The following is a 55,472-nucleotide window of genomic DNA, read 5'->3' as shown; positions in this document are numbered from 1 at the left end:
GGGTCTGAAGCCGCTGTTGCTGCGCATGGGGGCCTCGCCGCTCCTCGCCGATATCGGCGCCAAGGCCGGCCCGGTGGCGGCGGTCGTCGTCACCACGCTTGTCGTATGGCTGCTGGATCTGGGCGCGGCGGGCGTCGCGATCGTCGGTGAGGTGCCGCAATCGCTGCCGCCGCTCACGATGCCGGGCCTCTCGCCCGAGCACCTCCGGCAACTCGCCCTGCCCGCGGTGCTGATCTCGATCATCGGTTTCGTCGAATCCATCTCGGTTGCGCAAACCCTTGCCGCCAAGAAGCGCCAGCGCATCGATCCCGATCAGGAGCTGATCGGCCTCGGCGCCGCCAATCTCGGCGCGGCCTTCACCGGGGGCTACCCGGTGACGGGAGGATTCTCGCGCTCGGTGGTGAACTTCGATGCCGGCGCCGAGACCCCGGCCGCGGGCGCCTTCACCGCCGCCGGGCTTGCCATCGCCGCGGTCGCGCTCACCCCGCTCGTCTACTACCTGCCCAACGCGACGCTGGCCGCGACCATCGTCGTCGCGGTCCTGAGCCTCGTCGATTTCGGCATACTCAAGCGCACCTGGACCTATTCGCGGGGCGATTTCGCCGCCGTGGCCGCGACAATCCTGCTGACGCTGGCGCTGGGCGTCGAGATCGGCGTCGCCTCCGGCGTGGTGCTGTCGATCGCGCTGCACCTCTTCAAGACGTCGCGGCCGCATGTGGCCGAGGTCGGCCTCGTCCCCGGCACGCATCACTTCCGCAACATCAACCGCCACGACGTGACGACCGACCCCTCGGTGGTGACCCTGCGCATCGACGAGAGCCTCTATTTCGTGAACGCGCGCTTTCTCGAGGACCTGATCCTCGCCCGCGCCGCCGAGACCGAGGAGCTGCGCCACGTGGTGCTGATGTGCTCGGCGGTGAACGAGATCGACTTCTCGGCGCTCGAGAGCCTCGAGGAGACCAATAGGCGTCTCGGCGACATGGGGATCGAGCTGCACCTGTCGGAGGTGAAGGGGCCGGTCATGGACCGTCTCAAGACATGCCATTTCCTGCAGGACCTCACCGGCCGGGTGTTCCTGTCGCAATACGATGCGTGGAGGGCCCTGGCCCGGGCCGAAGCGGAGCGCGGCGCTGCAGCGGAGTGAGAGATGGTGGGTCGTGACGGATTCGAACCGCCGACATTCTCGGTGTAAACGAGACGCTCTACCAGCTGAGCTAACGACCCTCCGGGCAGGCCTCGTGTAATGCGGCACCCGGCGTGCTTCAAGAGGGATCGCGCCCGCCGGCTGCGGCGGGCGCGGGTGACGTCAGGGCCCGTAGACGAGGCCCGGGAGCCAGATGATGATCTCGGGGAAGACCATGCAGAGGACGAGGCCCAGGATCTGAAGGGCGAGGAAGGGCAGCGCCGCCTTGAAGATGTCGCCCATCGGGATCTCGGGCGGTGCGACGCCGCGGAGGTAGAAGAGCGCGTAGCCGAAGGGCGGCGACAGGAAGCTCATCTGCATGTTCACGAGATAGAGCACGCCGAACCACAGCACGAGGTCGTTGGGATCGCTGAGGCCGAAAGCGGCGGCGCCGAGCCCCTTCACGATCGGCACGAAGATCGGAACGCACAGGAGCAGAATGCCGACCCAGTCGAGGAACATCCCGAGCACCACGAGCAGGATCTGCATGAGGATGAGGATGCCCCAGGGCCCGAGGCCCGTCGCGGCGAGCGCGTCATTGACGAATTGCTGCCCGCCCTCGAGCACGTAGAGGCCGACGAAGATCGTCGCGCCGAACATGATCCAGATCACCATGGCCGACGCCTTGAGCGTCGTCAGACACGCCTCGCGGATCGTCTGCCAGTCGAGCTTGCGGTGGATCGCCGCGACGATGAAGGCGCCGAAGGTCCCGATGCCCGCCGCTTCGACCGGCGTCGCGACGCCCGAGAAGATCACGCCGAGCACGACGATGATGAGCACGATGGGCGCCGCCATCTTCGAGAGCAGCTGGATCTTCTCGGCGGTCGAGATGCGCTCGGCATGCGGGATCGGGGGTCCGAGCTTGGGGTTGATGTAGCTCAGGCCCACCACGTAGAGGATGTACATCCCCGACAGGAGCAGTCCCGGGAACACCGCGCCGATGAAGAGCTCGCCCACCGATTGCTCGGCCACCACCGCGTAGATGATGGCGAGGATCGACGGCGGGATCAGGATGCCGAGCGTGCCGCCCGCCATGATCGAGCCCATGGCGATCTTGGGATCGTAATCGCGCGCCAGCATCGCCGGCAGCGCGATGATCCCCATCGTCACGACCGCCGCGCCGATCACGCCGACCATCGCGGCGAGCACCGTCGAGGCGAGGATCGTCGCCGCCGCGAGGCCGCCCTTAAGGCCCCCCAGCACCTTGTAGATCACGTCGAACATGTCGTTGATGATGCCCGCCCTCTCGAGCATCGCCGCCATGAAGATGAAGAGCGGGATCGCCGACAGCTGGTAGTTGGTCATCAGCGGGAAGATGCGGCTCGGCACGATGTTGAGCGCCTGCGCGTCACCCAGGATGAAGAGGAACACGCAGGCGAGGCCGCCGGTGACGAAGGCCAGCGGCAGGCCCATCATCAGGAGCGCCAGCAGCGAGCCGAACATGATCAGGGTGAGCCACCCGATTTCGATCTCGAGACCCATGACTTACGCCTCCCGGATCGCGGTGATGTCCTTGAGGAGCTTCGAGATCCCCTGCAGGACGAGGAGCAGTCCGCCGATCACCATGACCCATTTCATGGGCCAGAGCGGCACCTCCCATTCGTTGAAGCTGAGCTCGCCCCAGCGCACGTTCGGATCGGTCCATTGCGACCAGTCCCATCTCGCCAGCATCTCGGTCGTGGGGATCGCGCCCCGCGCCCATTGGCTGAGGAGCCCGTTGCCCGTCGGCACCGCAAGCGCGTCCATGGCGAAGATCCACGACGTCACCAGCAGCGTGCCCGCGAAGATGAAGAAGAACACCGAGGTCAGAAGATCGACCCAGGCCTGCCGCTCGCGGCTCCAGGTGGCGTAGAAGATGTCGACGCGGACATGCTGCTCGGTCAGCATCGCGTAGGCGCCGGCGATGAGGTACTGCATCCCGAACATCAGGTACATCGCCTCGTGCGCCCAGTTGGAGGGCGCGTTGAAGACGTAGCGCGAGATCACCTCGAAATAGTAGACGAAGACCGCGATCACCGCCCAGTAGGCGACGAATTCGCCGCAGAGGAGCGACAGCCGGTCGATCCGGTTGGTGGCCCAGGCCGCGTCGGGCTTGGTCTCGGTCACGCCGGCCTCCGCGAGGGCGCGCTCCGCGGCGCTCTCTTCCTCCGGAGTGATGGTGCGGTTGGCGCGCTTCACGAGCCGCTTCATCAGCACCGCGTCGAGCGCCATCATGACGAGCAGCACGTAGAAGGCCCATTTGCCGGTATTGCTCCAACGCAGCCGGTCCGCACGCGCGGCCTCGAGCGGGACCTGCATCTCGTCCAGCGTTGCGCGGGCCTCGTCCACGCGCTGCTCGCCGCGCTGGATCGTGGTCTCGGCGCGGTCGAGCCGGCGCTGCGCCGATTTCTGGGCGAAGCTGCCCTCCTCGGCCTCCGCCAGGTCCTGCCGGTAGCGCGCGATCTCGGCCTGCGCCTCCGCGACCCGCGGCTCCTCGCGCGCGAGGCTGCTCTCGGCGACGCGCACCCGGTTGGCGAGGTCCGACACTTCGGTGCGCGCCTCCTGCCCCTGCCCGTTGGCGAAGAGGATCACGAGGAAGACGGGGATGAAGACGAAGCCCCAGAGATTGCGCAGGTAGAAGCGGTGCAGCCCGAGCATGCCCCCGGTCACGAGGATCATGTAGCCGAGCGCCATGGAATACCGCTTGTCCTCCACCTTGGGGCGGCGGGCGAGCGTCATGGCGATGAGCGGAAAGACGATCAGCCCCACCCAGTAAAGCCAGTGCGGCAGCGTGTAACTTATGTCGGGCATGGTGTCCCCGTCCCTTGGCCCCGTCTGCGGGGCGATCTTTCTTGACGCGTCGCGCGCGGCGGCGTGCCCCCGCCGGACACGCCGAGTGACATGCGGGCCGGGCGACGATCGCGCCCGGCGCCAGGGGGATCAGATCTTGAGCTCGAGCCCTTCGGTCAGGGCCGGATCGACATAGCCGAGCGAGCCCGACTGCATGTAGTCGAGCTGGATCTTGAAGACGCGCGCCGCGTTCGGATCGCGGTTGGCGTAATCGAACCAGATCGGCACGGCGACCTCGGTCATGAGGTCCACGTCGTCCTGCGTGAGGCGCGTGACCTCGGTGCCGTCCGCCTCGAACTTGGCCCAGGCTTCCTGGTCGGCGGCCTGGATCGCGGCGTAGTGCATGTCGGAATAGACATGCGTCTCCATCTCGACGAACTGCTTCATCTTGGGGCTGAGATTGTCCCAGGCGGCTTGGCCCACGGTGATGTCCATGATGTCGACCGGCTGGTAGAGCGACATGAAGCCCGGAGGGCCCATGACGATGTAATCGGTCACCTGGCTGAAGCCGAGCGCGTAGTTCACCGCCGGGCCCACGTAGTCGGCCACGTCGATCGTGCCCTTCTCGAGCGCCGGGAAGATCTCGGAGCCCGGCAGGACGGTGGTCTCGGCGCCGATCTCGGAGAAGACGTCCGCGACCATGCCGCCCGGCAGGCGCATCTTGCGGCCCGCAAAGTCATCGATCGAGCGGATCGGCACCTTGGAGTGGATGATGTTGGCGTCGTGGTGCACCGGGCCGACGAAATACATGCCCTGCGCGGCGTAGAGCTCGCGCGCGATGTCGAGACCGCCGAGGCCGTAATAGAAGGTGTCGAATTCGGAAGGCTGGCGCAGGCCGAGCGGGATCGAGGTGAGGAACGTCGCGGCCGGAATGATGCCCTGCGCGTAGATGGTGAACGGGTTCACCGCGTCGAGCACGCCGTTCTTGACCGCGTCGAAGAGCTGGAAGTCTCCCACGACGTCATTGGCGCCGAAGGCCTGGAAGCTGAGCTCTCCGTCCGTCTTCTCCTGGATCGAGGCGCACCAGTCCTTGAAGATCTGCAGGCCCGCGCCGCCGGGCCACGAGGTCTGGATCTTCCAGGTTGTTCCGTTCGCCTGCGCGCCGGCGATATGGGGTGCCGCGAGCGTGGCCGCACCGGCTCCGGCCAGGGTGCGCAGCGCGCCCCGGCGATTGGTCGTCCGTGTCATGATCGTCCTCCCTTGGGTCCATTTTTTGTTTGTTGACCGGGGGCATGGCGGTCTCCCCTCCGCCAGGCGCCCCCGCCTTATCGAACGCAAAGGGCGACGTTGCGTCAACCCCGTTGCGGTAGCATGCGGCGCCGACCCTTCCGGGATCACCCTACCGCGCGCGCGGCATGAAGCAAGTGCGGGGTTGCGCCAGCGCAAACCTCGCCGGTGAACTGCCGAGCCGACACCGCCGGGGCGCACGGCTTCGATGTAAAAAACTTTCACATGAGATCTTGAAGGGCGACTTTACGATCCCGATCTAAGGCATGTGAAAGACATTCACATCAGTCAAACGCCAACACCGGAGATCGACATGACCACCGCCACCCCGTCCACGCTGCCTGCGACCGCCGGCTGGTTCGCCCGCGCGGAAGCCTGGCTCGACGACAAGGGCAAGGTTGCCTGGCTCGCCGCCATGGTTCTGGGCTTCGTGTTCTTCTGGCCCGTGGGCCTCGCCCTTCTGTTCTACATGATCTGGAGCAAACGCATGATGTCCTGCCGCAAGTCCCGCACCGCCCGGATGCCCCAGGGCTTCCGCACCATGAGATCCTCAGGCAACGCCGCCTTCGACGCCTACAAGGCCGAGACGCTGCGCCGGCTCGAGGAAGAGCAGGACGGGTTCGAGGCGTTCCTCAAGCGTCTGCGCGATGCCCGCGACAAGGCGGAATTCGACCAGTTCATGGAAGAGCGCTCGCGCCGCGCCGGCCCCCCGGCCACGGATGCCGAGACATCCTCCTGACGCAAGCGACACAACGGGCCGCGCCAGCCGCGGCCCCTGCCCGTTTTTTCCCTGCCGCCCGCTGACACGGAGCCTTGAGACATGTATGCGACCCGGATGATCGACCACGGCCATCTGCCCGACCCCGTCACCCAGCCCGAATTCTACGACGGCGTCGTCGCGAAGCGCGCGATGGCCTGGGTGATCGACGTGATCCTCGTTGCGCTCTTCGTCGTGCCGGTGGTGATCCTGACCGCTTTCCTCGCGCTCTTCGTGCTGCCGGTGGTGATGCTGGTCGTGGGATTCCTCTACCGCTGGATCACCATCGCGAACGGCTCCGCCACCTGGGGCATGCGCATGATGGCGATAGAGCTGCGCGACGCCTATGGCCGTCCGCTCGATCCCGCGCAGGCCTTCTTCCACACGCTCGGCTACGCGCTCTCGATGACGACGGCGATCGTGCAACTCGGCTCGGCCGGCCTCATGTGCGTGACCGAACGCGGCCAGGGTCTGACAGACCTCGCGCTCGGCACCGTGATGATCAACCGCCGCGCCTGATCCCCCCGCGCCGCCGCAGACGTCAGGAATGCGGCGGCTTCACGGCTCTTTGGGGACTTGGCGACGCGCGCCGGCGTTGTTACGTTTTCTTTAACCGCAAACCTGAGTCCTGATGCGCCATTCTCTTCCGCTCGCGCCGCAATTCTACGTGACGGCTCCGCAGCCCTGCCCGTACCTTCCGGGCCGGATGGAGCGGAAGCTGTTCACCGCATTGCAGGGCGACCAGGCACAGCGGCTGAACGATTCTCTCTCGCAGCAGGGCTTCCGGCGCTCGCAGAACGTGCTCTACCGGCCGTCCTGCTCGGATTGCGCGGCGTGCCTCTCGGCGCGGATCTCGGTCGCCGATTTCGAGCCGTCGAAGAGCCAGCGCCGCACAATCAGGCGCAACGCCCATCTCGAGCGCCGGGCGACGAGCCCCTGGGCGACCGAGGACCAGTATGCGCTCTTCCGCCGCTATCTCGACCACCGCCACGCCGATGGCGGCATGGCCGACATGGATGTCTTCGAATTCGCCGCGATGATCGAGGAGACCCCGATCCGCTCCCGCGTCGTCGAATATCTCGACCGCGCGCAGGGCGATCTGACCGCGGTCTGCCTCACCGATGTGCTCGATGACGGGCTCTCCATGGTCTATTCCTTCTACGAGCCGGACCTGCCGCGGCAATCGCTCGGCACCTGGATGATCCTCGACCATGTCGACATCGCCCGCGAGGCGGGGCTGCCGTATGTCTATCTCGGCTACTGGGTGCCGGGCTCGCCCAAGATGGGCTACAAGGCGAACTTCACAGGGCTCGAGATCTTCCGCGGCGGGCAATGGGTTCGCAAGACCCCGCGCGACGATTACTCGGCCGAGATGCACCCGCTCTCGACCGACCCGATCGCCGAGCAGGTCGCGAACATCTCGCTCCCCGACACCCGCGGCTGAGACCACGTCCCGACGCGCCCCCTCCTTCTTCTTGACATAAATATCCCCGCCGGAGGCTCCGCCCTTTCCGGTCGCGTCCGGACCTCAGGGCATGAGGTCCGGCACGATGGTCACGATGCCCGGAAAGAACCACAGGATCACGAGGCCCAGCACCTGGATCAGGACAAAGGGGAACACGCCGCGATAGATGTGCCCCGTCGTGACCTCGGCCGGTGCGACGCCGCGCAGGTAGAAGAGCGCGAAGCCGAAGGGCGGGGTCAGGAACGAGGTCTGCAGGTTCACCGCGATCATGATCGTCACCCATTTGGGATCGAACGATCCGCCATAGATCACCGGGCCGACGATGGGCACCACGATGTAGATGATCTCGAGGAAGTCGAGCACGAAGCCGAGCACGAAGAGCACGATCATGACGATCAGGAAGACCTTGAACTCGTTGTCGAAGCTCTGGAGGAACTGCTGGATGTAATGCTCGCCGCCGAAGGAGATGACCACGAGGTTCAGAAGCTGCGAGGCGACGAGGATGGTGAAGACCATCGAGGTGACCTTCGCCGTCTCGCGCACCGCGGGCGTCAGTACCCGTGCCCGTAGCAGCACCCAGCACGCGTAGAGCAGTCCGAAGAGTGCGAAGAGGAACGCGGCATAGGCGGCGAGGAACGCGATCCAGGTCACCGGCCCGACGCCCGAGATGTTGATCCTTACGTCGAAATTGATCCCGATCAGCAGCATCGCGACGAGCGCATAGGTGGACCAGGCGATGATCCAGGGATCGCGGCCCTCCTCGCGGAGCTTGCGATAGGCCGCGAGCATGATCGCGCCCGCCGCGCCGAGCGCCGCGGCGGGCGTGGGGTTGGTGATGCCGCCGAGGATCGAGCCGAGCACCGCGACGATCAGCACGAGCGGCGGAAAGATCACCCGGACGAGATCGTTGCGCGCCATCCGGGCGGCCGCGTGCCGGCAGCCCCAGATCGCGATGGCGGCCGGGACGGCCATCCACAGCACGGTCGCCGCGGGTGAGGTCGCCGGACCGATGAAGATCACGTCGACGAGCAGCAGCAGAAGCACCCCCGCCGCGCCGCCGATGAGCGGCATCGGGTCGGCGGTCGGCGCCATGCCGCGCCCGAAGGCGAGGACCAGCGCGAAGATCACCGCGAAGGTGGCGATGCCGGTGCCGATGGGCGCGGCGTTCTCGGACTTGGCGATGCGCGCCTCGGCGACCTCCTCGTCGGTCAGGCGCTCCTGTGCGGTCACGCCGCCCGCCTCGTCGATCGCGGCCTGTTCGGCGACGGCCCGGTCCCAGGCCCGCTGGCCGTGCAGCTCGATCATCGAAGCGCGGCATTCATCCGAGACGGTCGTGCGCAGGGACGCGGTCTCGCCGGCGGCCGAGAACCTGTCGACCGCCAGCGATTGCGAGCCGACGATATTGACCTGCCCCGCCAGCATGACGCCCGCGACGATCGCCGCCGGGACGAGCAGGAACCACGTCAGCCCTTCGCCGCGGGTGATCACCTCGCCGCTCGGCGCGCCGACCTCGACGGGAGGCGCCTTCGACGGATTGAGCAGCGCGAAGACGAAGGCGTAGACCGCGTAGAGCACGGCGAGCAGGATCCCCGGCAGGAGCGCCGCCTGGAAGAGCGTGCCGACCGAGACGACCGCGGGCTCTCCGAGGAAGGTCAGCGCGTCGGAACAGCCGGCGAGCTGCGCCCGCGTCTCCTGGCTCGCCGAATAGAGATCGCCCGCAAGCGTGCCGAGGAGGACGATCACGATGGAGGGCGGGATGATCTGGCCGAGCGTGCCCGACGCGGCGATGACGCCGGTCGAGAGTTCGGGAGAATAACCGTTCCGCAGCATCGTCGGCAGCGCCAGCAGGCCCATCGTCACCACCGTCGCGCCGACGATGCCGGTCGAGGCGGCGAGGAACGCGCCGACCACCACGATGGAGACCGCGAGCCCCCCCGGCAGCGGTCCGAAGACCCGCGCCATGGTCGTCAGGAGGTCGTTGGCGATCTTGGAGCGCTCGAGCACGATGCCCATGAGAACGAACATCAGCACCGCCAGCAGCGTCTCGATGGACGGGCCCGCGAGGACCCTCTCGTTGATGCGGTTGGTGATGAAGGACACGTTGCGGTCGAGCGCCGTGTGCCAGCCCTGCTCGAAAAGCGCCTGCCCGACCCGCGGCAGGTCGGGGTAGCGGAAGATCGAGATCGTCTCGGAGCGGACGCCGTCCGCCACCAGCGCCCGGTAGCCCTCGGAGGAGGTGTCGATGGCCTGGTGGATCAAGAGGCCCGCGCTGTCGAGCGCGGCGATGATGGCGAAGGAGATGATCCCCGCCCCCGCGATGGCGAAGGCCACCGGGAACCCCGACAGGATCGCCGCGAACAGGGTCACGAAAACGATGATGAGCCCGATCTCGACCCCATCCAGTCCGAAAAGCATGGTCCCCGTCCCCGCCGGTCAGATTTCGGCGTGCTGGTGACCGCCGGTATCCGGCGCATCGAGCACGTCCTTGTCGAGATACTTGTCCTCGCTCTCGGGCCCTTCCTTCCATTCGAGATACGAGCGGAAGAGGAAGGCCCAGGCGTGGATGAAGATCAGCCCGGTCATGACGACAAGGAGGATCTTGAAGAGGAAATAGGCCGAGAAGCCGTTGGGCGAGAAGCCGATCGTCTCGACGTTCCAGCGCAGCGCCCGGGCCTTCATCATCAGCCGGTCGAGCGGCTCGGACGCCGAGGGGTTCGGCACGATGAGATGGCGCCACATGAAGAACCACGCATACATCCAGATCAGCACCGCCATCGGCATCATGAAGATGACCGAGCCGACCATGTCGATGACCCGCTTGGTGCGGAAGCTCACGGCGGAATAGATCAGATCGACGCGCACATGGCCCTGCTGCACGAAAGTGTAGGTCAGGCAGAGCGCGACGATGGCGGCGTTATAGAGCTTCAGCTCCTCGGACCACCACGAGATGTCGAACTCGACCGGAATGCCGAAGCCGAGCGAGATCGAGGGTCGCGCGAAGACGCGCTGCATGAAGACGATCACGACCTGCTGGATCACCATCAGAAGGCCCGCCCAGGCGACGAGGCGCCCGAGCGTGTTGGCGAAACCCTCGAGCGCGCGCACGACACCCCAGAGGAACCGGTTCGACCAGAGGCCCGCGGCGCCGATCACGAGGAAGGTCGTGAACACGACGAAGAAGAACTCGACCGAGCCGCCGTAATAGACGACCCGCATGATCGCCTCGGTGTTCGACCAGTCCAGCCAGAGCCCGGGATGGGTGATCGCGTACCCGAGGTGCCAGAAGGCCAGCACGATGTTCTTCAGAACCCACCAGATGCCGTCCAGGAGCCAGAAGCCGCCCGCGGCGCTCTCCTCGTCCATGTCTCACTCTCCGCGCGTCGCCGCATGATCCGATTGGCCGGCCGCGCCGGCATGCCGTGCGGGCGATCCCCTCCCGCGGACCGCCCGGGACGCGCGGGGCATTTCCGCCCCGCCCGCCCTTTTCGATCAGGCGTTGCCGAGCACGCGGTCGCGCTGCGCGGTATAGGCGCCGGACGAGGTCTTGATCCACGCCGCGGAGGACTTCATCGATTCCATCGCGCTGTCGTGGATGCGCTTGTAGATGTCGTCGCCCATGTTCTCGTCGTGGACCTGCTGACTTGCGTCGCCGAAGGCGTCCCAGACGCTGTCGGGGAATTCGCGCAAGGTCACGCCCGAGCTCTGCAGGCGCTGCAGCGCCGCGCCGTTCTCGGTCAGGAACTGCGCGAGGTTCCACTGATGCGCCTCGGCCGAGGCGATCTCGATGATCTTCTGCTGTGCGGGCGTGAGGCTCTCGAAGACCTCGCGGTTGGTGGCGAGGCTGAGGCCCGCGCCCGGCTCGTGGAAGCCGGCGGTGTAGTAGATCTTGGTGATCTCCTGGAAGCCGGCCTTCTCGTCGGCCCAGGGGCCGATCCATTCGGTGCCATCGATCGCGCCGGAGGACAGCGCCTGGTAGACCTCGCCGCCGGGAATGTTCTGCACGCTCGCGCCGAGCTTCCCGAGAGCCTGTCCGCCGAGGCCCGGCATGCGGAACTTGAGGCCGTTGAAATCCTCGGGGCTGGCGATCTCCTTGGCGAACCAGCCGCCCGCCTGCGCGCCGGTGTTCCCCGCGAGGAACGATTTCAGGCCGAAGATCTGGCCGAGCTCGTCGTGGAACTCCTGCCCTCCGCCGTGATAATACCAGTTGGCCAGCTCCTGCGCCGTCATTCCGAACGGCACCGCGGTGAAGAAGGCGTAGGCCGGGTGCTGGTTCACGAAGTAGTAGTCGGCCCCGTGATACATGTCCGCCTGGCCCGAGGTGACCGCGTCGAACACCTCGAAGGCGCCGACGAGCTCGCCCGCCGCCTTGAGGTCGATGCTGATCTGTCCGTCGGTCATCGCGGTGATGGTATCGGCGGCGCGCTGGGCGGCGTCGTGCACACCGGCGAGGCCCCTGCCCCAGGTGGTGACGAGCGTCAGCGTGCGGTTGCCCTGCGCATAGACGGGCGCGGCGAGCGTGGTCGCGGCGGCGGCCGAGCCGCCGAGCGCGGATGTTCTCAGAAACGAACGACGATCCATGGGTAACCCTCCCTGTGGCATCTTGCGCCCTCCCGCCTTTCGGCGATGTCTCCCGGCGCGGATCGTTGAAGTGTCCGCGACGTTAGCCGCGCTCGTTCCCGGCACAAAGAAAAATTGCTTTCGGAGCGAAAAGTAATTTTGCGGCATCATGGCCTCAATGTGGTGCGGTGACACCTGAGGCGATATATATGCCGATCTTGCCCCCTAGGTACCAAATCTGGGAGGCCCCGCACGGCATAGGTTAGGGACAGCCGCCACTATATCTCGTCGGACCGAGCCGGCGCGTGACGGCTCGCACCAGAGCCTCTGCCGATCCGGCGCTAAGCTTTCTTGCGCTGCGACAATCGCTTCGCGTCCCAGCGCATTATCCATGATGTGGCGGTCGTTCGCGCGAGGTCCGGGTTCCGTCCACAAGATATTGACACAAAACATGAACGGACATAGAACACGGTAAAAGAACGATCATGAGGCTTGGGCGCGATGCTGACCCGGAAACAACTCGATCTGCTGGAATTCATCAACCGCCGCGTGGCGCGCGACGGGATACCGCCCTCCTTCGACGAGATGAAGGAGGCGCTGGACCTGCGGTCGAAGTCGGGCATCCACCGGCTGATCACCGCGCTCGAGGAGCGGGGGTTCATCCGTCGTCTCGCCCACCGCGCCCGGGCGATCGAGATCGTGAAGCTGCCCGAGAGCCTCGGCGGCGAGGCGACGGGCTTTAGCCCGCGGGTGGTCGATGGCGGCCGCCCCGACAGCCGTCCCGCCACCGCCCAGCCGCTCGAAGCGCTGCACGCGACCGAGCTTCCGGTGATGGGCCGCATCGCCGCCGGCCGGCCGATCGAGGCCATCGACGACAATCCCCCGGGCATCGCGGTGCCGGGGCAGATGCTCGCCGGTCAGGGCCATCATTACGCGCTCGAAGTGCGCGGGGATTCGATGATCGATGCCGGGATCAACGACGGCGACGTCGTCGTCATCCGCGAGACCGGGGACGCGTCCGACGGCGATATCGTCGTCGCGCAGGTCGAGGGATACGAGGCGACGCTCAAGCGGTTCCGCCGCAAGGGCAACACGATCGTCCTCGAGGCCGCGAACCCGGCCTACGAGCCCCGCGTCCTGCCGCTCGGCTCGGTCAAGGTCCAGGGCCGGCTCGTGGGCCTCATCCGCACCTACTGACGCGCGATCACGTCCGGGGCGGGCGCCGGCTTCGGCCGCGGGCCTTGTCCCGCGCGGTTCCAGAGGCGGTCTCCGCTCGCCTCCCGGGCCGAGATCATCCGTAGCCCATCCGGCCCGTCGCGATAGGCGAGCGCGCCCGATTGGCGCAACAGGTCCGGCCCGATGACCTCGCAGGTCAAGTCCGGCGCCGGCGGAACGTCGGTCACCACGATATCGCCCGGCGTGCAGCCCGGAAAGGCCGCGACCGCGCGCTTGCCGCGGACATGCAGGATGCGCCGGCCCGCGACCTCGATGACGGGCCAGGGCGCGGAGGTGCTGGGCCAGCGCGACGCCGCCGCCTCCTGCCCCGCGCCGTCGCCGTCGTTCTCGAGCCAGATCCCCGCGACGAAGCCCTCGCCCCGGTCGCGGCTGAGCGCGCGCCCCGCCTCGGTCATGACGCCGACGAGCGCCCCGGTCTCCGAGATCAGCACCGCGGGCCGGTCGGCCGAGACCCAGAGCAGCATCGCAAGCGCCGCCGGAGCGAGGCCCGCAAACCGCCCCCGCCCCTGCCAGAGCGTGAGCATCAGCCCTCCGGCGGCGATCAGCGGCAGAACGGCCGCCGGGGGCGCCACCACATGCCCGACGGCGCCCGGCCACGCCGCGATCCCGTGCGCGATGGCGAGGATGAGGTCGAGCCCGATCCCCATGACCCAGAAGGCCGGCGCGTCGAGTCCGAGCGGCATGAGCGCGATGCCCGCGACACCTGCGGGCATCACCACGCTGCCCATGAGCGGCACGGCGAGGAGGTTCGCCAGAAGACCATAGCGGGCGGAGGCGTTGAAATGCGCAAGTGCGACCGGCGCGGTGGCCGCCCCGGCGACCGCCGAGGAGAGGACGAGGGCAAGCACGGCCTTCTGCCAGCGCGGCGCGCGCGCCTCGATCCGTGCGCCCCGCAGGGCGCCGAAGACGGCGACAAGCGCCGTGGTGGCGGCGAAGGACATCTGGAAGCCCGGCCCGGTCAGCGCCTCCGGGCTCATGACCAGGACGATGAGCGCGGCGATCGCGACCGAGCGCAGCGACAAGGCCCGCCGGTCGAGCAGGATCGCGGTCAGCGCCACCGCGACCATCACGAAGGCGCGCTCGGTGGCCACGTTGGCGCCGGAGAGCGCGAGATATCCCGCCGCCGCGACCAGCGCCCCGGCAGCGGCGATCTTCTTGACCGGCCAGGAGAGCGCGATCCGGGGCGGCAGCAGGAGCGCGAGCCGCAGCGCGCCGAAGACGACCCCCGCGAGCAGGCCCATATGCAGCCCCGAGATCGCCAGGAGATGCGCGAGGTTGGTGTCGCGCAGCGCCGACGTCGTGCTCTCGCCGATGCCGCTGCGGTCGCCGGTGAGGATCGCCGCGCCGAACCCGCCGGTCTCGCCCGGCAGCGCCGCCTGCACGCGCGCCGAGAGCGCCTGCCGGACGGAGGCGACGGGCACGCCGCCTGCCCCCGGATCGACCACCAGCACCGGGTTGCGGGTGTAGCCCACCGCGCCGAGCGACAGGAACCAGGCGTGGCGGCGGAAGTCGAAGCCGCCGGGCTCGGCCGGCCCGCCGGGTCCGGCCAGATGCCCCGTGAGCATCACCACCATGCCGGGCGCCGGATCGGTCCGGGGCGGATCGCCGTGGAGCGAGACCCGGACGCGGTGCGGCGTCCGGTCCGGTGCGACCCGGTCGAGCCGCACGCGGTCGAGCGTCAGGCGCGTTGCATCCGATGCGGAGCGGTCGATCGCCACGATCCGCCCCTCCACCGGTCCGTAATAGCGGAAATCGAGCACCGGGCCCGCGACGGCATGCGCCCGCGCCCCGGCGACCGCGACACCGGCGGCCAGCAGCGATAGCGCGACCAGTCCCGCACGCGCCCCTGGACCGAAGCGCAGCGCAAGAACGAACCCCGCCAGAGCGGCCACCGCGAGAGCGGCCAGCACCGACGGCTCAGGTTCGGTGCGCAGCGCGAAGTAGAGGCCGATGCCGGTCCCGAGGCACACCGGCGCCCACGGGAAAAGATGCCCGTCCTGCCGCTTCAGGCCGAGGATGCGCGCAAGGCCGCCCATGCTTGTCTCCTGCCGCCCCCCTCGCTAAGGGTGCGGGCAATCTGCCGCCACATGATTAGAAGAAGGTTAACATCTCCCGCATGACCCAGGACGTCGTCACCCGTTTCGCACCCTCGCCGACGGGCTTCCTGCATATCGGGGGGGCGCGGACGGCCCTCTTCAACTGGCTCTACGCGCGCGGCCGCGGGGGAAAGTTCCTGCTGCGGATCGAGGACACCGACCGCGCGCGCTCGACCCAGGAAGCGACCGACGCGATCCTCAAGGGGCTTGCGTGGCTCGGCCTCGACCATGACGGCGACGTGGTGAGCCAGGCCGCGGGCGCCGAGCGCCACGCCGAGGTCGCGCGGGCGATGCTCGAGGCGGGACATGCCTACAAGTGCTTCTCGACGCAGGAGGAGATCGAGGCCTTCCGCGAGGAGGCGAAAGCGGCCGGCCGGTCCACGAACTTCCGCTCGCCCTGGCGCGACGCCGCCCCCGAGACGCACCCCGATGCCCCCCACGTGATCCGCCTGAAGGCGCCGCTCGAGGGCGAGACGGTGATCGAGGACGCGGTGCAGGGCGACGTCACGATCCGCAACGACCAGCTCGACGACATGGTGCTGCTGCGCTCGGACGGAACGCCGGTCTACATGCTCGCGGTGGTGGTCGACGATCACGACATGGGAGTCACCCACGTGATCCGCGGCGACGACCACCTCAACAACGCCGCGCGGCAGATGCAGATCTACCGCGCGATGGGCTGGCCGGTGCCGGTGCACGCCCATATCCCGCTGATCCACGGCCCCGACGGCAAGAAGCTGTCGAAGCGTCACGGCGCGGTCGGGCTCGAGGAATACCAGGTCATGGGCTATCCGGCGACGGGCATGCGCAACTACCTCGCGCGGCTCGGCTGGTCGCACGGGGACGACGAGTTCTTCACCGACGCGCAGGCGCTCGAATGGTTCGACATCACCGGGATCGGCAAGTCCCCGGCCCGGCTCGACTTCAAGAAGCTCGACAACATCTCGGGCCAGCACATCGCCGCGGCCAAGGATGCTGCGCTGCTGCAAGAGATCGAGGCCTTCCTTGCGGCTGCCGGACGCAATCCGCTCTCGGCGGATCAAAGCGACGGTCTGCTCCGGGCCATGTACTGCCTGAAGGATCGCGCGAAGACTCTCCCTGAACTCCTTGAAAAGGCACATTTCGTTTTGGCCGATAACCCGATCGAGCCTGACGAGAAGGCGCAAAAGGCTCTGGATCCGGTATCCCGTGGTATACTGTCAGAATTGACGCCGCAGCTGCAAAATGCTAGCTGGACGCGTGACGAATTGGAGGCTGCCGCGACCCGGCTCGCCGAGACGCACGGCATCAAGTTCGGAAAGATGGCTGGCCCCTTGCGGGCCGCGCTTGCAGGTCGCACGGTGACCCCGAGCGTATTCGACATGATGCTCGTCCTGGGCCGCGAGGAAACGATCGCGCGCCTCGAACGGGCAGCTCGCGGTGAAGGCTGATCCGCCTTTCGGTCGGTCCCTTCCCACCGCCGGGTGATTTGACAGGATGGACGCGGGGGCCTGGCCCTACGCGCCCAGATTTACGAAAGGGATCCAAGACCATGGCCGACTCCTCCACCTCGAAAACCGCAACGCTGAGCATCGACGGCCAGTCCTACGACCTGCCGATGTACACGCCGACCGCCGGTCCCGAAGTCGTCGACATCCGCAAGCTCTACGCGCAGGCGGGCGTGTTCACGTACGATCCGGGCTACACCTCGACCGCCTCCTGCGACTCGACCATCACCTTCATCGACGGCGACAAGGGCGAGCTGCTCCATCGCGGCTACCCGATCGACCAGCTGGCCGGCAACTCGCATTACCTCGAGGTCTGCTACCTGCTGCTCTACGGCGAGCTGCCGACCACCAAGCAGCTCGAGAACTTCGAGAACACGATCACCCGTCACACGATGATCCACGAGCAGATGCACAACTTCTTCCGGGGCTTCCGGAGGGATGCGCATCCGATGGCGACGATGGTGGGCGTCGTGGGCGCGATGTCCGCGTTCTACCACGACTCGACGAACATCCACGACGCGCGCGAGCGCGAGATCGCCTCGCACCGCCTGATCGCCAAGATGCCGACGATCGCGGCGATGGCCTACAAGTATTCGGTCGGTCAGCCCTTCGTCTATCCGCGCAACGATCTCGATTACGCGGCGAATTTCCTGCACATGTGCTTCGCCGTGCCGGCCGAGGAATACGTGGTCGACCCGATCCTCAGCCGTGCGATGGACCGCATCTTCACGCTGCACGCCGATCACGAGCAGAACGCCTCCACCTCGACGGTGCGCCTCGCCTCGTCCTCGGGCGCGAACCCCTTCGCCTGCATCGCGGCCGGCATCGCCTGCCTCTGGGGTCCGGCGCATGGCGGCGCCAACCAGGCGTGCCTGCAGATGCTGCAGGAGATCGGCACCCCCGACCGGATCCCGGAATTCCTCGCCCGCGCCAAGGACAAGGACGATCCGTTCCGCCTGATGGGCTTCGGCCACCGGGTCTACAAGAACTTCGACCCGCGCGCGAAGGTGATGAAGCAATCGGCCGACGAGGTGCTCGACCTTCTCGGCATCGAGGACAACCCGACGCTGCAGGTGGCCAAGGAGCTCGAGAAGCAGGCGCTCGACGACGACTATTTCGTCGACCGCAAGCTCTTCCCGAATGTCGACTTCTACTCGGGCATCATCCTCGAGGCGATGCAGTTCCCGATGTCGATGTTCACGCCGATCTTCGCTGTGGGCCGGACCGTCGGCTGGATCTCGCAGTGGAAGGAGATGCTGGGCGATCCGCAGAACAAGATCGGCCGCCCGCGCCAGCTCTATCTCGGCTCCACGAAGCGCGACTACGTGGATATCGAGAACCGCTGACGCGGCTCCGCTCGAAACTCAAAAGGCCCGCCGGTATCTCGGCGGGCCTTTCTCTTTGTGTCTTCGGCGCTGGCGACGCTCAGCGCCCCTCGTAGCGGGCCGGCCGCTTCTCGAGGAACGCGACCACGCCTTCCTTGAAGTCCCGCGTCTTGCCGCATTCGCCCTGAAGACGCGCCTCGACGGCGAGCTGCTCCTCGAGCGTGTTTGCGAACGAGCTGCGCATCGCCTCCTTCACTCGTGCATAGGCGGCGGTCGGCCCTGTCGCGAGCTGTTCGGCGCGGGCGCGCCAGCCGGCTTCGAACTCCGCGTCCGGCAGCATCTCCCAGATCATGCCCCAGCGCTCGGCCTTCCCGGCGGTGATCTTCTCGGCGAAGAGAGCGGCGCCCATCGCCTTGGCCATGCCCACCTGCCGCGGCAGGAGCCAGGTCCCGCCCGCATCGGGGATGAGCCCGATCCGGGTGAAGGCCTGCGTGAAGACGGCGCTCTCGGTTGCGATCACCACGTCCGCCGCGAGTGCGAGGTTCGCCCCCGCCCCCGCCGCCGCGCCGTTCACCGCCGCGATCGTCGGCACGGGGCATTCGGCGATCGCCATCAGCATCGGCACGTATTCGTCCCGGAGCGTCCGCTCGATGTCGAGCATCGCCGCGTTCCCGCCGCCGCCGAGATCCTGGCCCGAGCAGAAGGCGCGCCCCTCGCCGGTCAGCACCACGACGCGCGCCTCGCGGCCGCCCCGGGTCACCGCATCGGCGATCTCGGCGCGCATCTGGGTGTTGAGCGCATTCATCACGTCCGGCCGGTTCAGCCGGATCGTGGCGACGCCGCCGGTGATGTCGAATGCGATGGTCTCGTAGTGCATGGGGGCCTCCTCTGGCGGATCGCCCGCATCAAACATGCCCGCCCGTTCACCGCCAAGCCATACGCGGCGTCAGAGCCGGAGCCGCCCCGCGCGCGCCGGCTTCTTTCTGACGAAAATATCCCCGCCGGAGGCTCTGCCGCCTGACCACGCGCCCCCTTCGGGATCAGCGCTCCTCGAGCAGCTGTCGCAGGCGCGCCTCTTCCTCGGCCGAGAGCCCCGCCGCGGAGGGTTCGGGCGCCCGGGACCGGCCGCGCAGATAGGCGGCACCGATGCCGCCCGCGAGCAGCAGCATGATCGGCCCCGCTGCCCACAGAAGCCAGTTCCAGCCGTCGCGCGTGGGGGTCAGGAGGACGAATTCGCCGTAGCGGTCGACCACGAAGTCGACGACCTCCTCGTTGCTGTCGCCTTCGACCAGACGTTCGCGCACGAGGATGCGCAGGTCGCGGGCGAGCGAGGCGTTCGACTCGTCGATGGACTCGTTCTGGCAGACGAGGCAGCGCAGCCCGGCGCTGATCTCGCGGGCGCGCGTCTCGAGCGCGGGATCGTCCAGCACCTCGTCGGGCTGGACCGCCGCCGCCGCCCCCGCGATCAGCAGGACGAGCGCGACCAGGGCGGAGCGGATCGTCCCGATCATTCCGCGGGCACCGCCCGCGCGGCGGTCTTCTTCTCGCCGGTCGCGATGCGGAAGCGCCGGTCGCTCAGCGACAGGGCACCGCCAAGGGCCATGATGATGCAGCCCGCCCAGATCCAGTTCGCCAGCGGCTTGATATAGGTGCGCATGACCCAACCGCCGTTGTCCTGCGCGTCGCCGATCACGACGTAGAGGTCCCGCATGAAGCGGTAGTCGATCGCCGCCTCGGTGGTCGGCATGCGTGCCACGGGATAATTGCGCTTCTCGGGAAAGAGCCGCGCGATCTCATCGCCGCCCTGTCGCACGATCACCTCACCCATGGTCGAGAAGTAGTTCGGGCCCTCCACCTCCTGCACGTCCACGAGCTCGAGCTCGAAGGCGCCGACCTCGAACCGCTCGCCGATCTGCGCGACGCGGATGTCCTCGCTCTCCCACGCGGTGAGGCCCGCGACGCCGAGCATGGTGATGCCGAGCCCCGCATGGGCGACCGTCTTGCCCCAATCGGCGCGCGGCAGGCGGAAGAGCCGCGCGACCGAACCGCTCTTGCCCGTCCGGCTCCAGAGATCGGTCAACGTGCCCGCGACGAGCCACGTGCCGAGGAAGACGCCGATCGGTCCGATCAACGACCGGCCGGTCTGCATCGCCCAGACGAGCCCCGCGAGCGCGACGGCGAGGCCGAAGGCCGGCGCCAGCGTCCGGGCGGTCCGGCCGACCTTGCCGCGCTTCCATGCGAGCATGGAGCCGAGCGGCAGGATCAGCCCGAGCACGATCATGAAGGGCGTGAAGGCAAAGTTGAAGAACGGCGCGCCGACCGACAGCTTCCGGTCGAAGAACATCTCGGCCAGCAGCGGCCACATCGTCCCGACGAAGACCACGAAGGACGATACTGCGAGGAGGATGTTGTTGGCGACGAGGGCGCTCTCGCGGCTGACGATTCCGAAGACGCCCTTGGCCTGCATGGCGCTCGCCCGCGCGGCGAAGAGCGTCAGCGCCCCGCCGGTGAACACGACGAGGATGGCGAGGATGAAGACCCCCCGCTCGGGGTCGTTGGCGAAGGCGTGCACGCTCGTCAGAAGGCCCGAGCGCACGATGAACGTCCCGATCAGGGAGAAGCCGAAGGCGAGGATCGCGAGCAGCATCGTCCAGGATTTCAGCGCCTCGCGCTTCTCCACCACGATGGCCGAATGCAGGAGCGCGGCGGCGAAGAGCCAGGGCATGAAGGAGGCGTTCTCGACCGGATCCCAGAACCAGAAGCCGCCCCAGCCGAGCTCGTAATAGGCCCACCAGGACCCGAGGCCGATGCCGATGGTGAGGAAGGACCACGAGGCCAGCGTCCAGGGGCGCACCCAGCGGCCCCAGGCGGCGTCCACCCGCCCCTCGATCAGCGCGGCGACCGCGAAGGAGAAGCAGATCGAGAGGCCGACATAGCCGAGATAGAGGAACGGCGGATGGAAGGCGAGACCCGGGTCCTGCAGCAGCGGGTTGAGGTCCTGCCCGTCGAAGGGCGGCACCGCGAGCCGCGCGAAGGGGTTCGAGGTGAAGAGGATGAAGGCGAAGAACGCGACCGCGATGGCCGATTGCACCGCCAGCACCCGCGCCCGGAGCGTCGGCGGAAGCTGCCCGCCGAACCACGCCGCCATCGCCCCGAAAAGGGTGAGGATCAGGACCCAGAGCAGCATGGAGCCCTCGTGGTTCCCCCAGGTGCCGGTGATCTTGTAGAGCAGCGGCTTGGCCGAATGCGAGTTCTGCACCACCACCGAGAGCGAGAAATCCGAGGTCACGAAGGCGTGGACCAGCGCCCCGAAGGCCGCCGCCGTCAGCAGGAATTGCGAGGTCGCCGCGGGTTCGGCCACGGCCATCCATCCCGGCCAGCGCTTGTGCGCGCCGACGAGCGGCACGACCATCTGCACGATGGCGACGAGGAACGCGAGGATGAGGGCGAAGTGGCCGAGCTCTGTGATCATGCCTCGCTTATAATCGCGCGGCAGGCCCGCGTCCAACGTCTCGCGGGCCTGCCCTTTCACAATGTCGCAGGCTCAGCCCCGCATCCGCGCCCATTCGGCGAGCGCCGCATTGTCCGCATAATCGGAGGATCCGCGGGCGGGTTGCACGGAGACGTCCTCCGAGGCCGCCGCCTGGGCCTCTCCTGCCTCGGGGGCCGGCTGCGGCGGCGCGGCGCGCAATGCGGCCAGCGATTCGATCCGGGCCGCGACCTGCGGCGCGGCGGCGAGTGTGGTGGCGATCTCGCGCTGGAACTCCTGCCCCTTCGACTGGTGCCGCGCGCCGAAATAGAAGCTGACGATGGCGCCGAGCAGCCACCAGAGCGGCTCGGGCACGAGCGCGATGCCGGTCATGCGCTCGGCGAACCAGACCGGATCGACCATCGCCGACACGAAGAGCCCCAGCGTGCCCAGCGCCATCGCGGGCCGCGGAACCCGGTTGAGCCCGTCGATCAGCCTGTCGAAGACCGAGCGGTTCGCGAGCGCGAATTCCCGTCCGAACTGCGCCAGCGCATTCGCCTGCGCCTCGGCGTCCCGCGCCGATTGGGCCTCGGCGTTCACGCGAAAGACCTGCGCGGTCTCCGCCACCACGTTGCGCCCGTCGCCGAAGACGAGCCCCAGCCCCTGGTCGATCAGCCCCATGATGCGATCCTCTGCCTGAAGGCCGCGTCGCTCATCCGGTAGCGCGGGGCCATGAACTCCTCGGCGCGGGTGATCCACCCGCCCTTGCCGCCCGCGCGGGTGCGGGCGTATTTGCGGGATGCGGCCCGCCCGTCGGCGAGCGCGAAATAGTAGTTGCGCCGCGCGATCCCGTAGGCGTCGGCGAAGTGGCCGGGCGCCGCATTCTGCGCCTCCGCCGCCACGCGGATCGTCTGCGGGCCGATCACGCCGTCGACCGAGACGTCGAAGCCCATCTGGCGCAGGAGCCGCTGCAGGATCTTCACCGCATTGCCGCCCGAATTGACGTACATGTCGAAGACCGAGGCCTGGATCGGCTCCGGCAGCTCCCCGATGCGGGGCCGCGTGTAGTAATGGGTCAGGAAGATCTCGACCGCCTGGCTGCGGGTGAGACGTTTCACGTCGGCATCCGTCACCCGCCCGTCGCCGGTCAGGTCGAGCCCGAGGCGCTGCATCGTGCCGATGGTGACCCCGAAATTCGTGGCGCCGCCCGGATCGTCGGGGTCGTTGACATAGCCCCCCTCGCGGGAAACGATGTTCTCCGCGATCCGCCGCACGTCGCCTGCGCTGCCCGTCATGTCGGCCTCCTGACCCTACGCGTCCGGCCGGGGTTCTGCCCTGCGGGAATGAACAGCGGGGAAGGCCCGCGACCGCAAGATTAAGGGATGCCATGACAGCCGACGAGATCATCGCCCTCTTGGGGCTTGCCCCGCACCCCGAGGGCGGTCATTTCCGCCAGACCTGGGAGGCCGGGGCGGGCGCTGAGCGTCCGGCGGGCACCTGCATCTACTTCCTTCTCAGGGCCGGCGAGCGCAGCCACTGGCACCGGGTCGATGCCGCCGAGATCTGGCACTTCTACGCAGGTGCGCCGCTGATCCTGTCGATCGCTCCGGACGATACCGGCCCGCGCCAGGATCACGCCCTCGGCCCCGACCTCGCGTCCGGCGCCCGACCGCAGATCGTCGTGCCGAAGGATCACTGGCAGGCGGCGCAGAGCACCGGAGACTGGACGCTCGTCGGCTGCACCGTGTCGCCGGGGTTCCGCTTCGAAGGGTTCGAGCTCGCGCCCCCGGGCTTCGACATCCCCTAGCCGGGAAGGTGCGGGCGGAGGGCCTCCTCGAACCGCGACCAGGTGATCGTGGAGCGGTTGCCGGCGTAGCCGTGGTAATGCGACCGGCCCGAGGAGCTGGGAAGCCCGGCCCATATCTTGGAGAGGTTGTTCATGAAGGCCCGCCGCGGCATGCGGCCCGCCCGCGCCTCGGCAAGTCCCGCCTCGGACAGCAGAATGTCCGCGAGCCGGTCCTGCATGGCGGGATCGAAGCGCGCGTCGTGGGGCACGCCCGCGATCGCCGCGACGCGCCGCAGGGTGCTCGGGATGAACTGGTAAAGACCGATCGCGTGAGGCTGTCCGGGCGTCGCCTCGATCCAGGCGAAGATCTCGCGCAGGGTCATGTCCGTCGGGCGCTTCAGCGGCTTGATCCGTGCGCCGTGCTGTACGGCGTCGTAACCCGCGCGGCCCGCCTCGGCCTCGGCGATGAGCCGCCGCAGCCCCCCGAGAAGGCCTTGCCCGGACGGCCCCAGCCCGACGAACGGCTCCGGAGACGCTGGCCCGGCCACGCTCGGGATCGGCGCGAAGAGGCTGCGTCCCGTCCGGTTGGCAAAGAGGCTCGGGCCGCTCGACACGGCCTGCGGCTGCATCAGCGCCGGGATGAACGCCCCCCGCGAGCTCATGAAGATGGAGCCCGCCATCTCGGCCCGGAGCGGCATCGCGACAAGGCAGAGAAGGACCAGCGGCCCCGCGAGCCGCAGCTTCTGTCCGATCATTCGCCCCTCGCCCCGTTCTGACGCATGGCGCGCAGGATGGGGGCAAGAGGTTCAGATTTCGTTGCGCTCCGGCCGGGCCCGCGCGTTGCGTGCCACCCCGCGCAACACCTGCGTCAGTCGGCGCCCGAGCGGTAGAGCAGCACGTAATCGACGAGCTGCCGGGTCGAGCCGTCCTTGCCCGTCGACGGGGCCTCGCCCGTCACGACGTCTTCGAGCGACTTCGCCAGCTCCTTGCCGAGCTCCACACCCCATTGGTCGAACGAGTTGATGTTCAGGATCACCCCCTCGACGAAGACCCGGTGCTCGTAGAGCGCGACGATCTTGCCGAAGGTCTCGGGCGTCAGTTGCGGATAGATCAGCGTGGTCGAGGGCCGGTTGCCGGGGAACACGCGGTGCCGCGCCTGCCGTTCGAGCTCGTCGCCCTCGAAGCCCTTCTCGGCGCAGATCGCGCGCGCCTCCTCGAGACTGCGCCCCCGCATCAGCGCCTCGGACTGCGCGAGGCAGTTGGCGACGAGCAGGTCGTGATGGTGCCCGAGGTCGGGCTCGTGCCCGGTCGCGGCGACCATGAACTCGCACGGCACCGTCCGGGTGCCCTGATGGATCAGCTGGTAGAAGGCGTGCTGGCCGTTGGTGCCCGGCTCGCCCCAGACGACGGGCCCGGAATGCACCTCGAGATCCTTGCCGTCCATCGACACGCCCTTGCCGTTGCTCTCCATCTCGAGCTGCTGGAGATACGCGGGCAACCGCGCCAGCCGGTCGTCATAGGGCAGCACGGCGCGGGTGGCATGGCCCTGCACCTGGTTATGCCACATGCCCACGAGCGCGAGCAGCACGGGCATATTCTGATGCAGCGGCGCGGCGCGGAAGTGGCGGTCCATCTCCTGCGCGCCGCGCAGGAAGGCCCGGAACGCCTTGTCGCCGATCGCGATCATCAGCGCGAGGCCGATCGGCCCCCACATCGAATAGCGCCCGCCGACCCAGTCTCCGAAGCCGAATACGCGGGCGTCGGGGATACCCCATTCCGCCGCCTTCTCCTTGTTGGACGAGAGCGCGACGAACCGATCCTCGTGACTGACGCCCTTGTCGTCGAGCCAGGCCTTGGCGGTGCGCGCGTTGGTCATGGTCTCGATCGTCGTGAAGGTCTTCGACGCGACGATGAAGAGCGTCGTCTCGGGATCGAGCCCCCGCAGCGTGTCGGCGATGTCCGCGCCGTCGACGTTCGAGACGAAATGGCAGCGCGGCCCGTCCACATACGGCCCAAGCGCCTTGTAGGCCATCGCAGGGCCAAGGTCAGATCCGCCGATGCCGATGTTCACCACGTCCGTCACGGTCGAGCCGCGGATGTGCTCGGCGAGCTTCGCCATCCGGTCGAGCGTGTCGCGGACGCCCGGCATGACGTCCTTGCCGCCCACAAGCACCGGGCCGCCGTCGAGATTGCGCAGGGCGGTGTGCAGCACCGCGCGGCCTTCGGTCTCGTTGATCGGCTCGCCGCCGAACATCGCGTCGCGGCGCCCCTCGACATCCGCGTCCTGGGCGATCCGGACGAGCGCCGCCCGGCTCTGCTCGTCGAGCTGGGTCTTCGAATAATCGAAAAGCAGGCCCACCGAATTCAGGCTGAATTCCGCGGCCCTGTTGTCGTTCTCGAAGAGATCCTCGATCCGGCGGCTCCCGGCCGCTTGCGAGAGCCGCTTCACCTCGTCCCACATGTCCCGTCACTCCGTCCGTTTCGCGCCTCTCAGGGCGCCCAATGCACCTCGGCCCCGTCGAGAACCGCGTTGATCGGCGCGTCCTTCGGGCTCTTGCCCTTCGCGTTCTCGAGCGCCGCGCGCTTCTCGTCGCCGAAGATCAGCACGTGTTTCGACAGCGCTCCGTCGAGCACCGGCGCCGTCAGGGTCACCCGCGGCTCGTCCGCTCCCGGCGCCCGCATCGGCATCAGGATCGGCGCGTTGCGCGACAGGGCCTCGTCGAGATTGTCCGCGCCGGGAAAGAGCGAGGCGGTGTGCATGTCCGCCCCCATCCCCAGAAGCACCACCGAGAGCGGCAGGTTCGGGCGGATCTGCTCGGCCAGTTCGTCGAGCCGCGCCTCGGGCTCCTCGCAGGGCAGGAACATAGGCAGGAGCCGGGCCTCGGCGGCCTTGCCGGTCAGGAGCCGCTCGCGCAACAGCTTGGTGTTCGAGCGCTCGTGATCCTCGGGCACCCAGCGCTCGTCGGTGAGCATCACGTCCACCCGGCTCCAGTCGAGCTCCACATCGTTGAGATCGTCGAAGACCGGACCCGGCGAGGTGCCGCCCGGCACCGCCATCGTCACCCGCTCTGCGCGGGCGAGCGCGCCGCGCAGCTCTCCGGCGATGCGGTTGGCGAGCGCGATGATCAGCATCTCGCGGTCGGCGTATTCGTTGAACGAATAGGACATGGATGTCCTCCCTCAGGCCTTGATGTCGCGCCAGCGGCGGCCGTCGCGGTGCATGAGCATCAACGCATCCTCCGGCCCCGACGATCCCGGATCGTAGGGTTTCGGCACGTCACCGCGCCGCTCCCAGCCGTCGATCATCGGGTCGGTCCAGGCCCAGGCCGCCTCCACCTCGTCGCCGCGCATGAAGAGCGTCTGGTTGCCGCGGATCACGTCCATGATCAGCCGCTCGTAGGCGTCCGGCATGTCCGCGTCGGGCCCGAGCGCGTCGGCGAAGGTCATGTCGAGCGGCACGTCGACAAGCCGCATGCCCCCCGGCCCCGGTTCCTTGATGGTGACGTCGAGCGTCATGCCCTCGTTCGGCTGCAGGCGGATAACCAGCTCGTTGCGGTGCCGCCCCGCCTCGGCGCCGAAGATCGAATGCGGTGCGTCCTTGAAGGCGACGACGATCTCGGACGTCCGCCCCCGCAGCATCTTGCCGGTGCGCAGGTAGAACGGCGTGCCCGCCCAGCGCCAGTTCGACACGTGCGCCTTGAGCGCGACGAAGCTTTCCGTCCGCGAGCGCTCGTTCTCGACATGCGCGCGGTAGCCCGGCTGCTTCTCGTCGGCGGTGTACTGACCGCGGACGATGTGGTGAGGCTCCACCGGATCGAGGGCGCGGATCACCTTGAGCTTCTCGTCACGCACCGAATCGGGCTCGAACCGCGCCGGCGGCTCCATCGCGATGAGGCACAGAAGCTGCATTAGATGGTTCTGCACCATGTCCCGCATGGCGCCCGAACTGTCGTAATAGCCCCCGCGCCCGCCGACGCCGACGGTCTCGGCCACGGTGATCTGGATGTGATCGACAAATTGCGCGTTCCAGAGCGGCTCGAAGAGGACGTTGCCGAAGCGAACCGCCATCAGGTTCTGCACCGTCTCCTTCCCGAGGTAATGGTCGATCCGGTAGATCTGCGTCTCGTCGAAATACTGCGCGAGCTCGCGGTTGAGCGCGCGGGCGCTCTCGAGGTCGTGGCCGAAGGGCTTCTCGACGACGATACGGCTGTCCGGCGTGGCGAGGCCGAAGGTCCGCAGCCGCTCGGCGAGATCGCCGAAGAGCGACGGGCCGACCGAGAAATAGAAGGCGCGGACCGCGTGATCCCGCATGTGGCTCTTCAGGGCTTCCCAGCCGCTCTCGCCCTTGGCGTCGACCGGCTCGTAATGCACCTGCCCGAGGAACGCCTCGACCTGATCGGCATCCCCGGCCGCGCTGCCGGCGAATTCCTCGATGGCCGAGCGCACGAGATCGCGGAAGGCGCCGTCGTCCATGTCGGACCGGGCCGCGCCGATGATCTGCGCCTCGGCGGGCATCTGTCCCGAGCAATAGCGGCGGAAGAGCCCCGGCAGGATCTTTCGCCGGGCAAGGTCCCCCGTGGCGCCGAAGATCACGAGGTCGAACGTGTCCACCGGAATGACGCGCGATACCATGGGCAGCCTCCTGAACCTGCGTGCCTTGTCCCTCGCCCCTGCGGCTGTTACCGCTAACGAGGCTTCGAACCGGCGATAGCCGATACCGGGGGCAAAGTCTAACCTTCGTCTGTCTCGTGGCAATGACGACGTCGGAAAAGCGGCACACCCGCCTCGGCGGGTTTCCGCAACCGGTGTTCCGGCGAGAATTCCGGCAAATCCACGTCCTTGCGCGCCTCGCTCCGCCACGTTGCAGTCGGCCTCTGGGCCGACGGGCCATCCTCGGACTTGCAGCCCCGCGCGCCCCGTGCGACCCGAGACGCGCCGCTTTCCGGAGACGCCCATGGCCCCGCGCAAGATCATCATCGACACCGACCCAGGCCAGGACGACGCCGTGGCGATTCTGCTTGCCCTCGCCTCGCCCGAGGAGATCGAGGTGCTCGGCATCACCGCCGTCGCCGGCAACGTGCCGCTCGAGCTGACCCAGAAGAACGCCCGCATCGTCTGCGAGCTGGCGGGCAAGCCGGAAACGCGCGTCTTCGCGGGCTGCGACCGGCCGATCGAGCGCCCGCTCGTCACCGCCGAGCATGTCCACGGCAAGACCGGCCTCGACGGCCCGACGCTGCCCGATCCGACCATGCCGCTGCAGGACGCCCATGCCGTCGACTTCATCGTCGAGACGCTCCGCGCCGAGCCTGAGGGCTCCGTCACGCTCTGCGTTCTCGGGCCGCTGACCAACATCGCCACCGCGCTCCGCCGCGCGCCCGAGATCGCCGGGCGCATCGCCGAGATCGTGCTCATGGGCGGCGCCTATTTCGAGGTGGGCAACATCACGCCGGCAGCCGAGTTCAACATCTATGTCGATCCGCACGCCGCCGCCGAGGTCTTCGCCTGCGGCGCGCCGATCACCGTCATGCCGCTCGACGTCACCCACAAGGCGCTGGTCACCGGGCCGCGCAACGACGCGTTCCGCGCCCTTTGCACGCCGGTCGGCCATGCGGTCGCCGAGATGACCGACTTCTTCGAGCGGTTCGACAAGGAGAAATACGGCTCGAACGGCGCCCCGCTGCACGATCCCTGCGTGATCGCCCACCTAATCGACCCGGAGATTTTCTCGGGGCGGCACATCAACGTCGAGATCGAGACCGGCTCCGAGCTCACCCTCGGGATGACCGTCGCCGACTGGTGGCGCGTGACCGACCGCGCCCCGAACGCAACCTTCATCGGCGATCTCGACGCGGACCGTTTCTTCGCACTGCTCACCGAAAGGCTCGGACGGCTATGAAATCGCTGCACCTCGCCACCGCGGAGGACGCCGCCCGCATCCTGCCGATGGTCGCCTCCTTCCACGCAGAGCGCGGCTTCGACACCGACGCCGCGCATCACGAGGCCGCCATACTGCCGCTGCTAGAGGGCTCGCCCCACGGCGCGATCTGGCTGATCGGGCCGCGCATGGCGCCCGTCGGCTACATCGTCGTGACCTTCGGCTGGTCGGTGGAGTTCGGCGGCCTCGATGCGATCGTGGACGAGATCTACGTCCGCTCTGCCGTGCGCGGTCGCGGCATGGGCTCCGACGCGCTCGAAGGCATCTCCAAGGCCTTGCGCGAGGCGGGCGTGCGGGCCCTCCACCTCGAAGTGGACCGGTCCGATGGCCGCCTGCACAGCTTCTACACCCGCGCCCGCTTCCACATGCGCGAGAACTACGCCTTCATGTCGCGTCTGCTGTGACGGCGGCGCACGCAGCCTCCCGGCCCTAATTCGCGCGCAGGCGCCGCCCCCCGGTGGCATCGCGGCGGGCCGCTGACTATCTAGAGGCCATGACCGTCTCGATCCCCTTCGACAACAGCTTCGCAGCCCTGCCCGAGGGCTTCTACACCCGTCTCGACCCGACGCCGGTCGCACGTCCGAGCCTCGTGGCCTTCAACCGGCCGCTCGCGGACCTTCTCGGCATCGACGCGCCCGGGGACGAGGATGAGCTCGCCCGCATCTTTTCGGGCAGCGAGGTTCCGAACGGCGCGGCCCCGCTCGCGCAGCTCTATGCCGGCCACCAGTTCGGCCAGTTCAACCCGCAGCTCGGCGACGGCCGCGCGCATCTCCTCGGCGAAGTCGTCGGCACCGACGGGATCCGCCGCGACATCCAGCTCAAGGGCTCGGGCCCCACGCCCTATTCGCGGATGGGCGACGGCCGCGCGTGGCTCGGACCGGTCCTGCGGGAATACGTCGTCTCCGAGGCCATGCACGCGCTCGGCGTTCCGACGACCCGCGCGCTCGCCGCTGTCCGCACCGGAGAGGACGTCTTCCGCGAGGGCCCGATGCCCGGCGCGGTCCTCACCCGCGTTGCGCAGAGCCATATCCGCGTCGGTACCTTCCAGATCTACGCCGCCCGCCGCGACCTCGAGGCGCTGAAGGCGCTCTACGACTACACCGTCGAGCGGCACTATCCCGAGGCCACGGATCCCGGCGATCTGCTGCAACGGGTCATCGACAGGCAGGCCGCGCTCGTCGCCCAGTGGATGAGCCTCGGCTTCATCCACGGCGTCATGAACACCGACAACACGCTCCTTTCGGGCGAGACGATCGATTACGGCCCCTGCGCCTTCCTCGACGCCTACCATCCCGACACGGTGTTCTCCTCCATCGACCGGTTCGGGCGTTACGGCTACACGAGCCAGACCGATGTGATCGTCTGGAACATGGCGCAACTCGCCACCGCGCTCCTGCCCCTGACGCCCGACCCCGAGGCGGCGGTGGAGACCTTCACCGCGCAGGTCCACGCCATGCCGGACCTCATCCGCGCCGAATGGGAGCGCCGCTTCGCCGCGAAGCTCGGCATTTCCAATCCGCGTCCGCAGGACAAGACGCTGGTGAGCGATCTGCTCACCCGGATGCAGGCGAACCAGGCCGATTTCACCAACACCTTCCGCGGGCTCCTGACCGGCACCGCACGGGACGAGTTCACCGACCGCGACGCCTTCGACGCCTGGGAGCCGCGCTGGCGCCAGCGCATCGCCGAGGAGCCCGAGCCAGAGGCGCTCATGGCGCGCAGCAACCCCTGCTTCATCCCGCGCAACCACCGCATCGAGCAGATGATCGAGGCGGCGGTCGCCGGGGATGACGCGCCGTTCCACCGCCTCAACGCCGTCCTCGCGCGCCCTTACGAGGATCAGCCGGACGCCGAGGATCTCTCCCGCGCGCCCCTGCCGGACGAGCGCATCGCCGCCACCTTCTGCGGCACCTGACGCGACCGCATAACGGGCCGGTTCCGGGAACCCCTCCCTGCCGATCCCGGTTCAGACCGGGATCGCAAAGGATGCCCATGACCCCGCTCTTCGCCTACGACATCGCCCCCGACGGCGCCGCGACGCCCGTCGCCGACCTCGAGACCCCGCCCGCCGAGGGCTATCGCTGGATCCACTGCGACTTCACCCACGAGGGCACCGAGGCGTGGCTCTTCGCCCACCTGCCCCAGCGCGCCGCAGAGATCCTCTCGCAGCCCGAGACCCGGCCCCGCAGCCTCGCGCACGAGGGCGGCCTCATCGTCATCCTGCGCGGCCTCAACCTCTCGTCCGAGGACGACGACCCCGAGGACATGGTGGCCCTGCGTCTCTGGGCCACGTCCAGTCTCGTCGTCACCGTGCGCCGCCGTCCGATCACTGCCGCACAGGAGGTGGCCGCCCGGACCGAAGCCGGCCGTGCGCCGCCCTCTCCGCAGATGCTGCTGGTGGCGCTCGCGGCGAACTTCACCGGCCGGATCGAGGAATACGGCGTCGGGCTCGAGGACCGGGTCGACGATCTCGAGGACGTGCTCTTCGAGGACGACCGCCACGACGGCCGCCGCGACCTGCCGGAGCTGCGCACCGCCGCGATCCGCCTGCACCGCTTCCTGGGGCCCCAGGCGACGGCCCTCGCCGCGCTCACCGAACACCGGCTGCCCGTAATCGACGCCGAGGCGCGCGAGGATCTCTCCGAGCTCGCCGACCGCGCCCAGCGCGCGCTCGAGGAGATGGCGGCGATCCGCGACCGGCTCGCCGCGCTTGCCGACCATGTCGACATGAAGCAGAACGCGCGCCTCTCGAAGAATTCCTACGCGCTCTCCATCGTCGCCGCGATCTTCCTGCCGATGAGCTTCGTGACCGGCCTCTTCGGTGTGAACGTCGCCGGCATGCCGGGCACCGGAACCCCGGCCGCCTTCGCCATCCTGACGCTGGCGAGCTTCGGGCTCGGCGCGCTGGTCTGGCTGGTCCTGCGCCTCATGAAACTCTTCTAGCGCAGGGACTCGCGCAGGCCGGGACGATGTGCCAGCCTCTCGCAACGACGCCCCCAGAGACGGAGGAGCACCTCATGGGCATGATGAAGACACTCGCCAAGGTCGCCATCGGCTATGCCGCCGCGCGCGGCGTCGACCGCATGTCGCGCGGACAGGGCCTCACCGGCCTCTTCGGCGGCGGCGCGCAGGTCAAGGGCAGCCACCCGATGACCAAGGCCAGCAGCCAGATGACCGCGGGCATGCAGGGCGCCGCGAGCCAGGCCACGCAGCCGATGCAGGCGCTGCTCGACAAGATGCGCGCCTCGGGCTTCGACCTCTCGGCGATGATGGGCGGCGCCGGCGCGATGACCGGTGCAGGCGCCACGCCGCCGAAACCCGGCAGCGGCCTGCTGTCGTCGATGCCCAAGGAGCAGACCGGCATGATCGCCGCCACCTCGGGCGCGGCGTCGATGGGCGGCAAGGGCATCGGCACCCTTCTCGACCAGTTCAACGCCGAGCAGACCGCGCCCGAGCTCGAGCACTCCGCCGCCCTCATGCTCCGCGCGATGATCCAGGCCGCAAAATCCGACGGCGAGATCGACGCCGACGAGAAGGCAAAGATCATGGAGCTGGTCGGCGACGACGCGACCGAGGACGACATCGCCTTCGTCAGGGAGCAGCTCGCCGCCCCGATCGACGTCGAGGCGCTGGCGAAGGACACGCCCGAGGCGCAGCGCATGCCGGTCTATTCGGCGTCACTCATGACGATCCGCGTCGACACCGAGGCGGAGGCGCAATATCTCGACAGCCTCGCCAAGGCGCTCGGTCTGGGCGAGCCCGAGGTGAACGCGCTGCACGTCCAGCAGGGCATCCAGCCGCTCTACGCCTGAGCGCGCCCGAAGCTCTATCGCCGGCTCGCCCCTCGCGGGCGGGCCGGTCGTCCGTCGAAAGGCCTACCTCCATGCCCCGCCTCTCCGGCCCCGCCATCGCCTGCATCGCCGCGCTGATCCTCTCGCCCGACGCTCTCTTCATGCGCCTGTCGGGCATGGATGCGGGCCAGATGGTGGCCTGGCGCGCGCCGATCATGGCGGCGATCTTCCTGATCGCCTGGGCGCTCACCGCGCGCAGCCGAGGCACCGACATCGCCGCCGCCTGCACCGGAGCCGGGCTTACCGTGATGGGCGCGCAGGCGGTCAACAACGCCGCCTTCCCGGCAGGCATCGCGCTCGCGCCCGTCGCCGTGATGCTCCTCGCCGTCGCCACCGTGCCGGTCTGGGCCGCAGTGCTCGGCCGCGTGCTCTACGGCGAGCGCACCGACCGCGCCACCTGGATCACCATCGCGGTCGTCCTCGCCGGCATCGCGCTGGCGGTGACGAGCGAGAGCTCATCGGAGATCCACGGCTCGGCGATCCTCGGCGCGCTCTGCGGCCTCGTCACCGCCCTCGCGCTCGCGCTCAACTTCGTCACCCTGCGCCACAACCCGCAGATTCCGCTCCTTCTCGCCATGGGCGCGGGCGGCATGGTCACCGGCCTCTCGGCCGTCGCGATCACCGGACCCGCGCGCATGGCGGACGGCACGATCTGGGCGATCCTCGTGACGGCGATCCTGATCCTGCCGGTCTCGTTCTTCATGCTCTCCTACGCCTCGCGCCACGCCAGCGCGGCCGTGGTCAGCCTCTTCATGCTGCTCGAGACGGTGCTCGGCCCGGTCTGGGTCTGGCTCGGCACCGGCGAGGCGCCAACGCCTCGGATGCTCGCCGGCGGCGCCATCGTGATCGGCGCGCTCGCGCTCTATCTGCGCCACGGCGCGCGGACGCGGGCGAAAACCCGCGCCGCCCCTCTTGGCGGGCGCCGAAGCGAGGGGCTAGAAGGAACGCCTCCCCCCCACGCCACGCGAGCGCGTCCATGACCGACACCATCCCCGACCGCTGCACGGACAAGGGCCTGCGGATGACCGGCCAGCGCCGGACCATCGCCGAGGTTCTGGACGAGGCCGAGGATCACCCCGACGTCGAGGAACTGCACGCCCGCGCTGCCGCCCGCGATCCGAAGATCTCGCTCGCCACAGTCTACCGCACGGTCAAGCTCTTCGAGGAGGCGGGCATCCTCGACCGCGTCGATTTCGGCGACGGCCGCTCCCGCTACGAGGACGCCGAGCGCGCCCATCACGACCACCTCATCGACCTCACCACGGGACGGGTGATCGAATTCGTAGACCCCGAGATCGAGGCGCTGCAGGAAAAGATCGCCGAACGCCTCGGCTTCCGTCTCGAGGGCCACCGGATGGAGCTTTACGGCACCCCGCTGAAAAAGCGCCGCTAGCCCGCCGCCCCGCCCGGCGCGACTATCCCCGCCGCAGGCTCTGTCTCCGACCCTCCCCGCTTCTTCTTGGCAAAAATACTCCCGCCGGAGGCACCCGCCCTCACATCCCCGCGCCCCCTCTGGCCATTCCCCGGTCCCGGGCGTAATCGCCGGGACATGGACAATTTTCGCGGCATCATCCTCATGGTCCTCGCGATGGCCGGCTTCGCCATCGAGGACGCCTTCATCAAGGCAGCGGCGCCGAGCGTTCCGACCGGGCAGATTCTCCTGACCGTCGGGATCATCGGCGGCGGCGCCTTCGCGATCTTCGTGCGCTCGCGCGGCATCCGGCTGCTCTCGCCGACGCTGCTGACGCCGCCCGTCCTCCTGCGCAACGCCGCCGAGATCGTCGGCACCATCGGCTTCGTCACCGCGATCACCAAGATCCCGCTCGCGACCGCCTCGGCCATCGCCCAGTCGATGCCGCTCGTCATCACCGCGGGCGCCGCGCTCTTCTTCGCCGAACCGGTCGGCTGGCGGCGCTGGAGCGCCATCGTGGCCGGCCTCGTCGGCGTGCTGATCATCATCCGCCCCGGCACCGCCAGCTTCGACCCCGACGCGCTCTGGGCCGTGCTCGCCGTCTTCGGGCTCGCCGCGCGCGATCTTTCCGCCCGAGCGGTGCCGCGCGAGGTCGGCCACATGCAGCTCGCCGTCTACGGCGCGCTCATGCTGATCCCCACGGGCCTCATCCTCATGCCCTTCACCGGCGCGCCGGTCATGCCCGCGCCCGCCGCCTGGGGCCTGCTCCTCGGCGCCGCCGCGGTCGGCGTCTTCGCCTATTACGCCGTCACCTCCGCCTCGCGCACCGGCGCCGTCGCGGTGGTGACCCCGTTCCGCTACAGCCGCATCCTCTTCGCCCTCTTCCTCGGCCTCGTGCTCTTCGGCGAGGTGCCCGACACCTGGACGCTTGTCGGCGCCTCCGTGATCGTCGCCTCGGGCCTCTACACGGTGGTGCGCGAGCGCCGGCTCGCCCGGCAGGCGCGGCCCTCTCCGGTCACACCGCCCCCCGCCTGACGCCTCGCGCGTTTACCCGGCTCCGCCCCTGCGCTAGACCTCTCCCCGAACAGGACAGCCCCGAGGGACGACAGCCCATGAGCATGATCATCGACATCTTCGCACGCGAGATTCTCGACTCCCGCGGCAATCCGACCGTTGAGGTCGACGTGACGCTGGAGGACGGCTCGATGGGCCGCGCCGCGGTGCCCTCGGGTGCCTCCACCGGCGCCTACGAGGCCGTCGAGCGCCGCGACGGCGATGCCGCGCGCTACAAGGGCAAGGGCGTGCTCGAGGCGGTCGCCGCGGTCAACGGCGAGATCGCCGAGGACATCGTCGGGCTCGATGCGACCGACCAGGTGGCGGTCGATCAGGCAATGATCGACCTCGACGGCACCGACAACAAGGGCCGGCTCGGCGCCAACGCGATCCTCGGCGTCAGCCTCGCCGTCGCCAAGGCCGCCTCCGAATTCACCACCCAGCCGCTCTTCCGCTACGTGGGCGGCACCTCGGCGCGCGTCCTGCCGGTGCCGATGATGAACATCATCAACGGCGGCGAGCATGCCGACAACCCGATCGACATCCAGGAATTCATGATCATGCCGGTCGCCGCCACCTCGATCCGCGAGGCGGTGCGCATGGGCTCCGAGGTGTTCCACACGCTGAAGAAGGAGCTGTCGAGCGCCGGCATGTCGACCGGCCTCGGCGACGAGGGCGGCTTCGCGCCCGAGCTCAAGGGCACCCGCGACGCGCTCGACCTGATCGTGAAATCCATTGAGAAGGCCGGCTACACGGCGGGCAAGGACATCTACCTCGCGCTCGACGCCGCCTCGACCGAGTATTTCGAGAATGGCAAATACGAGATGAAGGGCGAAGGCCTGTCGCTGACGCCGGAAGAGAACGTCGACTACCTCGCCAAGCTCTGCGACGACTACCCGATCATCTCGATCGAGGACGGCTGCTCCGAGGACGACTGGGACGGCTGGAAGATCCTCACCGACCGCCTCGGAGACCGCATCCAGCTTGTCGGCGACGACCTTTTCGTGACGAACCCCGTGCGCCTCGCCGACGGGATCAAGCGCGGCGTCGCGAACTCGATGCTCGTGAAGGTCAACCAGATCGGCACCCTGACCGAGACGCTGAAGGCGGTCGACATGGCCCACCGCGCGCGCATGACCAACGTCATGTCCCACCGCTCGGGCGAGACCGAGGACGCGACCATCGCCGATCTCGCGGTCGCGACGAATTGCGGGCAGATCAAGACCGGCAGCCTCGCGCGCTCGGACCGGCTCGCCAAGTACAACCAGCTCATCCGCATCGAGGAGATGCTGGGCGAGACCGCCGAATACGCCGGCGCCTCGGTCCTGCGCGGCTGACGCGCAAGGGGCGCCGCCTGCCATCGGCGGCGCCCGACCCGCGCCTCGAGCGCCATTTTCGCGAAATTTTATTTCTCGGCCCAACGCGCTGAATTCGTGCGGAATCGCGCGCAATTCCCGCCATGCTTTTGCGCACTCGCCGCATGACGCCGGAACAAAGTTTTTCACCATATCGTTGCGCGTCAAGATTGTATCTATGAGGAAGGAGGAGCCTCATGGGTGAAGCGCAATTCGATCTTCATCTGATCGATTATCTCATCGTGCTTGCCTATTTCATCGGGATCGTCGCGCACGGGCTGTATGTCTCGCGAAAACGCGGCGGCGAATCCGATGATTATTTCCTGGCCGGGCGCAATCTCGGCTGGTTCGTCATCGGCTTTTCGCTCTTCGCCTCGAACATGTCGGGCTCGAGTTTCGTCGGTCTCATGGGCGGCGCCTATGAGAACGGGATTGCGATATACAATTACGAATGGACGGCCGCGATCGTCCTGATCCTCTTCGCCATATTCATCCTGCCCTCCTATCTCAGGGCCCGAATTGCGACGACGCCGGAATTCCTCGAGATGCGGTTCGACGTGCGATCCCGCAAGGCCTATTCGATCTTCACCATTCTCGCGGTCATGCTGATCGACGTCGCGGGCGCGCTTTATGCGGGCGGACTTGTCATTTCCAACACGTTCGGCTTCCTGAACATCTGGACGGCCGCGGCGGTTCTGGCGCTGATCGCCGGCATCTACACCGTGATGGGCGGCCTCGCGGCGGTGGTCGTGACCGACACCGTGCAATCCATCCTGCTGATCCTCGGGGGCCTGCTGATCTTCGTGCTCGGCCTGCAGGAGATCGGCGGCTGGAGCGAGATCTGGACTGGCGTCGACGAGACCAAGCATCACCTGATCCTGCCGATGGAGAACGACTTCACCCCGTGGCACGGGCTCTGGGGCGTCACGCTGCTCAGCTTCTATCTCTGGACCATGAACCAGTTCGTCGCGCAGCGCACGCTCGCGGCGAAGGACCTCAAGAACGGCCGGATCGGCGCGCTCTTCGCGGGGTTCCTGAAGCTGCCCAACATCTTCATCATGATCATCCCGGGCCTCATCGCGCTCCAGCTCTACCCCGATCTCGAGACGCCCGACCTCGCCTTCCCCAAGCTCGCCTTCGAGCTCACGCCGATCGGCATACGCGGGCTCGTGATGGCGGCGCTGATCGCGGCGATCATGTCCTCGGTCGACAGCGCGGCGACGGCGCTCGCCTCGCTCGTGGTCAAGGATTTCGTCCAGCCCATGCGCCCGAACTACAGCGAAAAGCGGCTCGTGATCATCGGCCAGATCGCCACCGGCTGCTTCCTGATCTTCGCGGCGGTCTACGCGCCCTTCATCGGCTCGTTCGGCACTCTCTTCGGCTACTTCCAGTCCTCGCTGAGCTACATCGTCCCGACCATCGTAGCGACCTACATGGTCGGCCTCGCGGTCAGCTGGGCGAACGGCAACGGTGCCTTCTGGACCATCGTCTTCGGCGTCGTGGTCGGCATCCCGCTCTTCATCCTGAAGGAGATCACCGGCGTGTGGGAGGCGGCGGGCCTGCCCGCGATCCACTACACCGTCATGGGCACGATCCTGTTCTTCGTGGGCATCGCCCTCAATCTCGGGATCTCCGCCATGACCCGCCAGCCCCGGAAGGAGGGCGTCGAGGAACTCGTGTGGTCCTCCTCCGAGGCGTGGGAGATGCTGACCACCGTGGGCTCGCCGGCCTATCTCAGCCCACTGCTCTGGGGCGGTGTCCTCTTCGCCGCGACCACCGGGATCGTCGTCTGGCTCTGGTAACGGCAGGTCTCCGTACCGGTCCGGAGACCCGTTTACCCTTCGCGCGGTCGCACAGAACTTTTCCGCCGCCCCGCGCGTTTGTGGCAAGCCGACACACGCAGGAGCCCCGATGACGGACTGGATCACTCAACTCATGCAGCAGGGCAGCTACCTCGCGGCAGCGGCCCTGATGTTCCTCGAGAACCTCTTCCCCCCGATCCCGTCTGAGATCGTCATGCCACTCGCCGGCTACATCGCCGAACGCGACGGGCAGAGCCTGATCCTGATGATCCTCGCCGGCTCCGCGGGCTCTCTGATCGGCGCGCTCTTCTGGTACTATGTCGGCGTCTTCATCGGCCTCGACCGGCTCAAGGCGTTCTCGCGCAAGTATGGCCGCCTGCTGACGCTCACTCCCGGAGAGATCGACACCGCCGACCGCTGGTTCGACACCCATGGCGGCAAGGCGGTCTTCTTCGGCCGCCTCATTCCGGGCGTGCGGACCTTCATTTCGGTGCCCGCGGGCATCTCGGGCATGTCGCTGCCGAAATTCCTGACCTACACGACCGCCGGGACGGTGCTCTGGACCGCGATCCTGACGATCGCCGGCTGGTATCTCGGGCAGAACTACGACGCGGTGAAAGGCTGGCTCGCGCCGGTGTCGAACGTGGTCATGGCCGCCATCGTAATCTGGTATCTCTACCGCGTGGTCACCTTCCGCCGCACGATCCGCAAGGAAGAGGCCAAGGGGCGGGCTTAACTTTCGGGCGCGCTCTCGCGGTAGACGCCCTGCTCCTTGAGCGCGTCGGTGACTTCCTTGGGCATGTAGGTCTCGTCATGCTTGGCGAGGATCTCCGACGCCTCGAAGGTGCCGTCGACGTAGCGCCCGGTGCCGACCATGCCCTGGTTTTCCTCGAAGAGATCGGGCAGCACGCCGGTGAAGACGACCGGCACGCTCGCGCCGCCATCGGTCACCGAAAAGGTGATGCTCTCGCCCTGACCGCGCACGAGCGTGCCCTCCTCGACCAGCCCGCCGATGCGGAAGGTCTCGGTCGGGGCGGGCGGCGCCTCCACCACTTCGGACGGCGAGCGGAAGAAGTTGATCCCGTCGCGCATGGCATAGCCGATCAGCGCCGTCGACAGCGTCAGCGCGACCGCCGCCAGCGCCACGACCTGCACCCGCCGCTTCTTCTTCAGGGACATGAGCGCCATGCGCCGGCTCCTTCCTCAAGGTGACGGAAACATATCCGTCTCCGCGCCCCCGCGAAAGGGACGCGGCGCCGCAGGGTCACGGAAAACACGGCGCGAGCATCAGGCCCGCCGTCTCGTCCTCTCCGAGCATGAGGTTGGCGTTCTGCACCGCCTGCCCCGACGAGCCCTTGGTGAGGTTGTCGAGTGCCGCAACGACAATGGCGCGCCCCGCGATCCGGTCCCCGACGACGCCGATATGGCAGAAGTTCGACCCGCGCACGTGATGCGTCGAGGGTGTCTGGCCGAAGGGCAGCACCTCGAGGAACGGCTCGTCCGCATAGGCCTCGGCAAAGGCCGCGTGGATCGCCTCCGCCTCGCCCGAGACATAGGCCGTCGCGAGGATGCCGCGGTTCATCGGCAGCAGATGCGGGGTGAACTGCACGCGCACCTCGCGCCCCGCAAGCTCGGTGAACTCCTGGTCGAACTCGCCCAGATGCCGGTGCGTCCCGCCGACCCCGTAGGCGTTGGTCCCTTCCGACAGCTCGGCATGCAGCAGGTTCTCCTTGAGCGACCGACCGGCCCCGCTGACCCCGCATTTGAGATCGAGGATGATGTCACCCAGCCCGATCACGCCCCGCTCGATCAGCGGCCGCAGCGCGAACTGCCCCGTCGCCGCGTTGCAGCCGGTGCCCGCAACGAGCCGCGCCGCCCGGATCTTCTCGCGATAGAACTCGGTCAGCCCGTAGACCGCCTCGCCCTGCATCTCGACCGCCGCGTGCGGGTTGCCGTACCAGAGCGCGTAGGCCTCGGGGTCACGCAGCCGGAAATCGGCCGAGAGATCGACGATCTTCAGGTGCCGCGGAAGCTCCCGGATCACCTCCTGGCTCGTCTTGTGCGGCAGCGCGCAGAAGCAGAGGTCGATGCCGTTCCAGTCGATCTCCTCCCAGGTCACCAGCGTCGGCAGATCGAGATGTCGCAGATGCGGAAAGACATCCGCCATCTCCATCCCGGCCTTGGAATTGGCGGCAAGCGCCGCGACCTCGAAGGAGGGATGCGTTGCGATTAGTCTCAGAAGTTCTGCGCCGGTATAGCCCGACGCGCCGAGGATGGCGATCTTGTGGGTCATGTGTCCTCACCCGGTCTGATGGTCAGGGGGTCCTTACCGCAAGGCGCAGCGCGGGGAAATGGCGCGGGCTCAGGCCTTCTCGAAGCGGATCTCCCGCCGCAGGAACTGCGTCGCCTGCCCCGACACCTTGCGCGGATCCCCGGTCGTGAGGAACTTCGACGACCCGCCGCCCGCCATCTGGGGATGGCGCCTGAGATAATCCTCGAGGCTCTCGGCCACGACATTCGCCTGGCTGAAGACCTGAACGTCCGGGCCCAGCGCCTCGGCGAACTCGGCCTCGAGCAGCGGGTAATGGGTGCAGCCGAGCATCGCCGCCTGCGGATGCGGCATCTTGCGCTTCAGCGCCTCGACATGGGACCGCACCAGCGCCTCGGCGAGGATCATGTCGCCCTCCTCGATCGCGTCGACGAGCCCGCCGCAGGCCTGCGCCTCGACATCGACGCCCACCGCCCGGAACGACAGCTCACGCTGGAAGGCGCGGGAGCGCACCGTCGCGGGCGTCGCGAAGAGCGCGACGCAATTCACCGCAACCTCGCGCGGCGGCGAGTTGTCGCCCCAGCGCCGCTCGGTCAGCGCCTCGATCAGCGGCACGAAGACCCCGAGCACGCGCTTGCCCTGCGGCACCCAGCCCTCCTGCATCCGCCGCAGCGCCGCCGCGCTCGCTGTGTTGCAGGCGAGGATCACCAGATCGCAGCCCTCGTCGAAGAGGCGCTGCACCGCCGCCGTCGTCAGGTCGTAGATCGCGTCCGCCTCGCGCACCCCGTAAGGCGCGTTGGCGTTGTCGCCGAGATAGACGAAGGGCACGTCCGGCAGCCGTTTCGACACGGCGTCGAGCACGGTGAGGCCGCCGAGCCCCGAATCGAAGATGCCTACCGCCATGTCCCGTCCCTGCCCTGCCCCGCCGGGCCCTAGTAGCCCGCGCTGGATGCGCGTTTCAGCCTGCCGTCCTTCGCCTTCGGGTCCTTGTAACGGCCCTCGAACTCGAACCCGGCGTCGAGCGACGCCAGTGGCGTCGGGGACAATCCGTAGGTCGATTTGCGGAGGAATTCCATAAGCTCTCGAGCATCCGACGCGCGGGGTCCAATCTCCTCCGGCGGAATGGGCCGTCCGATCACCAGCCGGACGGGCTTGTCGACGCGCCGGCGGAACTCGCGGATCAGAAGACCCATGCGCAACGTCGTGTGCAGGTGCGAGGCCAGCTGGAAGAGCCGCGAGTTGTGTCCGTCGAAATAGATCGGCACCACGGTCGCGCCGGACTTGGCGATCATCCGCGCGGTGAAGCTGCGCCAGCCGGGGTCCATCGGCCGCCGGAACGGCTTGGCCGCCGTCGACACGGTGCCGCCCGGAAAGATCCCGATCGCGCCGCCCGCGCCGAGATAGCGCAGCGCCTCCTTGCGGGTCTCGAGGTTCTGCTGCACCGCCTCCTTGGTCTCGTCGAAGCTGATCGGCAGGATCACCCGGTCGAGATCCTCGGCCCGGCGGAAGACGCGATGCGCGAGGATGCGGAAATCGCCCCGCGTCACCGACAGAAGATGCCCGAGGATCAGTCCGTCGAGGATGCCGTAGGGATGGTTCGCGACCACGACCAGCGGCCCCTCGCGCGGGATGTCGGTCAGCGCCCCGCCCACGACGTCGAGCCGCAACCCGTAGCGCTCGACCATCACCTCCCAAAAATCGCGGCCCTGGGCGACCTCGTCCTGGTAGCCCTTCGCGCGCCGGATCAGACGTACACGTCCGGTGGCGTTCTCCATCAGCCGGATGAGCGCGCGGCCTCCCTTGGTCTGGGCGGAATAGGAATAGGATATGTCCCGGGCGACCTGACGCGTGTCGGGCATCGGAACGGGGCCTCCTCTGGCATCTGGCACGTTACGGCTGCTTGCAACAAAGTCGTGACGCTTGTGTAAAAGTCGGCCCCCGATTTTCGGAACCGCGGCGTCGCGGATCATAGCAGCCTTCGCACCGGTGAACATAGGCGCGCCAGCCTCTGCCGGGGATGCGCGGCGATACCGCGCATCCCCGAGGTGCAGCCTATTCCGCCGCCTTCGCCATGGAGGCGCCGCCGTCGCGCAGCACGGCCAGAAGCTCCTCGCGGCGCTTCTCGGCCTTCTCGGCGTTGGCCTGCTTCACCGGCCCGAAGCCGCGGATCGACAGCGGCAGCTCGGCGAGAGCGGCGAGCGGCTCGCGCATCGTCTCGGAGAGCTTCGGCAGCCACTCGGCCATGTCGGCCTCGTATTGCGTGATGAGCGCGCGCTCCATCTTCCGCTCCTCGGACCGGCCGAACGGGTCGAGCGGCGTGCCACGCAGCGCCTTCAGCCGCGCCAGCAGCTTGAAGTTCCGCAGCATGCCCTCGCCGTATTTCTTCTTGATCGGCCTTCCGTCCGAGCCCTCCTTGCTCATGATCGGCGGCGCGAGGTGGAAGGTCATCTTGAAGTCGCCCTCGAACGCCTCCTCGGCGCGCTGCCGCGTTTTCAGATGCAGCCGAGCGACCTCGTATTCGTCCTTGTAGCTCAGCACCTTGTGGTACCCGAGCGCGACCGCCTCCTTGAGCTTGCGGTCCTCGATCCCGTCCAGCATCCGGCGATAGCGCCTGGCGAGCCGCTTGCCCTGGTACTCGACCAGATGCGCCTCGCGGAAGGCGATCCGCTCGTCCAGCGTCTTCGGCCGCTCGACCACGTTCGGCGACGCGATCCGCGCTGCCTCCTCGGGATGCTCGACCGCCCAGCGCCCGATCTCGAAGGCCCGCTTGTTGCCCTCGACCGCCGCGCCGTTGAGCTCGATCGCCTCCATCAGCGCGTCCTTCGGCAGCGGCACGAGACCGCGCTGCCAAGCCGAGCCGAGCAGCATGACGTTCGAGAAGATGGAATCGCCCATCGTCGCCCGCGCGAGGTCCGATGCGTCGTAGAGGCTGAGCCGCTCCTTCATCCGCCGCTCGAGCGACAGCTTCAGCCGGTCGCCGGGCAGCGTGAACTCGGTGTCGCGGGTGAAATCGCCGGTCACCGTCTCGTGGCTGTTGACCACCGCGCCCGTGCGGCCCGTCGCGCAGAGCCCCAGCGTCTTCGACCCGGCGCTCACCACGAGATCGCCGCCGATCAGCGCATCGGCCTCGCCGGTCGCGACGCGCACCGCGCTGATGTCGTCCGGCTTGTCGGCGAGCCGCAAATGGATATGCACGGCGCCGCCCTTCTGGGCGAGGCCCGCCATCTCCATCATGCCCGCGCCCATGCCGGCGAGCTGCGCCGCCTGAGCCATGACCGCACCCACGGTCACGACGCCGGTGCCGCCGACGCCGGTGACGATCACGTTCCAGGTCTTGTTTATCGATGGCACCTGCGGATCGGTCAGATCCGGCAGGTCGAGCGCCGTCGTCGCGCCCTTGCGCACCTTGCCCCCCTCGAGCGTCACGAAGGACGGACAAAACCCCTTGAGGCACGAGAAGTCCTTGTTGCAGGCCGATTGATCGATCTCGCGCTTGCGGCCGAACTCGGTCTCCTTCGGGGCGATGGCGACGCAGTTGGACTGCACCCCGCAATCGCCGCAGCCCTCGCAGACATCGGTGTTGATGAAGACGCGGGTGTCGGGGTCGGGGAACTCGCGGCGCTTCCTCCGCCGCCGCTTCTCGGCCGCGCAGGTCTGCACATAGATGATGGCCGTGACGCCCGGCACCTCGCGCAGCTCCTTCTGCACCGCGTCCATGTCGGCCCGCTCGTGCCAGCCGACAGATTTGGGGAACTCCGAGCGCTCGGGCTCTTCCTTCTCGTCGAAGACCACCTCGATGCGGCCGACGCCCATCGCGTCGAGTTCCTTCGCGATCCGGTCCGGCGTGAGCCCGCCCTCGTTCTTCTGCCCGCCGGTCATGGCGACGGCATCGTTGTAGAGGATCTTGTAGGTGATGTTGGTCCCAGCCGCGAGCGCCGCCCGGATCGCCTGCACGCCCGAATGGTTGTAGGTCCCGTCGCCGAGGTTCTGGAAGACATGCGCCGTCCTGGAGAACGGCGCCTCCCCGATCCAGTTCGCGCCCTCGCCGCCCATATGGGTGAAGCCGGTCGTGTTCCGGTCCATCCACTGCACCATGTAGTGGCAGCCGATCCCGGCATAGCCGCGCGAGCCCTCGGGCACCTTTGTCGAGGTGTTGTGCGGGCAGCCGGCGCAATAGTAAGGCAGCCGCGCCGCAATCTCCTCGGCATTGTCCGCTTTCCGCGCCTCGGCCAGCGTGGAGAGTCCCGCCTTCACACCATCGGTCCCCCGGCCCTCCTCGATCAGGATCTGCCCGAGCTTCTCGGCGATCCAGACCGGGTCGAGCGCGCCACGCGTCGGGAACAGCTCCTCGCGGTGCATGCCGCCCGCGCCGCCCTTGTACCAGCCGTAGACCCGGCGGCCCTGCCGGTCGTCGAAGATCGCTTCCTTGACCTGCACCTCGATCAGCTTGCGCTTCTCCTCGACGATGACGATCAGATCGAGCCCCTCGGCCCAGTCGTGAAAGCCCTGCATGTCGAGCGGGAAGGTCTGCCCGACCTTGTAGGTGGTGATCCCAAGCCGCTCCGCCTCCGCCTCGTCGATCCCGAGAAGCGTCAGCGCATGGGTGAGGTCGAGCCAGTTCTTGCCCGCCGCGACGAGGCCGATCTTGGCCCCGGGCTTGCCCCACACCCGCCTGTCCATGCCGTTGGCGCGGGAGAACGCCTCGGCCGCGTAGCGCTTGTAGTCGATCATCCGCGCTTCCTGCGCGTGCGGCGTGTCGCCGAGCCGGATGCTCAGCCCGCCCTCGGGCATGGCGAAATCGGGCGGCATGACCAGCTGCATGCGGTCCGGACGGCCATCGACCACAGCCGTCGCCTCGACCGTGTCCTTCATCGTCTTGAGACCGACCCAGAGCCCCGAATAGCGCGAGAGCGCATAGCCGTAGACCCCGTAATCGAGGATCTCCTGCACGCCCGCGGGCGAGACGACAGGCATGTAGGCATCGACCAGCGCCCATTCCGACTGGTGCAGCACCGTCGAGCTTTCGCCCGTGTGGTCGTCTCCCATCGCCATCAGCACACCGCCATGCGGCGAGGTGCCCGCCATGTTGGCGTGGCGCATCACGTCTCCGGACCGGTCCACACCGGGCCCCTTGCCGTACCAGAGGCCGAAGACACCGTCGTAATTGCCCTCGCCGCGCAGCTCCGCCTGCTGGGAGCCCCAGAGCTGCGTTGCCGCGAGATCCTCGTTCAGGCCCTCCTGGAACAGGACGTTGGCCCCGCTCAGCCATTTCTGGGCCTTCTTCATCTGCAGATCGACCGCGCCGAGCGGTGATCCGCGATATCCGGTGACGTAGCCCGCCGTGTTCAGTCCCGCCGCCTCATCGCGTGCCTTCTGCAACAGCATGAGACGAACGAGCGCCTGCGTGCCGTTCAGAAGCACCGTGGGCTTGCTCACGTCGAACCGGTCGTTCAGAGAAATATCCTGCGTCGTCATCTGGCGCCTCCCCTCGCCTAATGAACTGGCTGTTAAGGAATCTAGGTCAAAATAGCTGACCCTGACAGGACTTTTTCAGGAACTTTCTGCACTGCAGCATAGTATTTTCAACGTATGTCCATTATTTCCGAACCCGAACGCGCACCTGCCCGAAAGTTGATCCGATGGATTGGGACAAGCTCAGAATCTTTCACGCGGTGGCCGATGCCGGCTCGCTGACCCATGCCGGCGACGCCCTGCACCTGTCGCAATCGGCGGTCTCCCGCCAGATCCGCGCGCTCGAAGAGTCGCTGAACACGACCCTTTTCCACCGCCACGCGCGGGGGCTGATTCTCACCGAGCAGGGCGAGCTGCTGTTCGACGCGACCTCCTCGATGGTCAAGCGCATCGACGCCGCCACAGCCCGCATCCACGACAGCGAGGAGGAGGTCTTCGGCCAGCTCCGCGTCACGACCACGACCGGCTTCGGCTCGCTCTGGCTCGCGCCGCGCCTGTCGAAGCTCTACGAGAAGTATCCCGAGCTCAACATCGACCTCATGCTTGAGGAGCGCGTGCTCGACCTGCCGATGCGCGAGGCCGACGTCGCGATCCGGATGAAGGAGCCGAGCCAGGCCGACCTCATCCGCAAGCGGCTGATGTCGGTCAAGATGCGCCTCTACGCCTCGCCCGACTATCTCGACCGCTTCGGCACGCCGCGCAGCCTCGAGGATCTCGAGGCGCACCGCCTGATCTGCCAGAACCCGCGCACCAACCAGGTGACCGCCGGGCTGCAGCTGGTGCAGGAGCTGATGACCCACGAGATCCACGGCACGCTGACGGTGAACAACTATTTCGGCGTCCTGCAGGCGGTGATCTCCAATCTCGGCATCGGCGTTTTGCCCGATTACATCATCGAGGATTTCCCCTCGGTCGTGCGCGTCCTGCCCGAGATCGAATCGAACGAGGTCCCGGTCTTCCTCGCCTATCCCGAGGAACTGCGCGCCTCGAAGCGCATCGCCGCGTTCCGCGACTTCGTGCAGGAAGAGATCGTCGCCCACCGCACCAGCCGGAAGGCGATGGGCGCGGAGTGATTTCGTGACTTGCGCGAGACGCATAGCGGCAATGCCGCCGCATCGCGGCGCTTTCGCTTGTCCGACTCAAAACCGATCACTATTTCAGCTTTCGAACGATGGGGCGCTCAGACGCGCATCATCTTCATACCTCCCTGTTGGACTTCGGCCGAGCTTTATGCTCGGCCTTTTTTTTGCGCATTGCCCGTTCCGCCCCCTCCGCAGGGGGCCACACCCCGTCCGCCGCTCTATCTGAGAGCGTCATGAAGACCGCCCTGCGCCTCCTCGCCGCCCTTCTCGCCCTGCCGCTCCTCCTCGCCTGCGCCCTGCACGTCGCGCATTCGGGAAGCGCGTCCCCCCGCCCAAGGCGGACGGAGCCTTCCGCGCCGCGACCCTCAACGTCCACTACATCTGGGGCCGCCGCGCGACCGGACCCTGGTCCGTCGGAGACTGGGAGGCCCGCGCGCCCTCGCTCGCCGCCGCGGTCGCGGCCACGGACGCCGACCTCATCGCCTTCCAGGAAATGGAAACCTTCTCGGGCGGCAACAGCGACGAAACCAACCTCGCCCGCGACTACCTCCTCGAACGCTTTCCCTCCTACGAGGCCGCCGCGATCGGCGACTGGCGCGAATTTCCCTCGACCCAGCCGATCTTCTACCGGCCCGAGACGCTCACCCTGCGCGACGAAGGCTGGTTCTTCTTCTCCGACAGCCCCGACGAGATCTATTCCCGCACCTTCGACGGCTCCTATCCCGCCTTCGCGTCGTGGGCCGAGTTCGAAACCCCCTCGGGCGCCCGCTTCCGCGCCATCAACGTGCATCTCGACGCAGGCAGCGGTGAGAACCGCCTACGATCGGCAGAGCTGATCGCGGACCGCATCGCGTCCTTCCCCGAAGGCGTGCCGGCCCTCCTCCTCGGCGATCTCAACGCCCGCGCCGGCTCCCGCACGGCAGGCATCCTCGAGAACGCCGGTCTGACCTTCGCCCCCGTCCCCGGCGCGACCTTCCATTTCGACCACGGCATCAACCTCTTCGGCGCGATCGACCACATCGCCACCGGCCCCGGCCTGCGCCTCGCGGCGGGCCCCGTCGTCCTGCGCGAACGGTTCGAGGGCGACTGGCCGTCCGACCATTACCCCGTCGTCGCCGACATCACCGCGCGGGCGGCAGCGAATAGGTAAGCGAGGCGCGCGCCACAGGCTCCGCCATCCCTTCCGAGTAGAGCAGCACGTCGCAGACCGACAGCACCCGCCCGAGCTTCAGCAGACGGCATTCCGCCAGCACGTCCGCGCCCGACACCGGTTTCCTCATGAAGTCGATCGAACAATTCGTGGTGACCGCCAGCGCCTCCTTGCCGATCCGCGCCATGGTGGCCACGTAGGCGGCGACATCGGCGAGCCCGAACATCGCCGGACCCGACACCGTGCCGCCCGGCCTCAGATGCCTTTCGTCCGCGAAAAGCCGCATCACCAGCAGATCCTCATCGAGCCGGTCGATCCCGAACATGCCCTTCACCTGCGGGAACACCTCGTCGAGGAACCCCGCCATCTCCTCCGCGCCGATCCTGATCGTCATGGTGTCCTTGTCCTCCCGCGTCTCCGCCGCCTAGGCTGCCGCCCGGGACACGGGAGGACAAGATGGCCCTGATCGAACGTTACGACAAAGGCGCCGTGCGGCACCTGACGCTGAACGCGCCCGAAAAGCTCAACGCGCTCTCGGACGAGATGCTCGCCGCGCTGATCGCCGAATGCGACGCGCTCGAGGCGGACGACGGGATCCGCGTCGTGACCCTCGGCGGCGCAGGCAAGGCGTTCTGCGCCGGGCACGACCTCAAGCAGATGCAGGCCGCGCGCCAGTCCGAGGATGGCGGCCGCGCCTATTTCGCCGATCTCTTCGCGCGCTGCAGCGCGGTCATGCAGCGCCTCCAGCAGATCCCCCAGCCGGTCATCGCCCGCGTGCACGGCATCGCCACCGCCGCCGGCTGTCAGCTCGTCGCCACCTGCGACATGGCGGTCGCGGCGGAAGGCACGCGCTTCGGCGTCAACGGCGTAAATATCGGCCTCTTCTGCTCGACGCCCATGGTCGCCCTCTCGCGCAACGCCCCCCGCAAGCATGTCTTCGAGATGCTGACCACCGGAGAGTTCATCGAGGCCACGCGCGCCCGGGAGATCGGCCTCGTCAACCGCGTCGTGCCCGAAGCGGATCTCGACGCCGAGACCGAGGCCCTCGCGACCATCGTGGCCGGCAAGCTCGGCGCCGCGGTCCGCATCGGCAAGCAGGCCTTCTACCGTCAGGCCGAGCTGCCGCTCGCCGAGGCCTACGCCTATACCGGCGCCGCGATGGTCGAGAACATGCTGGACGAAGACACCTCCGAGGGGATCACCGCCTTTCTCGAGAAGCGCAAGCCAAACTGGACCCGATGACCCCGTGACAAGGCCCGTCTCAATGCCTATCTCGGCGCCATGACAGAAGAGCTTCACATCGTCGGCGGCGGCATGGCCGGATCCGAGGCCGCATGGCAGGCCGCCAATGCGGGCGTGTCCGTGGTCCTGCACGAGATGCGCCCCACCCGCGGCACCTTTGCCCACAAGACCGGCAACCTGGGCGAGATGGTGTGTTCCAACTCCTTCCGCTCGGACGATCACGAGAACAACGCGGTCGGCCTTCTCCACTGGGAGATGAAGGAAGCCGGCGGCCTCGTGATCTCGACCGCCTACAAGCGCCGCCTGCCCGCCGGCGGCGCGCTCGCCGTCGACCGCGATCCCTTCGCCGAGGACATCACCGCGGCGCTCAAGGCGCATCCGAACATCCGGATCTCCAACGAGGAAGTCACTGAGCTTCCCGATCAGGGCCAGTGGATCTTCGCCACCGGGCCGCTCACCTCGGACGCGCTCGGTCAGGCCATCGCCCGCGAGACCGGGACCGAGGCGCTCGCCTTCTTCGACGCCATCGCGCCCATCGTCTATGCCGAGAGCATCGACATGTCGAAGGCGTGGATGCAGTCGCGCTACGACAAGGGCGAGACCGAGGACGAGCAGCGCGCCTATCTCAACTGCCCGATGGACCGCGAGACCTACGAGGCCTTCATCGACGCGCTCGTCGGCTCCGACAAGACCGAGTTCCACGAGGGCGAGACCGCGAACTACTTCGACGGCTGCCTGCCGATCGAGGTCATGGCCGAGCGGGGCCGCGAGACGCTGCGCCACGGTCCGATGAAGCCCGTCGGTCTCACCAACCCGCACCAGCCCGACGTGAAGCCCTGGGCGGTCGTGCAGCTTCGCCGCGACAACGCGCTCGGCACGCTCTTCAACATCGTCGGCTTCCAGACCAAGATGAAATACGGCGCGCAAGCCGATGTTCTGCGTATGATTCCGGGGCTGGAAGAGGCCCGCTTCGCCCGTCTCGGCGGCATCCACCGCAACACCTTCCTCAACTCGCCGACGCTGCTCGACGATCAGATGCGCCTGCGCTCCAAGCCGAACATCCGCTTCGCCGGACAGATCACCGGCGTCGAGGGTTATGTCGAAAGCGCCGCGATGGGCCTGCTCGCGGGCCGCATGGCCGCCGCCGACGCGACCGGCGTGCCCGTCGCCGCCGCGCCGCAGGACAGCGCCCATGGCGCGCTCGTGCACCACATCACCGGCGGCGCCGAGGCCAAGACCTTCCAGCCGATGAACGTCAATTTCGGCCTCTTCCGCCCGCTCGAAGGCATGCGCGGCGGCCGTCGCGGACGCCGCGAGCGCTACAAGGCCTACACCGATCGCGCCAAGGCCGCGTGGTCCGACTGGATCGCAGGCCAGACGCCTGCCGCCGCAGCGGAGTAATGACATGAACTACGTTCTCGCCCTCTTCCTGCCGCCGCTCTCGATCCTGCTGACCGGCCGCCTTCTGACATCGATCGTCGTCTTCGTGATCTGGATCCCCGCGATCCTCTTCTCGGGCGGGCTCACCCATCCGATGTTCATCCTCCTCGCCTGGATCCTGATCTACCAGTCCGGCGAAGAGCGTCGCGCCCGCCGCTACGGGTACGACGACTGATCTTGCGCACCCGCTTCGCGCCGTCCCCCACCGGGCCGCTGCATCTCGGCCATGCCTATTCGGCCCTGCTCGCCTCGGACATGGCCCACGCGGCGGGCGGCGCGTTCCTGCTGCGCATCGAGGACATCGATCAGAGCCGTTCCCGCCCCGAATGGGATCGGCAGATCGAGGCTGACCTTCGCTGGCTCGGCCTCACCTGGCCCGAGCCCGTCCTGCGCCAGTCCGAGCGCCTGCAAACCTACCGCGGCGCGCTCCAGACCCTCTGGTCCCGCGGACTGCTCTATCCCTGCACCTGCCGCCGCCGCGACATCGTGGAGGCGCTCGGCGCGCCGCAGGAAGGCGTCCCGCACGGGCCCGACGGGTTGATCTATCCCGGCACCTGCCGTGCCGAGACGCCGCCGTCAGGCCCTCTGCCTGACGGTGTCGCGCTCCGCCTCGACATGCGCCGCGCGCTCGACGCCGCCGGCCCGGCGCCGCTGACCTTCGCGGAAACCGGAAAGGCACATCAGGAGATCGCCACAAACCCCTGCGATTACGTCGAAAAGATCGGAGACATCGCCGTCGCCCGCAAGGACATGAGCACGTCCTACCACCTCTCCGTCGTGCTCGACGATGCGGCGCAGGGCATCACCCATGTGGTCCGCGGAGAGGATCTCTTCGATGCCACCGCGATCCACGTCCTGCTGCAGCGGCTCCTCGGGCTGCCGACACCCGTCTACCACCACCACCGACTGATCCGGGACGAACACGGAAAGCGGCTCGCCAAGCGCGACGATTCCCGCGCCATCGCCACCTACCGCGACGAGGGCCTCGGTCCGGAGGACATCCGCCGCCTCGTCGATCTGCCGGAACTCACGCCACCGGCGCCATGATCTCCACCGCATCGCCCTCGCGCACGGCGGTGTAGAAGCAGCTCCGCCGGTTCGTGTGGCAGGCAGGCCCCGTCTGGCGCACGATCACCAGCAGCGCGTCGCCGTCGCAATCGATGCGCAGATCGACCAGCTCCTGCACATGGCCCGAGCTCTCGCCCTTGACCCAGAACGCCTGACGCGAGCGCGACCAGTAGGTCACGCGCCCGGTCTCCAGCGTCTTTTCGACCGCCTCGGCGTTCATCCACGCCATCATCAGGACGGCGCCGTCCACCTCGTCCTGCGCGATGACCGGGATGAGGCCGCGCTCGTCATAGACCAAGGTCGAAACGTCGAAGCTCATAAAGCGATTTCCTTTTGCATGCGCCGTTTGCGTGCCTATCTAGGGATGAGCACGATCAGGGGAAAGCCATGCCCGGCGACAGCGAACTCATCAAGCTCTACTCCCAGCGCATCCTCGCGCTCGCGGCCGACATCCCGCGGACCGAGCGACTGGAGAGCCCGGATGCCACCGTCAAGAAGCGCTCGCCGCTCTGCGGATCCACGGTCACCGTGGACCTGACGATGAGGGACGGCCGCGTCGCCGATTACGGCCAGGACGTGAAGGCCTGCGCCCTCGGCCAGGCCGCGGCCTCGGTCGTCGGCAACGCCATCGTCGGCCAGAGCGCGGACGAGATCCGGGCCGCGCGCGATGCCCTCCGCGCGATGCTCAAGGAGGACGGCCCGACGCCGCCCGCTCCCTTCGACGGGCTCGAGGTGCTGCGCCCGGCGCAGGACTACAAGAACCGCCATGCGTCGATCCTGCTCGCGCTCGACGCCGCGACCGAGGCCGCCCACGACGCCGAGGCGCGCCAGACCGCTTAACCCTTTCTTGCGCTTTGCCCGCTACACCCGCCCGGGCAAGATGAGGCGCGGGCGCACATGCATCACGACCGAAGAGCGGTGCATCGTCGCGCTGGCGACCAGGAGGACAAGTCGCGCGGGCTCGCCAGCCTGACCAACGACGCCCTTGTCCTCGGGCGGGATCTTGTGACGATCAACGCCGTGCTCACCGACGTCGAGGCAAGACGCGCGAACCTGCTCGCGCTGCTGTCCGGCGTCGAAGGAGCGACCACGCGGCTCGGCACCGCGACCAGCCGGGTCTCGACCCGCAGCGAGCGGGGCATGGAGACCGCGCGCCAGGCGCAGGAGGACGTCCGCCAGTCCATCTCGATCCTGAGCGAGACCGGCAACGAATCCCGCACTCTCGCGGAGTGGGTGCAGTCGGTCCGCCGCGGCTCGGACGATGTCGACGACATGCTGACCGCGGTCGGCCGCACCAACGGCGAGATCGCGTCGATCGCCAGCCATGTGAACATCCTCGCCATGAACGCCAAGATCGAAGCGGCGCGCGCCGGTCAGGCCGGCGCCGGCTTCGCCATCGTGGCCGAGGCGATCAACGAGCTCAGCCACAAGACCAAGCTCGCCGCCGACGACATCACCCGAATCGTGCAGCGCATGAGCGACTGGATGAACGCGCTGCGGTCGGGCGCCGTCACCACATCGGCCACCGCCGCCGCCCTTCTCGGCCGGGCCGAGGAGAGCGACGCCGCGCTCGCCCGCATCGACGGCAACGTCACCGCGCTGCAGGACGCCATGCACGAGATCCGGGACGAGATCCGCGCCACAGACGACGCGGTGCAGAACCTCTCTCCCGCCATCGGGGAAATGGTCTCCTCGCTCGGAGGCCTCGCCGAAGCGCTCGGCACCTCCACCAAGCGCAGCGCGGCGCTCGTCGATATCTCCGAAGGCATCATGCAGAAGGTGGTCGGGCTCGGCGGCGACGGTGTCGACGGCGCCAATATCGGCCTCGTCCGCGAACTCGCCGCCGAGATCGGCGCGGCCTTCGAGCGGGCCATCGCGGCGGGCGAGATCTCGGGTGCCGCGCTCTTCGACACGCGCTACACCCCCATCCCCGGCACCGATCCCCAGCAGGTCCGCGCCGCCTTCACCGATTTCACGGACCGCATCCTGCCTCCGATCCAGGAGCCGGCGCTCTCGCGTGTGCCGGGCGCGGTGTTCTGCGCGGCGGTCGACCGGAACGGCTACCTGCCCACGCACAACAGGAAGTTCTCGCAGCCGCAGGGCAAGGATCCGGTCTGGAACGCCGCCAATTGCCGCAACCGCCGCATCTTCGACGACCGCGTCGGACTCAAGGCCGGGCGCAGTACCGCGCCCTTCCTGCTGCAGATCTACCGCCGCGACATGGGCGGCGGCACCTTCGCGATGATGAAGGACCTCTCCGCGCCGATCCACGTCTCGGGCCGGCATTGGGGCGGGCTCCGGCTCGCCTACCGGCTCTGACGAAAAAAGCCGCCGCACTTCGATCGAAGGCGGCGGCAAGGCGCGTGTCTTGTGGTCAGATCGGCCGAGCGGGGCGCGGGGACAACGCGCCGGGATCCGCGGGTCACATCAGCTTGGGGACGGTGAGCAACCGGCAGCCGGCACAAGCAACGCAGGCAGGAAACTCAGAGATGAAGGGCGGCGACGAGCATCACGCCCAAGGCGACGACCCCGACGAGGTCCTTCAGGATCATCGCCTCGGAGCGGCGGATCGGTGCAGTGATCTGTTCGAGCATCGTGGCCTCCATCCTTCTGTTGCCACTTTGTTCTCACATGTTCCGAGTCGGGTAAAGAACTTTTTAAGAACATTCGCGAACGAGGTGAGAAACCGGGCTATCCGACCGCGATCAGCCGGATCGCCTCGTCCTGCCGCATCAGCCACAGAAGCAGCCGCGCCGCCCGTCCCCGCGCGTTCTCGAGTGCCGGATCGTCGGTCAGCAGCTTGCGCGCATCGCTCTGCGCCAGCGCCATCAGCCCCGCCTGATGGTCGAGGTCGGCGATCCGGAACCGCGGCACGCCCGATTGCGCCGTCCCGATCACGTCGCCCGACCCGCGCATCTCGAGATC

General features: G+C 68.0%; 51 protein-coding genes and 1 tRNA gene (2 of these 52 cut by a window edge). 27 read left to right on the top strand and 25 right to left on the bottom strand.

The genetic code is table 11. The features are described from left to right. On the top strand, positions 1–1,144 hold the 3' portion of the coding sequence (locus tag OCH239_RS05610) for a SulP family inorganic anion transporter (protein WP_037259757.1). Its footprint begins 599 nt before the window's first position; 1,144 of the gene's 1,743 nt are visible here — the last part of the coding sequence; its start codon lies beyond the left edge, outside the window; it ends in the stop codon at positions 1,142–1,144. Positions 1,145–1,148: 4 nt separating this feature from the next. On the opposite strand, the gene OCH239_RS05605 is transcribed toward OCH239_RS05610, so the two are convergent. The 4 genes from OCH239_RS05605 to dctP form a co-directional block, all read right to left on the bottom strand. Then, positions 1,149–1,224 (bottom strand) — tRNA-Val (locus tag OCH239_RS05605). 82 nt (positions 1,225–1,306) lie between these two features. Continuing rightward, a complete protein-coding gene (locus OCH239_RS05600) occupies positions 1,307–2,665 on the bottom strand; it encodes a TRAP transporter large permease (protein WP_037259755.1) in 1,359 nt (452 codons plus the stop codon). A 3-nt stretch (positions 2,666–2,668) separates the two neighbouring features. Beyond that, entirely contained in the window at positions 2,669–3,973 is a 1,305-nt protein-coding gene (locus OCH239_RS05595) for a TRAP transporter small permease subunit (RefSeq protein ID WP_037259753.1), read from the bottom strand. A 129-nt stretch (positions 3,974–4,102) separates the two neighbouring features. After that, positions 4,103–5,200 (bottom strand): TRAP transporter substrate-binding protein DctP, encoded by a 1,098-nt coding sequence (dctP, locus tag OCH239_RS05590; protein WP_037259751.1) that lies wholly within the window; start codon positions 5,198–5,200, stop codon positions 4,103–4,105. 352 nt (positions 5,201–5,552) lie between these two features. Here dctP and OCH239_RS05585 point away from each other — a divergent pair, with 352 nt between their 5' ends. From OCH239_RS05585 to OCH239_RS05575, 3 genes are all read left to right on the top strand, one after another. Further along, entirely contained in the window at positions 5,553–5,978 is a 426-nt protein-coding gene (locus OCH239_RS05585; RefSeq protein ID WP_037259749.1) for a DUF2852 domain-containing protein, read from the top strand. A gap of 81 nt (positions 5,979–6,059) precedes the next feature. Beyond that, the gene (locus OCH239_RS05580; RefSeq protein ID WP_037259748.1) at positions 6,060–6,515 is read left to right on the top strand and encodes an RDD family protein; all 456 of its coding nucleotides are present in this window, start codon (positions 6,060–6,062) and stop codon (positions 6,513–6,515) included. A 112-nt stretch (positions 6,516–6,627) separates the two neighbouring features. Continuing rightward, complete coding sequence (locus tag OCH239_RS05575; RefSeq protein WP_037259746.1) at positions 6,628–7,440, top strand: arginyltransferase; 813 nt, start codon at positions 6,628–6,630, stop codon at positions 7,438–7,440. Between the two features lie 84 nt (positions 7,441–7,524). Here OCH239_RS05575 and OCH239_RS05570 read toward each other — a convergent pair whose 3' ends face one another. The 3 genes from OCH239_RS05570 to OCH239_RS05560 all read right to left on the bottom strand — a co-directional run bounded on the left by OCH239_RS05570 (position 7,525) and on the right by OCH239_RS05560 (position 12,039). Then, positions 7,525–9,876, bottom strand: coding sequence for a TRAP transporter large permease (locus OCH239_RS05570; RefSeq protein WP_037259744.1), 2,352 nt, complete (start codon positions 9,874–9,876; stop codon positions 7,525–7,527). A gap of 18 nt (positions 9,877–9,894) precedes the next feature. After that, positions 9,895–10,824 (bottom strand): TRAP transporter small permease subunit, encoded by a 930-nt coding sequence (locus OCH239_RS05565; RefSeq protein WP_037259742.1) that lies wholly within the window; start codon positions 10,822–10,824, stop codon positions 9,895–9,897. A 126-nt stretch (positions 10,825–10,950) separates the two neighbouring features. Further along, on the bottom strand, positions 10,951–12,039 hold the full coding sequence (locus OCH239_RS05560; RefSeq protein WP_037259740.1) for a TRAP transporter substrate-binding protein: 1,089 nt from the start codon (positions 12,037–12,039) through the stop codon (positions 10,951–10,953). Between the two features lie 480 nt (positions 12,040–12,519). Here OCH239_RS05560 and lexA point away from each other — a divergent pair, with 480 nt between their 5' ends. Then, a complete protein-coding gene (gene lexA / locus OCH239_RS05555; RefSeq protein ID WP_037259735.1) occupies positions 12,520–13,215 on the top strand; it encodes a transcriptional repressor LexA in 696 nt (231 codons plus the stop codon). Here lexA and OCH239_RS05550 read toward each other — a convergent pair. Continuing rightward, positions 13,209–15,290: a ComEC/Rec2 family competence protein gene (locus OCH239_RS05550; protein WP_037259733.1), complete on the bottom strand. Its 2,082-nt coding sequence runs from the start codon at positions 15,288–15,290 to the stop codon at positions 13,209–13,211. The genes lexA and OCH239_RS05550 overlap by 7 nt on opposite strands. A gap of 80 nt (positions 15,291–15,370) precedes the next feature. Here OCH239_RS05550 and gltX point away from each other — a divergent pair, with 80 nt between their 5' ends. Beyond that, positions 15,371–16,780 carry a glutamate--tRNA ligase gene (gene gltX / locus OCH239_RS05545; protein WP_037259731.1) on the top strand — a complete coding sequence of 470 codons (1,410 nt, stop codon included), beginning with the start codon at positions 15,371–15,373 and terminating at the stop codon, positions 16,778–16,780. 101 nt (positions 16,781–16,881) lie between these two features. Next, positions 16,882–18,183, top strand: a complete 1,302-nt coding sequence (locus tag OCH239_RS05540; protein ID WP_037259729.1) for a citrate synthase — start codon at positions 16,882–16,884, stop codon at positions 18,181–18,183. Between the two features lie 79 nt (positions 18,184–18,262). Here OCH239_RS05540 and OCH239_RS05535 read toward each other — a convergent pair whose 3' ends face one another. The 5 genes from OCH239_RS05535 to OCH239_RS05515 form a co-directional block, all read right to left on the bottom strand. Beyond that, positions 18,263–19,039, bottom strand: coding sequence for an enoyl-CoA hydratase-related protein (locus OCH239_RS05535; RefSeq protein WP_037259727.1), 777 nt, complete (start codon positions 19,037–19,039; stop codon positions 18,263–18,265). Between the two features lie 163 nt (positions 19,040–19,202). After that, a complete protein-coding gene (locus tag OCH239_RS05530; RefSeq protein WP_211241968.1) occupies positions 19,203–19,673 on the bottom strand; it encodes a cytochrome c-type biogenesis protein in 471 nt (156 codons plus the stop codon). Next, the gene (locus OCH239_RS05525; protein ID WP_037259961.1) at positions 19,670–21,634 is read right to left on the bottom strand and encodes a heme lyase CcmF/NrfE family subunit; all 1,965 of its coding nucleotides are present in this window, start codon (positions 21,632–21,634) and stop codon (positions 19,670–19,672) included. The genes OCH239_RS05530 and OCH239_RS05525 overlap by 4 nt, the downstream gene beginning before the upstream one ends. 72 nt (positions 21,635–21,706) lie before the next feature. Then, complete coding sequence (locus tag OCH239_RS05520; RefSeq protein ID WP_037259725.1) at positions 21,707–22,312, bottom strand: holin family protein; 606 nt, start codon at positions 22,310–22,312, stop codon at positions 21,707–21,709. Further along, complete coding sequence (locus OCH239_RS05515; protein ID WP_037259723.1) at positions 22,303–22,926, bottom strand: holin-associated N-acetylmuramidase; 624 nt, start codon at positions 22,924–22,926, stop codon at positions 22,303–22,305. The genes OCH239_RS05520 and OCH239_RS05515 overlap by 10 nt, the downstream gene beginning before the upstream one ends. A gap of 92 nt (positions 22,927–23,018) precedes the next feature. On the opposite strand from OCH239_RS05515, the gene OCH239_RS05510 reads away from it, so the two are divergent. Continuing rightward, entirely contained in the window at positions 23,019–23,438 is a 420-nt protein-coding gene (locus OCH239_RS05510; RefSeq protein ID WP_037259722.1) for a cupin domain-containing protein, read from the top strand. Here the strand turns inward: OCH239_RS05510 and OCH239_RS05505 are convergent. From OCH239_RS05505 to zwf, 4 genes are all read right to left on the bottom strand, one after another. After that, positions 23,435–24,172, bottom strand: coding sequence for a lysozyme family protein (locus tag OCH239_RS05505; RefSeq protein WP_037259720.1), 738 nt, complete (start codon positions 24,170–24,172; stop codon positions 23,435–23,437). The two genes, OCH239_RS05510 and OCH239_RS05505, sit on opposite strands and share 4 nt — an antisense overlap. 113 nt (positions 24,173–24,285) lie before the next feature. Then, complete coding sequence (gene pgi / locus OCH239_RS05500) at positions 24,286–25,878, bottom strand: glucose-6-phosphate isomerase (RefSeq protein ID WP_037259718.1); 1,593 nt, start codon at positions 25,876–25,878, stop codon at positions 24,286–24,288. A 29-nt stretch (positions 25,879–25,907) separates the two neighbouring features. Then, positions 25,908–26,585: a 6-phosphogluconolactonase gene (pgl, locus tag OCH239_RS05495; RefSeq protein ID WP_037259716.1), complete on the bottom strand. Its 678-nt coding sequence runs from the start codon at positions 26,583–26,585 to the stop codon at positions 25,908–25,910. Positions 26,586–26,597: 12 nt separating this feature from the next. Further along, positions 26,598–28,049: a glucose-6-phosphate dehydrogenase gene (zwf, locus tag OCH239_RS05490; RefSeq protein ID WP_037259714.1), complete on the bottom strand. Its 1,452-nt coding sequence runs from the start codon at positions 28,047–28,049 to the stop codon at positions 26,598–26,600. A 322-nt stretch (positions 28,050–28,371) separates the two neighbouring features. Between zwf and OCH239_RS05485 the strand changes: the two genes are divergently transcribed. The 11 genes from OCH239_RS05485 to OCH239_RS05435 all read left to right on the top strand — a co-directional run bounded on the left by OCH239_RS05485 (position 28,372) and on the right by OCH239_RS05435 (position 39,560). Continuing rightward, positions 28,372–29,313 carry a nucleoside hydrolase gene (locus OCH239_RS05485; protein ID WP_037259713.1) on the top strand — a complete coding sequence of 314 codons (942 nt, stop codon included), beginning with the start codon at positions 28,372–28,374 and terminating at the stop codon, positions 29,311–29,313. Then, the gene (locus OCH239_RS05480; protein WP_037259711.1) at positions 29,310–29,756 is read left to right on the top strand and encodes a GNAT family N-acetyltransferase; all 447 of its coding nucleotides are present in this window, start codon (positions 29,310–29,312) and stop codon (positions 29,754–29,756) included. The genes OCH239_RS05485 and OCH239_RS05480 overlap by 4 nt, the downstream gene beginning before the upstream one ends. An 89-nt stretch (positions 29,757–29,845) precedes the next feature. Continuing rightward, positions 29,846–31,267: a protein adenylyltransferase SelO gene (locus OCH239_RS05475; protein WP_037259709.1), complete on the top strand. Its 1,422-nt coding sequence runs from the start codon at positions 29,846–29,848 to the stop codon at positions 31,265–31,267. A 71-nt stretch (positions 31,268–31,338) separates the two neighbouring features. Further along, positions 31,339–32,295 carry a zinc transporter ZntB gene (locus OCH239_RS05470; protein WP_037259707.1) on the top strand — a complete coding sequence of 319 codons (957 nt, stop codon included), beginning with the start codon at positions 31,339–31,341 and terminating at the stop codon, positions 32,293–32,295. A gap of 80 nt (positions 32,296–32,375) precedes the next feature. Next, entirely contained in the window at positions 32,376–33,164 is a 789-nt protein-coding gene (locus tag OCH239_RS05465) for a tellurite resistance TerB family protein (protein WP_244430304.1), read from the top strand. Between the two features lie 71 nt (positions 33,165–33,235). After that, a complete protein-coding gene (locus OCH239_RS05460) occupies positions 33,236–34,183 on the top strand; it encodes a DMT family transporter (protein WP_051489322.1) in 948 nt (315 codons plus the stop codon). Beyond that, positions 34,180–34,596, top strand: coding sequence for a Fur family transcriptional regulator (locus tag OCH239_RS05455; RefSeq protein ID WP_037259703.1), 417 nt, complete (start codon positions 34,180–34,182; stop codon positions 34,594–34,596). The genes OCH239_RS05460 and OCH239_RS05455 overlap by 4 nt, the downstream gene beginning before the upstream one ends. A 156-nt stretch (positions 34,597–34,752) precedes the next feature. Continuing rightward, positions 34,753–35,649, top strand: coding sequence for a DMT family transporter (locus OCH239_RS05450; protein ID WP_037259700.1), 897 nt, complete (start codon positions 34,753–34,755; stop codon positions 35,647–35,649). 77 nt (positions 35,650–35,726) lie between these two features. Beyond that, entirely contained in the window at positions 35,727–37,004 is a 1,278-nt protein-coding gene (gene eno / locus OCH239_RS05445) for a phosphopyruvate hydratase (protein ID WP_037259698.1), read from the top strand. A gap of 215 nt (positions 37,005–37,219) precedes the next feature. Next, positions 37,220–38,824 (top strand): sodium:solute symporter family transporter, encoded by a 1,605-nt coding sequence (locus tag OCH239_RS05440; protein ID WP_051489321.1) that lies wholly within the window; start codon positions 37,220–37,222, stop codon positions 38,822–38,824. A gap of 109 nt (positions 38,825–38,933) precedes the next feature. Next, complete coding sequence (locus OCH239_RS05435) at positions 38,934–39,560, top strand: DedA family protein (protein ID WP_037259696.1); 627 nt, start codon at positions 38,934–38,936, stop codon at positions 39,558–39,560. Here the strand turns inward: OCH239_RS05435 and ccmE are convergent. The 5 genes from ccmE to OCH239_RS05410 form a co-directional block, all read right to left on the bottom strand. Next, positions 39,557–40,012, bottom strand: a complete 456-nt coding sequence (ccmE, locus tag OCH239_RS05430) for a cytochrome c maturation protein CcmE (protein WP_037259693.1) — start codon at positions 40,010–40,012, stop codon at positions 39,557–39,559. The two genes, OCH239_RS05435 and ccmE, sit on opposite strands and share 4 nt — an antisense overlap. Before the next feature lie 76 nt (positions 40,013–40,088). Beyond that, positions 40,089–41,117, bottom strand: a complete 1,029-nt coding sequence (argC, locus tag OCH239_RS05425; protein ID WP_037259691.1) for an N-acetyl-gamma-glutamyl-phosphate reductase — start codon at positions 41,115–41,117, stop codon at positions 40,089–40,091. Between the two features lie 69 nt (positions 41,118–41,186). Then, positions 41,187–41,996, bottom strand: coding sequence for a glutamate racemase (locus tag OCH239_RS05420; RefSeq protein WP_037259688.1), 810 nt, complete (start codon positions 41,994–41,996; stop codon positions 41,187–41,189). A 29-nt stretch (positions 41,997–42,025) separates the two neighbouring features. Beyond that, on the bottom strand, positions 42,026–42,952 hold the full coding sequence (locus OCH239_RS05415; RefSeq protein ID WP_037259686.1) for a lysophospholipid acyltransferase family protein: 927 nt from the start codon (positions 42,950–42,952) through the stop codon (positions 42,026–42,028). A 193-nt stretch (positions 42,953–43,145) separates the two neighbouring features. Then, positions 43,146–46,568, bottom strand: a complete 3,423-nt coding sequence (locus OCH239_RS05410) for an indolepyruvate ferredoxin oxidoreductase family protein (protein WP_037259684.1) — start codon at positions 46,566–46,568, stop codon at positions 43,146–43,148. Positions 46,569–46,732: 164 nt separating this feature from the next. Here OCH239_RS05410 and OCH239_RS05405 point away from each other — a divergent pair, with 164 nt between their 5' ends. After that, on the top strand, positions 46,733–47,638 hold the full coding sequence (locus OCH239_RS05405) for a LysR family transcriptional regulator (protein WP_037259682.1): 906 nt from the start codon (positions 46,733–46,735) through the stop codon (positions 47,636–47,638). 298 nt (positions 47,639–47,936) lie between these two features. Continuing rightward, positions 47,937–48,797, top strand: a complete 861-nt coding sequence (locus OCH239_RS05400) for an endonuclease/exonuclease/phosphatase family protein (RefSeq protein WP_341871944.1) — start codon at positions 47,937–47,939, stop codon at positions 48,795–48,797. Here OCH239_RS05400 and OCH239_RS05395 read toward each other — a convergent pair. After that, on the bottom strand, positions 48,769–49,191 hold the full coding sequence (locus OCH239_RS05395; RefSeq protein WP_037259680.1) for a PaaI family thioesterase: 423 nt from the start codon (positions 49,189–49,191) through the stop codon (positions 48,769–48,771). The genes OCH239_RS05400 and OCH239_RS05395 overlap by 29 nt on opposite strands. A gap of 62 nt (positions 49,192–49,253) precedes the next feature. Between OCH239_RS05395 and OCH239_RS05390 the strand changes: the two genes are divergently transcribed. From OCH239_RS05390 to gluQRS, 4 genes are read left to right on the top strand one after another with little or no spacing between them, the layout of a single operon-like run. Then, positions 49,254–50,039: an enoyl-CoA hydratase gene (locus OCH239_RS05390; protein ID WP_037259678.1), complete on the top strand. Its 786-nt coding sequence runs from the start codon at positions 49,254–49,256 to the stop codon at positions 50,037–50,039. Between the two features lie 39 nt (positions 50,040–50,078). Then, a complete protein-coding gene (gene trmFO, locus OCH239_RS05385) occupies positions 50,079–51,440 on the top strand; it encodes a methylenetetrahydrofolate--tRNA-(uracil(54)-C(5))-methyltransferase (FADH(2)-oxidizing) TrmFO (protein ID WP_037259676.1) in 1,362 nt (453 codons plus the stop codon). Between the two features lie 4 nt (positions 51,441–51,444). After that, positions 51,445–51,654: a hypothetical protein gene (locus OCH239_RS05380; RefSeq protein ID WP_037259674.1), complete on the top strand. Its 210-nt coding sequence runs from the start codon at positions 51,445–51,447 to the stop codon at positions 51,652–51,654. A gap of 2 nt (positions 51,655–51,656) precedes the next feature. Further along, on the top strand, positions 51,657–52,526 hold the full coding sequence (gene gluQRS / locus OCH239_RS05375; RefSeq protein ID WP_037259671.1) for a tRNA glutamyl-Q(34) synthetase GluQRS: 870 nt from the start codon (positions 51,657–51,659) through the stop codon (positions 52,524–52,526). Here gluQRS and hisI read toward each other — a convergent pair. Then, positions 52,507–52,866 carry a phosphoribosyl-AMP cyclohydrolase gene (gene hisI, locus OCH239_RS05370; protein ID WP_037259670.1) on the bottom strand — a complete coding sequence of 120 codons (360 nt, stop codon included), beginning with the start codon at positions 52,864–52,866 and terminating at the stop codon, positions 52,507–52,509. The two genes, gluQRS and hisI, sit on opposite strands and share 20 nt — an antisense overlap. A gap of 68 nt (positions 52,867–52,934) precedes the next feature. Here hisI and OCH239_RS05365 point away from each other — a divergent pair, with 68 nt between their 5' ends. Both OCH239_RS05365 and OCH239_RS05360 read left to right on the top strand, forming a co-directional pair. Beyond that, positions 52,935–53,387 (top strand): iron-sulfur cluster assembly scaffold protein, encoded by a 453-nt coding sequence (locus OCH239_RS05365; protein WP_037259668.1) that lies wholly within the window; start codon positions 52,935–52,937, stop codon positions 53,385–53,387. Positions 53,388–53,465: 78 nt separating this feature from the next. Beyond that, positions 53,466–54,866 (top strand): methyl-accepting chemotaxis protein, encoded by a 1,401-nt coding sequence (locus tag OCH239_RS05360; RefSeq protein WP_037259957.1) that lies wholly within the window; start codon positions 53,466–53,468, stop codon positions 54,864–54,866. 372 nt (positions 54,867–55,238) lie between these two features. Here the strand turns inward: OCH239_RS05360 and recG are convergent, their stop codons facing one another. Continuing rightward, positions 55,239–55,472: the 3' end of an ATP-dependent DNA helicase RecG gene (gene recG / locus OCH239_RS05355; protein ID WP_037259666.1), read on the bottom strand. It continues 1,857 nt past the right edge of the window; the window shows 234 of its 2,091 coding nt (coding positions 1,858–2,091); its start codon lies beyond the right edge, outside the window; the stop codon is at positions 55,239–55,241.

It is taken from the genome of Roseivivax halodurans JCM 10272, assembly GCF_000521785.1.
Taxonomy (GTDB): Bacteria; Pseudomonadota; Alphaproteobacteria; order Rhodobacterales; family Rhodobacteraceae; genus Roseivivax; species Roseivivax halodurans.
Note: the sequence above shows the minus strand (reverse complement) of the source record. Positions and strands in the feature narration are given on the sequence as shown.

What these genes read in the sequence shown, in the direction of transcription:
- OCH239_RS05410 (WP_037259684.1), bottom strand. Translation starts at nt 46,568, where the DNA reads ATGACGACGCAGGATATTTCTCTGAACGACCGGTTCGACGTGAGCAAG.
- zwf (WP_037259714.1), bottom strand. Translation starts at nt 28,049, where the DNA reads ATGGTATCGCGCGTCATTCCGGTGGACACGTTCGACCTCGTGATCTTC.
- argC (WP_037259691.1), bottom strand. Translation starts at nt 41,117, where the DNA reads ATGACCCACAAGATCGCCATCCTCGGCGCGTCGGGCTATACCGGCGCA.
- OCH239_RS05510 (WP_037259722.1), top strand. Translation starts at nt 23,019, where the DNA reads ATGACAGCCGACGAGATCATCGCCCTCTTGGGGCTTGCCCCGCACCCC.
- OCH239_RS05395 (WP_037259680.1), bottom strand. Translation starts at nt 49,191, where the DNA reads ATGACGATCAGGATCGGCGCGGAGGAGATGGCGGGGTTCCTCGACGAG.
- OCH239_RS05440 (WP_051489321.1), top strand. Translation starts at nt 37,220, where the DNA reads ATGGGTGAAGCGCAATTCGATCTTCATCTGATCGATTATCTCATCGTG.
- OCH239_RS05365 (WP_037259668.1), top strand. Translation starts at nt 52,935, where the DNA reads ATGCCCGGCGACAGCGAACTCATCAAGCTCTACTCCCAGCGCATCCTC.
- OCH239_RS05420 (WP_037259688.1), bottom strand. Translation starts at nt 41,996, where the DNA reads ATGGCGGTAGGCATCTTCGATTCGGGGCTCGGCGGCCTCACCGTGCTC.
- OCH239_RS05390 (WP_037259678.1), top strand. Translation starts at nt 49,254, where the DNA reads ATGGCCCTGATCGAACGTTACGACAAAGGCGCCGTGCGGCACCTGACG.
- OCH239_RS05570 (WP_037259744.1), bottom strand. Translation starts at nt 9,876, where the DNA reads ATGCTTTTCGGACTGGATGGGGTCGAGATCGGGCTCATCATCGTTTTC.
- OCH239_RS05450 (WP_037259700.1), top strand. Translation starts at nt 34,753, where the DNA reads ATGGACAATTTTCGCGGCATCATCCTCATGGTCCTCGCGATGGCCGGC.
- ccmE (WP_037259693.1), bottom strand. Translation starts at nt 40,012, where the DNA reads ATGGCGCTCATGTCCCTGAAGAAGAAGCGGCGGGTGCAGGTCGTGGCG.
- OCH239_RS05455 (WP_037259703.1), top strand. Translation starts at nt 34,180, where the DNA reads ATGACCGACACCATCCCCGACCGCTGCACGGACAAGGGCCTGCGGATG.
- OCH239_RS05535 (WP_037259727.1), bottom strand. Translation starts at nt 19,039, where the DNA reads ATGCACTACGAGACCATCGCATTCGACATCACCGGCGGCGTCGCCACG.
- OCH239_RS05435 (WP_037259696.1), top strand. Translation starts at nt 38,934, where the DNA reads ATGACGGACTGGATCACTCAACTCATGCAGCAGGGCAGCTACCTCGCG.
- OCH239_RS05470 (WP_037259707.1), top strand. Translation starts at nt 31,339, where the DNA reads ATGCCCATGACCCCGCTCTTCGCCTACGACATCGCCCCCGACGGCGCC.
- OCH239_RS05415 (WP_037259686.1), bottom strand. Translation starts at nt 42,952, where the DNA reads ATGCCCGACACGCGTCAGGTCGCCCGGGACATATCCTATTCCTATTCC.
- OCH239_RS05530 (WP_211241968.1), bottom strand. Translation starts at nt 19,673, where the DNA reads ATGATCGGGACGATCCGCTCCGCCCTGGTCGCGCTCGTCCTGCTGATC.
- OCH239_RS05560 (WP_037259740.1), bottom strand. Translation starts at nt 12,039, where the DNA reads ATGGATCGTCGTTCGTTTCTGAGAACATCCGCGCTCGGCGGCTCGGCC.
- OCH239_RS05575 (WP_037259746.1), top strand. Translation starts at nt 6,628, where the DNA reads ATGCGCCATTCTCTTCCGCTCGCGCCGCAATTCTACGTGACGGCTCCG.
- OCH239_RS05485 (WP_037259713.1), top strand. Translation starts at nt 28,372, where the DNA reads ATGGCCCCGCGCAAGATCATCATCGACACCGACCCAGGCCAGGACGAC.
- OCH239_RS05465 (WP_244430304.1), top strand. Translation starts at nt 32,376, where the DNA reads ATGATGAAGACACTCGCCAAGGTCGCCATCGGCTATGCCGCCGCGCGC.
- gltX (WP_037259731.1), top strand. Translation starts at nt 15,371, where the DNA reads ATGACCCAGGACGTCGTCACCCGTTTCGCACCCTCGCCGACGGGCTTC.
- lexA (WP_037259735.1), top strand. Translation starts at nt 12,520, where the DNA reads ATGCTGACCCGGAAACAACTCGATCTGCTGGAATTCATCAACCGCCGC.
- OCH239_RS05515 (WP_037259723.1), bottom strand. Translation starts at nt 22,926, where the DNA reads ATGACGGGCAGCGCAGGCGACGTGCGGCGGATCGCGGAGAACATCGTT.
- OCH239_RS05380 (WP_037259674.1), top strand. Translation starts at nt 51,445, where the DNA reads ATGAACTACGTTCTCGCCCTCTTCCTGCCGCCGCTCTCGATCCTGCTG.
- OCH239_RS05460 (WP_051489322.1), top strand. Translation starts at nt 33,236, where the DNA reads ATGCCCCGCCTCTCCGGCCCCGCCATCGCCTGCATCGCCGCGCTGATC.
- dctP (WP_037259751.1), bottom strand. Translation starts at nt 5,200, where the DNA reads ATGACACGGACGACCAATCGCCGGGGCGCGCTGCGCACCCTGGCCGGA.
- pgi (WP_037259718.1), bottom strand. Translation starts at nt 25,878, where the DNA reads ATGTGGGACGAGGTGAAGCGGCTCTCGCAAGCGGCCGGGAGCCGCCGG.
- pgl (WP_037259716.1), bottom strand. Translation starts at nt 26,585, where the DNA reads ATGTCCTATTCGTTCAACGAATACGCCGACCGCGAGATGCTGATCATC.
- eno (WP_037259698.1), top strand. Translation starts at nt 35,727, where the DNA reads ATGAGCATGATCATCGACATCTTCGCACGCGAGATTCTCGACTCCCGC.
- OCH239_RS05405 (WP_037259682.1), top strand. Translation starts at nt 46,733, where the DNA reads ATGGATTGGGACAAGCTCAGAATCTTTCACGCGGTGGCCGATGCCGGC.
- OCH239_RS05525 (WP_037259961.1), bottom strand. Translation starts at nt 21,634, where the DNA reads ATGATCACAGAGCTCGGCCACTTCGCCCTCATCCTCGCGTTCCTCGTC.
- OCH239_RS05540 (WP_037259729.1), top strand. Translation starts at nt 16,882, where the DNA reads ATGGCCGACTCCTCCACCTCGAAAACCGCAACGCTGAGCATCGACGGC.
- OCH239_RS05520 (WP_037259725.1), bottom strand. Translation starts at nt 22,312, where the DNA reads ATGGGGCTGATCGACCAGGGGCTGGGGCTCGTCTTCGGCGACGGGCGC.
- OCH239_RS05475 (WP_037259709.1), top strand. Translation starts at nt 29,846, where the DNA reads ATGACCGTCTCGATCCCCTTCGACAACAGCTTCGCAGCCCTGCCCGAG.
- OCH239_RS05480 (WP_037259711.1), top strand. Translation starts at nt 29,310, where the DNA reads ATGAAATCGCTGCACCTCGCCACCGCGGAGGACGCCGCCCGCATCCTG.
- OCH239_RS05600 (WP_037259755.1), bottom strand. Translation starts at nt 2,665, where the DNA reads ATGGGTCTCGAGATCGAAATCGGGTGGCTCACCCTGATCATGTTCGGC.
- OCH239_RS05565 (WP_037259742.1), bottom strand. Translation starts at nt 10,824, where the DNA reads ATGGACGAGGAGAGCGCCGCGGGCGGCTTCTGGCTCCTGGACGGCATC.
- OCH239_RS05580 (WP_037259748.1), top strand. Translation starts at nt 6,060, where the DNA reads ATGTATGCGACCCGGATGATCGACCACGGCCATCTGCCCGACCCCGTC.
- OCH239_RS05595 (WP_037259753.1), bottom strand. Translation starts at nt 3,973, where the DNA reads ATGCCCGACATAAGTTACACGCTGCCGCACTGGCTTTACTGGGTGGGG.
- OCH239_RS05585 (WP_037259749.1), top strand. Translation starts at nt 5,553, where the DNA reads ATGACCACCGCCACCCCGTCCACGCTGCCTGCGACCGCCGGCTGGTTC.
- trmFO (WP_037259676.1), top strand. Translation starts at nt 50,079, where the DNA reads ATGACAGAAGAGCTTCACATCGTCGGCGGCGGCATGGCCGGATCCGAG.
- OCH239_RS05550 (WP_037259733.1), bottom strand. Translation starts at nt 15,290, where the DNA reads ATGGGCGGCCTTGCGCGCATCCTCGGCCTGAAGCGGCAGGACGGGCAT.
- hisI (WP_037259670.1), bottom strand. Translation starts at nt 52,866, where the DNA reads ATGAGCTTCGACGTTTCGACCTTGGTCTATGACGAGCGCGGCCTCATC.
- OCH239_RS05505 (WP_037259720.1), bottom strand. Translation starts at nt 24,172, where the DNA reads ATGATCGGACAGAAGCTGCGGCTCGCGGGGCCGCTGGTCCTTCTCTGC.